The organism is Methylobacterium sp. E-012 (assembly GCF_057836545.1).
Genome location: NZ_JBYQEY010000001.1, coordinates 3,605,001 through 3,660,435, shown reverse-complemented (window position 1 = coordinate 3,660,435; position 55,435 = coordinate 3,605,001). Strand labels below are relative to the sequence as shown.

Here is a 55,435-nt window from a genome sequence, read left to right as displayed (position 1 = left end):
GCGATGGGCCGCCGGCCCGAGCCCCTGGCGCCGCTCACCGCGGAGGCCGCGTATCGGGCCGCCCGGGGCTTCCTCGACCCGATCGGCCGGCAATCGGACATCGTCGTCACCGCCCGGCTGCTGATGGCCGAGATCACCCCCCGGCTGGAGCGGGATGGGCTCGGCGCCTGCGCCCTGCGCCTCGTGCTGCACCGGGTCGACGGGGTGATGCGCGTCCTCGATCTCGGCCTGTCCCGGCCCGAGCGCTGCCCCGAGCGCGTCGCCGCCCTGGTGTCCCTGCGCCTCGACCGCCTCGGCGCCGGCCTCGATGCCGGCTTCGGCTTCGAGACCGTGGCGCTCGCCGTGACAATGACCGGCGCCCTGTCGGCCCGCCAGACGGAACTCGGGGCGGCGCCCCAAGGCGACGGTATCGACGCCCTCGCGGACGCCCTGGCGCAGCGCCTCGGCCGGCCGCTCCTGCGCCTCGGGGCGCGGGCGAGCCACATCCCGGAGCGGGCCGCCCAGCCCCTCCCCTGGACCCGCGCCCCGACATCCTGGCCGGATCACCTCCCGCCCCGGCCCCTGGTGCTGTTCCCCCGGAGCGAGGCCGCCCTCGACGTGCTGTCCACGGTGCCCGAGGGACCGCCCCGGCGCTTCCGCTGGCGCGCCCGGATCCACGCGATCGTCCATGCCGAGGGGCCGGAGCGGATCGCGGCCGAGTGGTGGCACGCGCCCGGCGCGGCCCGGGACTATTACCGGGTGGAGTGCGAGGCCGGCCGGCGGCTCTGGCTCTACCGCGACGGGCCGCACGCCCCCGGCCGCCCGGCCGCGTGGTTCGTCCACGGGGTGTTCGCGTGAGCCATCCCGCCTACGCCGAGCTCGCCCTCACCACGAATTTCTCGTTTTTGCGCGGCGCCTCGCATCCGCAGGAATACGTCGTGCAGGGGGCGGCCTACGGGCTCGCTGCGATCGGGATCGCCGACCGCAACACGGTCGCCGGGGTGGTGCGGGCGCATGCGGCGGCGCAGGCCCTCAAGGCGGAGGGTTTGACGATCCGCATCCTGCCGGGGGTGCGCCTCGTCACCAAGGACGGGTTCGAGGCCGTGACCTATCCCGCGGACCGGCAGGCCTGGGGCCGCCTGTGCCGGCTGCTCACCCGAGGGAACCGGCGCAGCCGCAAGGGGGCGTGCCAGTTCTCCTTCGCCGAGATGCTGGAGGCCGCCGAAGGACAGATGTTCATCGCTATCCCGCCGGGCCAGCGTCTGCGCCCCCCGGACGGTTTCTTGGGCCGGCTCGAAGCCCTGGCCGCGGCCGCCCCGGGCCGGACCTGGCTCGGGGCGAGCCACGCGCGGCGCGGCGACGAGCGGCGCCGCCTCGGCCTCCTCGCCGAGTTGGGCGAACGCTCCGGGGCGCCCATGGTGGCGGTCTCGGACGCGCTCTACCACCATCCCGACAGGCGCCCGCTCCAGGACGTGGTGGCCTGCATCCGTGAGCGCTGCCGGATCGGGGAGGCCGGCTACCGGCTGGAGGCCAATGCCGAGCGCCACCTGAAGTCGCCCGCCGAGATGGCCCGGCTGTTCGCCGACCATCCGGAGGCGCTCGCCCGCACGATGGAGATCGCCGAGAGCTGCGACTTCCACCTGTCGCAGCTGCACTACGAGTATCCCGACGAGCCGGTGCCCCCCGGGCGCACGCCCCAGGCATACCTGGAGGAGAAGACCTGGGAGCGGGCGGGCTGGCGCTATGCCGGCACCATCCCGGCCGCCGTCGAGGCGACGCTCCGCGAGGAACTGCAGCTCATCGCCCAGTTGGACTATGCCCGCTACTTCCTGACTCTGTTCGACCTGGTCGAGTTCGCCCGCGGCAAGGGCATCCTCTGTCAGGGCCGCGGCTCGGCGGCCAATTCCGCCGTGTGCTTCTGTCTCGGCATCACCGCCGTGGACCCGTCCAAGCACCGGCTGCTGTTCGCCCGGTTCATCTCGGAGAACCGGGGCGAGCCCCCCGACATCGACGTCGATTTCGAGCACGAACGCCGGGAGGAGGTGATCCAGCACCTCTACGACCGCTACGGGCGGGAGCGGGCCGCCCTCTGCGCCACGGTGATCCACTATCGCCCGCGCATGGCGATCCGCGAGGTCGGCAAGGTTCTGGGCCTCACTGAGGACGTGACCGCTTCGATCGCCGACACGGTCTGGGGCTCCTGGGGCAAGGACGTGCCGGACAAGCACGTGCGCGAGGCCGGCCTCGACCCCGACAACCCCGCGCTCCGGCAGGCGCTCGATCTCGCCCACCAGCTGATCGGCTTCCCCCGCCACCTGTCGCAGCATGTCGGCGGCTTCATCCTGACCCGCGGCCGCCTCGACGAGACCGTGCCGGTGGGCAACGGCGCCATGGCGGACCGGACCTTCATCGAGTGGGACAAGGACGACATCGACGCGATCGGCCTGATGAAGGTCGACGTGCTGGCGCTGGGCATGCTGACCTGCCTCAAGCGCGGCCTCGATTTTTTGGAGAAGGACCACGGCGCCTTCTACGAGACCCTGGCCGACCTGCCCCCGGAGGATCCCGAGACCTACGCGATGCTGGCGAAGGCCGATTCCGTCGGCGTGTTCCAGGTCGAGAGCCGGGCGCAGATGTCGATGCTGCCGCGCCTCAAGCCGAAGGAATTCTACGACCTCGTGGTCCAGGTCGCGATCGTGCGCCCCGGCCCGATCCAGGGCGACATGGTCCATCCCTACCTGCGGCGGCGCTCGGGGATCGACCCGGTGGTCTATCCGGCCCCGCATCCGGACCACGGGCCGGCGGACGAGCTGCACACGGTGCTGCACAAGACCTATGGGGTGCCGCTGTTCCAGGAACACGCGATGCAGATCGCCATCACGGCCGCCGGCTTCACCCCGGCCGAGGCCGACGGGTTGCGCCGGGCGATGGCGACCTTCCGGCATGTCGGCTCGATCGGCGGCTTCGAGCAAAAATTCGTGGGCGGGATGACGCGCCGCGGCTACCCGGCGGAGTTCGCCGAGCGCTGCTTCGCGCAGATCAAGGGCTTCTCCACCTACGGCTTCCCGGAGAGCCACGCGGCGAGCTTCGCGCTCCTGGTCTATGCCTCGGCCTGGATGAAGTGCCGGCACCCGGACGTGTTCCTGGCGGCGATCCTCAACGCCCAGCCGATGGGCTTCTACCAGCCGGCCCAGCTGGTGCGCGACGCCCGCGCCCACGGGGTCGAGGTGCGGGGTGTCTGCGTCAATGCCAGCGCCTGGGACTGCACCCTGGAGCCGGCCGGGGATCCGAAGCGGCACGCGGTGCGCCTCGGCCTGCGGCAGGTGAGCGGTCTGCCCGAGGCCGCCATGCACCGGCTCGTGCGGCTGCGGGCCAACGGCTATGCCAGCATCGAGGGCCTGCAGGCGGCCCTCGCCCTGCCCCGCAACGCCCTGGAGCGGCTCGCCGAGGCCGACGCGTTCCGGTCGCTCGGCCTCGACCGGCGCGCCGCCCTGTGGATGGTGCGCACCCTGGAGGGGACCTCGGCCCGCAGGGCGGCCAAGGCCGACGGCGCCGAGCGCCGCGGCCACCTGCTGGAGGCGCCCCTGCCGCTGTTCGCCTGGCACGCCGATGACGGCCTGTTCCGGCACGAGCCGGCGGTGGACCTGCCGTCGCTGCCGCTCTCCGAGGCGGTGGCCGAGGATTACGCCGCCACCGGCCTGTCGCTGCAGGGGCACCCGGTCGCCTTCTTCCGCGGCCGGCTCGCCCGGATCGGCGCGATCCCGGCCCGGGCCCATCTCGACCCGGCCCTGCCCCAGGGCGCCCGGGTCACGGTGGCGGGCCTCGTGCTGATCCGCCAGCGGCCGGGCACCGCCAAGGGCGTGGTCTTCCTGACCCTGGAGGACGAGACCGGCATCGCCAACGTGATCGTCTGGAAGACGGTGTTCGAGGCCAACCGCCGGGCCGCCATGCAGGCCCGGTTCCTCGCCGTGCGCGGCCGGGTGCAGCGGGCCGAGGGGGTGGTCCATCTGGTGGCCGAGGGATTCCGCGATCTCACCGAATCCCTGCGCGACCTGCGCGCGGCCGGGATGAAGCTGCCGCCCGAGACCACGGATTTCGGCGCGCCCCCGGACCGGCGGGTGTATCCGAGCCGGGATTTCCACTGAGGCCGGCCCGGATCGCCGCCGCGGACGCGCCGGCCCGCGCGGCCCCGGTGCGGCGTTCTGTCTATCCCAATCCGGCGCCAAAGCGCCCCGGCCCTGAACCCATCGCGTGGATCGTCCGTTAAGGCAGCGCCTGTGACTGCGCAGGCAGAAGCCGATTGCCGGAGGTGACGAACGCCGGGCACGAAAGAGCAGGGACGATGGAACAACCCGACGCCTGGCATCAGACGGACCAGCTCGACGCCGCGCCGGGCAAGGGCGATCCGTTCGCCGCGGCGGTGCGCGCCACGCGGATGGCGATGATCATCACCAACCCGCGCCTGCCCGACAACCCGATCGTGTACGTCAACGACGCCTTCCTGCGGATGAGCGGCTACGCGCGGTCCGAGGTGCTCGGCCACAATTGCCGGTTTCTTCAGGGCGCACAGACCGACCACGGCGCCGTCGCCCTGATCCGCGAGGCGGTCGAGGCCCGCACCGATATCGCGATCGACATCCTGAACTATCGCAAGGACGGGACGCCGTTCTGGAACGCGCTCTATCTCAGCCCGGTCGCCGACGAGTCCGGCGAGGTTCTGTTCTTCTTCGCCTCGCAGCTCGACGTCACCGACCGCGTCGACGCGCATATGCAGATCCAGCAGGAGAAGGACCGCTTCGAGGCCGAGGTCGCCAAGCGCACCCGGGACCTGACCGATGCCCTGGCCACGCAGACCATGCTGGTCCACGAGGTCGATCACCGGGTGAAGAACAACCTCCAGATGATCGCGGCGCTGCTGGCCATGCAGACCCGGGCGATCACCGATCCCGCGGCGCGCGCCGCCATGGAGGCGATGCTGACCCGGGTCGAGGCCCTCGGCACGGTCCATCGCCGGCTCTACCAATCCAACAACGTCGAGCGTTTCGACGTGGCCGAGTTCGCCCGCGACCTCGCCAACGACCTGGTCCGCGGCTCCGGCCGCGACCGGATCCGCCTGCACCTGGACCTGGAGACCGTGGAGATCCCGGTCGCCAAGGCGCCGCCGGTGGCGTTGATGATGAACGAGTTGATCACCAACGCCCTCAAGCACGCCTTCCCGGACGACCGCCCGGGGCGGCTCTCGGTGACGGTGGCGCCGGACGGCACGCATGTCACCATCAAGATCGCCGATGACGGTGTCGGCATGCCGGTTCAGGCGATGGAGCAGCGCTCGTTCGGAAAGCGCCTGATCGGCACGCTCTGCCGCCAGCTCAATGCCAGCATCGCCTGGATGACCAATGATCCGGGCACGATCGTCAGCATACGCCTGCCGCGCGAGATGGCCGGCGGTCTGGAGGCCCCGTGACCGAGCCGCTGCGGATCCTCGTCGTCGAGGACGAAGCCCTCATCCTGATGCAGATCGAGATGATGCTGGAGGAGGCCGGCCACAGCGTCGTGGGGACGGCGATGACCGCGGGCGAGGCCATCGCCCTCGTCCACGAGACTCGGCCCGAGCTGGTCCTCATCGACCTGCGCCTCGGGGACGGCTCCTCGGGTCTCGACGTGGCGCATGCCGTGCGCGATCTCGGCGGCATCACGGCCGCGTTCATGACCGCCAACGCCCGGGCGCTCAGCGACGACATGGCGGGGGCGACGGCGGTGATCGCCAAGCCGTTCACCGGCACGGTGCTTGAGGAATCCCTGGCCTATCTGGAGGATTGCGTGCGCCGGCCGCCGCCGGACGCGCTGGTGCCGGCGGGGATGCGGGTCGCGCCGGCCTGGCTCGCGAGCTTCGCCCAGATGCGGGCCTGACCTCGACAGGCGCCGCGCCGCGGGTAGAGTGCCGCCATGCCGAGCCTGACCGTTCCACGCCTCCTCGCCGCCCTGGCCTGCCTGCCGCTCCTGGGATCGGCCGCCCGGGCCGATCCCTGCGACGACCTCGCCCGCCAGATCGCGGGGGCCATCGGAGGCAGGGTCGGCAAGCGGGCCGGCCCGAGCATCGACATCCGCCTCGCCGGCCCGATCAAGTTCGACGTGACCTGCCGGGCCGAGCCGATCGTGCAGGCGACCTCCGCCGAGCCCGCCCCCTCGGCGACCTTCTTCCACGACCTGTCGGCGGCCTCCGAGATCCTGATCGGCGAACCGGCCGCGACCGTCGAGCCGATCATCGCCAACGCCTACCGGACGTCCCTGTCGGAGCGGCGCAAATCGTTCATCCAGCAGAGCGGCTGGTCGGCCTCCTGCTACACCGACCCGGGCAGCACCACGATGCGCACCCTGTGCTCGGTGGGGCGCATCCCGCCGGGATGACGCGCCCTTGACCGGGGGGAGCGCCGGCGGGATCCTCGATCTGCGTCGACTCGGCCCGGGCTGTCCACGATGATCCCATGACGATTCTCGAGACTCCGCCCGTCCACAGGACCGATCCCCACCAAGGATTCTGGGACTTCATCGAGACGCGGCCTGATGAGGAGAAATGGGAACTCATCGGGGGCCAGATCGTGATGCAGGCCCAACCCAACCTCGTTCATCAGTTCATTGCCAGCGCCTTGCAGCGATTTCTCGACGGCGGCCTCAGGCGGATAGGCTCACCACGCGTTACCCTGCAGAATCCCGCCGTCGACCTATGGCCGGTTCGCGAGGGCCATATCTACGTGCCCGACGTTGCGGTTCTCGATCTGGCCGACATCGAGGCCGGATTGAATGCTGTCGAGCGCTGCTACTTGGCCGCCGAGATCCTGTCTCCGAGCGACCACCGCAGGCTTCCCGGCACGCGCCAGAAGAAGATCGACGTCAAGTGCGCCGGCTACGAAGCCCTGCCGCTGTGCGAGGCCGTGCTCCTGATCGAGCTGAAGAGCCCCGCCCTGACCCTATCGGCGCGAACCCGAGAGACCTGGACCCGCACCCGCCTGACCGGGGACGACCGTCTGGTCCTCCCCGGCTTCGGCCTCGACTGCGCGGTGGCCGATCTCTATGCCCGCACGCCCCTCGTGCGGGCGCAGGGCTGATCAGTACTCGATCACGCCGTCCAGCGCGTAATGCTTCACGGTCTTCCGGTTGGCGATCAGCTCGTCCACCGTCGGCTCGCCCTTGAGGGCGCGGGCGATGGCGAGCTTCGTCGCCTCGTAGTTGGTCCTGTAGAGGTCCTTCTGGTCGAGGTTGTCGTCCTCGGCGCAGCGCTGATCGAGCCAGATCATGATGATCATGCACAGCTCGTCGAGGCCGTCCTTGGGCAGGATGCCCTCGATGATGCAGTCCACGATCGCGTCGCCGGTGGCCGCTTGGACCACGCCGCCGAGGAGCTCGGCATACTCGGCCGTGTGGATCGTGACCTTGGTGGTCATCATCGTGGCCGGGCGCACCAGCTGGTTGAGGTCGCGGACCACGAACATCCGGGTGTGGCCCTGGACCTGCCCCATCATCGACGCGAAGGCCTGGCCCACCGGCCCGCGCACGGAACCGATCAGCACCTCCGGCATGGCGTCGGTGTACTGGCCCTCGGCCGCCAGCACCGTGGCCTCGCCCGTACGGAACCAGATCTCTTGCATGTCTCGACTCCACCTGATCGGAGCCCGCGGGAGACATCATCGCGCCGCCCGCGTCAATCGGGTCAGAGCAGGCCGATCCCGTCGAGCACCCCGACCATCGCGAAGGCGATCGTGAGGCCCGAGACGGCGTAGACCACCCACTTGTAGGCGCCGTCCACGCGCTTCCCCTCCGGCAGGGCCCGGGTGGCGAGCAGGATCAGGAGGCCGAGCGCGAGCGGAAGGAGCAGGGCGTTCATCACCTCGACCGCGATGTTGAGCGCCACGAGATTCGGCACGAGCTGCACGGACACCGCGCCGGCCGCCACCACCAGCGCGAAGGCGCCGTAGAAGGCCGGCGCCTCCCGGGGCGATTGCTCCAGGGAATGCGGCTTGCCCGTCACATCGCCAAAACCCCAGGCGAGGGCCAGGGCCACGACGTTCAGCGCCACGAAGGCCGCCGCGATGATCCCGACCCCGAACACCACCTGCCCGAGCCAGGGCCCGAGGGCCGGCGTGAAGGCCCCCGCGAGGTCGCCCACGGTCTGCAGACCGTCCTTCGTGCCCTGCCCGGCCCTGCCGATCGTGGCGGCCGCCGCGATCAGGATCGCGCCCATCACGCATTGCGAGATCACCGCGCCCAGGAGCGTGTCGAGCCGCGAGCGCCGTGCGTGGTCCCAGCCGAGGCCTTTGTCGACGATCGCCGATTGCTGGTAGAAGATCATCCACGGCATGATCACCGCGCCGATATTGGCGGCGATCAGGACCCGGTACTGGCCGTCGCCGAGCGGCATGTGGGCGAAGGATGCCACGATCGCCCCCGGATCCGGCCGCGCCGCCACGGCGAGCCCGATGAAGACCAGCTCGAACAGGCCGACCGCGATCGCCACCCTCTCGACCCGCCGGTAGCTCCCGGTGAACACGAGGCCGAGTAGCAGGGCGGCCGGCAGGCCGAGGCTCACGAGCCGCGGCACCCCGAACAGGTCGCCGATGCCGGCGATGCCGGAGAATTCCGTGACGATGGCGCCGATCCCGGCGACCACGAGGCCGCCAAAGGAAATCCAGGCCCAGACCGGCCCGTAATGCGCCCGGATCAGCTCGCCGTGGCCGCGGCCGGTGGCGGTCCCGAGCCGCACCGTCAGCTCCTGGACGACGTAGAGGATCGGCACCAGCAGGATCTGCAGGAGCAGCAGCGAGTAGCCCCAGCGGGCGCCGCTCTGGGCCGCCGTGATGAGGCTTCCGACATCGGTGTCGGCGAGCATCACCACGAGTCCGGGGCCCGCAGTCTTGAGGAACGCCGCGAGGCGGGGCAGGGAAGCGCTTGGCACGGCTCGGGAACAGTCCCGGGCCGGGGCAGTTCCGGCGGGAGCCTGCGGCGTTTTCCCGGGGCGCACCGGGAGGGTTGAGCGATGGCGGAGAGCGCGGAACGGGGGCCGGGCTGGAGCCTGCAGGCGAGCGCCGTGCCCGAGGGGGTGCGGCTGGAACTCGCCCTGTCGGATCTCGGGGGCGGGCCGGTCACCGCCGCGATCGTGCTGGACCGGGCCGAGGCCCGGGCCTTCGCGCGCGCCCTGCTGGCGGCGGCCGGCGACGCCACCGAGCGCACCTTCCCGAAGCCGGATGCCTGACGCATCCCCCCGGCACCGGTGTCCCGGCCGGCGGGTCAGGGACGCCGGACCCCTCCGGCCCGGCGGATCAGCGCTGGGCGGGCCCCGGATTGCGGCCGGGCAGGCGCGGCACCACCGTGCCCCGCCTCTCGACCGGCGCGTCGCAGGCATAGGCGAACTCGGTCTTCAGCGGATCGAACACGGTCTCGCCGGTGACCCGGCACTCCTCCCGCACGGTCTCGTCGAGATAGGCGCGGGCGGCGGTGCGGAAGCGCTTGACTCGGGTCGCCTCCGGCTCGGGATCGATCCGGACCTCGCTCAGGTTGCAACCGGCATATTCGCGCAGGGCGTTCGAGACGATCAGCATCCGGCGCAGCTGCCGGTTGTCGTAGACCTCGTAGGGCTCCTTGCAGCCGATCGTCACCACCTGGGGGGTGAGCGCCACGTAGTTCCGCGAGATGTACGAGAAGCCGGTGGTGCAGCCGGCGAGCGCCGAGCCCAGGAGGGCGACGCCCAGGGCGAAACGGATGGACCCTGGCGCCGCGAGCTGTCGCATCCTCATCATTCCCAGCCCGATACCGACCCGCCGCCGGAGCCGCCGGTCTTGTCCGGCGGGGCGCCCGGGTGCATTGAAACGGCTCCGCTTGTGCCGTCAATGCGTTTGTGCTCCGCCTCTGCCGCCGGGACACGAGCGTGGCCGTATTACGCTTGCGGAACACTTGCGGAACGTTTAACGTGTTCGCGATTTGTTTCAGCGGCCGCCCTGGGGCGGTCCGCCAAGCCGCGAGGCCCCCTTCGATGCTCACGCGCAAGCAGCTGGACCTTCTGCGGTTCATCCAGAGCCGCATGCAGGAATGCGGCGTTCCCCCGTCCTTCGACGAGATGAAAGACGCCCTCGACCTGAAGTCGAAATCGGGCATCCACCGGCTGATCACGGCCCTGGAGGAGCGCGGTTTCCTGCGCCGCCTCCCGAACCGGGCGCGCGCCATCGAGGTGATCCGCATCCCCGAGAGCCTGCACCGGTCGCCGACCCCGGCCCCCGCCCCCGAGCCGCGCCGCTTCACCCCGAGCGTGGTCGAGGGTGGCAAGTCCAGGCAGCCGTCCCAGCCGTCCCAGCCGGCGGCGACCCGGATGATCGACGACGGCGGCCGGTCCATCTCGATCCCCGTGATGGGCCGGATCGCGGCGGGTACGCCGGTCTCGGCGATCCAGAACCAGAGCCACGCCATCACCCTCTCCCCGGACTTCCTGGCCGGGGGCGAGCACTACGCCCTGGAGGTGCGCGGCGATTCGATGGTCGAGGCCGGAATCCTCGACGGCGACCTCGTGGTGATCCGCAAGCAGGACACCGCCAATACCGGCGACATCATCGTGGCGCTGATCGACGACGAGGAGGCGACGCTCAAGCGCCTGCGGCGCCGCGGCTCCTCGATCGCCCTCGAGGCCGCCAACCCGGCCTACGAGACCCGTGTGCTCGGTCCCGACCGGGTCCAGATCCAGGGCCGGCTCGTCAGCCTCGTGCGCCGCTACTGAAGCGGTTCCGCCGGGGCGTCGGCCGGGGCTTGCGGCACTTCGGATGAGGCCATGCCGCCGGTTCCCTCGGCGGGGAGATCCGCCCCCGGCTCGGAGCCGGCCGGCGGTGCCGCCCGCGGACGCCAGGGCAGCGACCGTCCGTCGCCGCGGGCCGCGCGCATCGTGAACCCGCCCCCGTCGACGCGCAGGGCGACGGCGCCGTGCGCCGCCAGGACCCGGCGGTCGATCACCAGCGGCCCCGTGCAGGTCGGCGGCGCCGTGAGACTCGTGATCACCACGGCGGCCCGGGCGCAATCCTCGGGGAAGGCGCGCCGGTCCCGGATCAGGGCCACCGCCCGTCCGTCCGGCAGAAGCGCCGTACAGCCGAGCCGGTCGCAGCGGCCGCCGGGCCCCGCTCCGGCCGCCCGGTCGGGCCGGCGCCCGTCGCCATCCGCCTTCAGCCATTGTTCCAGCACGAAGCCGGAGGGGCTGCCGAGGGCGGCCAGGCGGCCGTCCGGCCCCCGCACCGCCGCGCCCCAGCCCTGCCGGTCGACGTAGAGGTCCTGCCGGTCCGGAAGGGCCGCGAGGCCGAGCCCGAGCAGGAGGGGCGGCACGGCGAGCCAGCGCAGCCGCGAGGCCGGGAGCGTCGCCAGCAGCAGGCCCGCCGTCATCGCGGCCAGGGCGCCGGTGCCGAAGGCCGGCAGCACCACGGTCGCCCGCTCGAACCCGGCGATCCACGCGGAGATCGCCAGCATGCCGCCGACCGCCTGCCCCATCAGCCACCAGACCGGCCGGTCGAGGGCGAAGGGATAGGCCAGGATCCCGATGACCGCGGACGGCATCACCACCAGCGAGACCAGCGGCAGGGTCAGTGCGTTGCCGACGAGGCCGAACGGCTGGACCGTCTGGAAATGGTAGGTGGCGAAGGGCGCGGTGGCGACCTGCGCCACCAGGGTCGTCGCCAGGGTGCCGGTGACCGCCGACAGCCCGGTGCCGACGAGCCGGCCGATCCGCCCCGCCCCGGGCCGGACGAAGAGGCGCCCGTCGATCAGCCGCGCGCAGGCGATCAGCCCGGCCACCGCCCCGAACGACATCTGGAAGCTGGGGCCGAGCAGGCCCTCCGGCTCCCGCGCCAGGGCGATCAGGGCGGCCAGCGCGAGGTTGCGCATCGACAGGGCCGGCCGGTCGGCGAGGATCGCGCCCAGCATGATCAGGGTCATGATCAGCGAGCGCTCGGCGGCGATGTCCCAGCCCGAGAAGGCGCAGTAGGCGCTCACCCCCACCATGGCGAAGCCGGCCGCGATCTTCTTGATCGGCCAGAACAGCGCGCAATGGGGGACCAGGGCGAGGGCGGCCCGGACCAGCCAGAAGACGACGCCGGCGGCCAGCACCATGTGGAGACCCGAGATCGAGACCACGTGGTAGATGCCGGCGGCGCGCAGCGCATCGTTGGTGGCCGGGCCGATCAGCCCGCGCTTGCCCGTCACCAGGGCGGCCGCCACCGCCCCCGCCTGGCCGCCCTCGGCCCCCGCGATCCGGCGGGTCAGCGCGTTGCGGGCCTCGTCCAGCAGGGCGGCGAGGCGCAGGCGCAGGGGCGGCGGCTCCGCGGGTGCCCGGACCGTGACCGCGCCGACCAGGGAGCCCACCGCGCCGATGCCCTGGAAATAGGCGTCCCGGGCGAAGTCGTAGCCCCCCGGCCGGGCCGCCTCCGGGGGTGGCAGCAACCGGGCGGTCGCCGCGATGGACTCCCCGGGCCGCGGGATCGGCGTCTTGCGGAACGAGACCCGCACCCGGGCCGGCCGCAGCTCCGGCGCGAGCCCGGCAAAACTCTCCACCCGGATCACCAGCCGGGCGCCGACCTCGCGCTCGTCCAGCGCCTCGACCATGCCGGTGAGCGGCCCGATGGTGGTCCGGGCTAGGATCGGCGCGTCGACCTGCGCGACCCGCCAGGTCGCCGCCGCGAAGCCCAGGAACGCGGCCGCCGCCGCCAGGGCCAGGGCCAGGGCCGCCGGCCGCGCGCCCAGGACCGGCACCGGCGCCAGGGCGAGGGCGGCCCCGATCAGCGGGGCGGCCAGGACCGGCTCGCCGTCCGCCGCCGCGAAATAGACCAGGATCCCGGCGCCGAAGGCCACCGCCAGCCAGGGGAACAGGCGGCGCTGCTCGGCCTCCCGGGCGAGGCCCGCGGCGGCCCAGTCGCGCAGCGCCGGGAGCGCCGCCGCGCGCGGGGTGGCCCGCGTCAGCACGCCCCCCGCCAGCCTCGCGCCGATCCGCCGCATTGCCGCCGCCCCGATCCGCGCGATCTGTCGACGCCGGCCCAGCGATTCCCGGCCCGATTCTTAACCCATCCGGCGGCCCGTGCTACAGCCGGCGCTTCGTGCTAGGGCGCCGTGTCGAGCCCCGCGCCGCGCCTTGCGCCCCCTCCCGACCCGCCCCCGAACACACCGGACCGATGTCCTCAGCCGTCGTCACGCGCTTCGCCCCCTCGCCCACCGGCTACCTGCATATTGGCGGGGCCCGCACGGCTTTGTTCAACTGGCTCTATGCCCGCCACACGGGCGGCCGGATGCTGCTGCGCATCGAGGATACCGACCGGGAGCGCTCCACCAAGGGCGCGATCGACGCGATCCTCGACGGCCTCACCTGGCTCGGCCTCGATTGGGACGGGGACGTGATCTTCCAGTTCGCCCGGGCCGAGCGCCACCGGGCGGTGGCCGAGGAGCTGCTGGCCGCGGGCCGCGCCTATCATTGCTACGCCACCGCCGAGGAACTCACGCAGATGCGCGAGACCGCCCGGGCCGAGGGTCGTGCGCCCCGCTACGACGGGCGCTGGCGCGACCGCGACCCGGCCGAGGCCCCCGCCGGGGTCAAGCCGGTGATCCGCCTGCGGGCGCCCCTGGAGGGCGAGACCGTGGTGGAGGACGCCGTCCAGGGCCGGGTGACCTGGGCCAACAAGGATCTGGACGACCTCGTGCTTCTGCGCTCGGACGGCACGCCCACCTACATGCTCGCCGTGGTGGTCGACGACCACGACATGAGCGTCACCCAGATCATCCGCGGCGACGACCACCTCACCAACGCGGCGCGCCAGAGCCAGATCTTCTCGGCCCTGGGCTGGGCGATCCCGAAGATGGCCCATATCCCGCTGATCCACGGGGCCGACGGGGCGAAGCTGTCGAAGCGCCACGGGGCGCTCGGCGTCGAGGCCTATCGCGACCTCGGCTACCTGCCGGCGGCCCTGCGCAACTACCTCGTGCGGCTCGGCTGGAGCCACGGCGACCAGGAGGTGTTCTCCACCGACGAGATGGTCTCGGCCTTCGATCTGGGGTCGGTGGGGCGCTCGGCGGCGCGGTTCGACTTCGCCAAGCTCGCCAACCTCAACGGGCTCTACATCCGCTCCAGCGCCGATGCCGACCTCGTGGCGGCGATCGAGACGATCCTGCCGAATGTCGGGCCCGAGCGCGGCCTCGCGGCGCCCCTGCGGCCAGAGCTGAAGGACAAGCTCACCCAGGCCATGCCGGGCCTGAAGGAGCGGGCCAAAACCCTGATCGAACTCCTCGACAGCGCCTATTATCTCACCGCGCAGCGCCCCCTGACGCTGGACGACAAGGCCCGCGCCCTCCTCTCCGACCAGGGCCGCGCCCGCCTCGCCGGGGTGCGCCCGATGCTCGAAGCGGTGCCCGACTGGAGCGCGGCCTCGACCGAGGGCGCCGTGCGCCACTACGCCGAGACGGCCGGCTGCAAGCTCGGGCAGGTGGCCCAGCCCCTGCGGGCGGCGCTCACGGGGCGGACCACCTCCCCGCCCCTGTTCGACGTCATGGCGGTGCTCGGCCGGGACGAGACCCTGGCCCGCCTCGGCGATCAAGCGCCGCAGGGCTGAGGGTCTCCGCGGCGTGCGGGATGGGACCTGCGGCCTTCGGCCCGGATTTCGCTTGGTCAAATTCGCTTGGCGTCGGGGTCCGGTTGTCACCGACCCCGTTGCTGCTGCAGTGCCGTTTGGGTAACCCATGACAGTGAGCACCCGCAGCATACGGCGCGGTGCTCAGGCCCCCGGGACCGGCTCGGGCAGCCCGAGGCCGGCATCCGCCACGTCGCCACAGAAGGGTCCACGATCCATGAGCGCACCCAGCACCATCACCGTGGACGGCAAGTCGATCGAGCTGCCGGTGAAATCCGGGACGATCGGGCCGGACGTCATCGATATCGGCAAGCTCTACGCCCAGACCGGCGCCTTCACCTTCGACCCGGGCTTCACCTCGACGGCGAGTTGCGAATCGAAGATCACCTACATCGACGGCGACGAGGGCGTGCTGCTCTACCGCGGCTACCCGATCGAGCAGCTCGCCGAGAAGGGCGACTTCCTCGAGACCTGCTACCTGATGCTGTTCGGCAGCCTGCCGACCGCCGCCCAGAAGGCCGATTTCGACTACCGGGTCACGCGCCACACCATGGTGCACGACCAGATGAACCGGTTCTTCACCGGCTTCCGGCGCGACGCGCACCCGATGGCCGTGATGGTCGCCTCGGTGGGGGCGCTCTCGGCCTTCTACCACGACTCGACCGACATCACCGACGAGAGCCAGCGGATGATCGCGTCGATCCGCATGATCGCCAAGATGCCGACACTGGCGGCGATGGCTTATAAATACTCGATCGGCCAGCCCTTCGTCTATCCGAAGAACGATCTCGACTACACCTCGAACTTCCTGCGGATGTGTTACGCGGTGCCGTGCGAGGAATACGAGGTCAACCCGGTCTTCGCCCGGGCGCTGGACAAGATCTTCATCCTGCATGCCGACCACGAGCAGAACGCCTCGACCTCGACGGTGCGGCTCGCCGGCTCCTCGGGCGCCAACCCCTTCGCCTGCATCGCGGCCGGCATCGCCTGCCTGTGGGGCCCGGCCCATGGCGGCGCCAACGAGGCGGCGCTCAAGATGCTGATGGAGATCGGCACCCCCGAGAACGTCGGCAAGTACGTCGCGAAGGCCAAGGACAAGAACGATCCGTTCCGCCTGATGGGCTTCGGCCACCGAGTCTACAAGAACTACGACCCACGCGCCCGGATCATGCAGAGCACCACGCACCAGGTGCTCAAGGAGCTCGGCAAGACCGACGATCCGCTGCTCCACGTCGCCATGGAGCTGGAGCAGATCGCCCTCAAGGACGAGTACTTCATCGAGAAGAAGCTCTACCCGAACATCGATTTCTACTCGGGCATCACCCTCAAGGCGATGGGCTTCCCCACCGACATGTTCACGGTGCTGTTCGCGGTGGCGCGCACGGTCGGCTGGATCGCCCAGTGGGCCGAGATGATCGAGGACCCGATGCAGAAGATCGGCCGGCCGCGCCAGCTCTATGTCGGCCCGGCCCAGCGCGACTACGTGCCGGTCGACGCCCGCGGCTGAGGCGGGACCTGTCCCGGACGACGAGCAGCGGGGCGGCCGAGAGGCCGCCCTTCGCGTTTGCGGAGGCGATCGAGCTTCGCCTGCCCTATCGGCCGCCCTACGATTGGGCGGCGATCCGCGCCTTCCTGGCCAAGCGCGCGATCCCGGGCGTCGAGACGATCGACCCTGCGGCAGCCTACGCCCGCACGATCCGCGTCGCGGGGCGGCACGGCCTCGTGACCGTCGAGTCCGGCGACGGCTGCCTGCAGGCAACGCTCCGCGGCGTCGGGACCAGCGACGCGCCGGCGGTCTCCGCGCGCCTGTGCCGCCTGTTCGATTGCGACGCCGACCCGGCCGCCATTGCCGTCTGCCTGGCCCGGGATCCGGTTCTGGCCCCGCTCGTGGCGGCGCGGCCGGGCTTGCGCTTGCCCGGCGCCTGGGACCCGTTCGAGACCGGCTGCCGGGCGATCCTCGGCCAGCAGGTCTCGGTCGCCGCCGCGATCGGGCTCGCCGGGAAGATGGTGGCGGCCTTCGGGACGCCCCTCGCGGAGCCGTTCGGCGGCCTGACCCACGTCTTTCCCGCACCGGCCGATCTGGTCGAGGCGGATGTCGCCCTGGCGCTCAACATGCCGCGGGCCCGCGGCGCGGCGATCCGGGCGCTGGCCGCGGCGGCGCTGGCCGACCGGGACCTGTTCGCCCCGGCCGAGTCCCTGGAAGCCGCGGTGCTGCGCTTCACGGCGATCCGCGGGATCGGACCCTGGACGGCGCAATACATCGCCATGCGGGCGCTCAAGCTGCCGGACGCCCTGCCGGTGGGCGATGTCGGCCTGCTGCGGGCGCTCGCGACCGCCACCGGACGGCCGAGCGCGGCCGAGCTTCTGGCCCTGGCCGAGGCGTGGCGGCCGTTCCGCGCTTACGCGGCGCAGCACCTCTGGGCGGCGGACGAGGCGGCCGTGACGGGGCGGTGATCGGGGTGCCAATCCCCCCTCCGGCGCCGCCGTCTTTGCGAGCGGAGCGAAGCGATCCAGTCGGCCCCGCGCTGATGGATGCTGCGCTAACCCTGGGTCACTTCGCTGCGCTCATGATGACGGAGGACCGGTTCGCATCGGCGTTCAATCACCATGGTTGTTTGCGGGGTCATGGATGGCGCCATACATTGGGTGCGCGGCACCCGCCGCGGATCCTTTGCCCATGACGACAGCCCAGTTCCTTCTCCTGCTCGCGGTGCCATTTGGTGGCGGCGTGCTGGCCTTCGGCGCGCTCTGGCTCGGCCAGCGTTCGCACTGAGACGGGGTCTGTCCCACCCGCGCCCTCATCGCCTGACGGATCTACACTTCGCCTTTGGGATCCTCGTCCGGCTGCCGAGTATGGCATTCCGGAACTGCCACGCGCGCGCGCTCCCCCCTCTGCGGGGGAGGGTGGCCCCTGCGTCAGCAGGGGTCGGGCCGGGACGAAGTCCCGCACGAGGGGAACCCGGTGTCCGGAAGGGGCGCGACCTTCACATAGCACAGAGCTATGTTCTGCACCGTCGCTCCCCTCTCCCGACCCCCTTCGGGGGCCACCCTCCCCCGCAAAGGGGGGAGGGAGACGCGCGAATCCGGCCTCGTCGAATGAAGATGTGTGAACATTGAGCCCTCATCCTGAGGTGCCGCAGCGGAGCGGAGGCCTCGAAGGAGGCCTCCAGCCAGCCCGTCAGCGATGAGGGGGCCGGTCGGAAGCCCGTCACAATCTCACTTCGCTCAGCGCCCGAACCGTTCGAACTTCGGAAAACTGCGCGCCATCATCAGCCCGACCTCGGCCCGGTGGCCGAGCCACTTCTCCAGCACCGCCGCGTTGGCCAGCCGCCCTTCGGCCGAGCCGTCCTGCCAGGGCAGGCCGTCCGCCAGCTTGAACACGTGCGCGTCGAGCAGCCCGCCGCTGCGGCAGCGCTGGAGGCGGACGCCCTTGCCCCGGGCGAGCTCGGCAACTTCGGCGACCGGGAAGACCAGCAGCAGCTTCTCGGTGTTGACCACCGCCACGTGGTCGCCGTCCGCCGGCACCAGCACGGCCGCCGTGGCGTCGCCGTCCAGGCCGAGCACGCTCTTGCCCTTGCGGGTGTTGGCCACCAGCGCGTCGGCCGGCGCCACGAAGCCGCGCCCGTCCGAGCCCGCGATCAGCAGCTTGGTCTCCGGCCGGTAGGGCAGAGCCGCCACGATCTCGGTGCCGTCGTCGAGGTCGGCCATCAGCCGCACCGGGTCGCCGAAGCCGCGCCCGCCCGGCAGCTTCGAGGCCTCCAGGGTGAACACCTTGCCGTTCGTGGCGAGCAGCAGGATTTTCTGGGTGGTCTCGGTGGGGAAGGCGATCTTCAGGCTGTCGTCGCCCTTGAACGCCACCCCCGAGAGGTCGGCGACGTGGCCCTTGAGCGCCCGGATCCAGCCCTTGGTGGAGACGATCACGGTGATCGGCTCGCGCTCCACCAGGGCCGCCGTGAAGTCGATGCCGCCGACATCCGGCGGGCTCGCCAGCGTCGTGCGGCGCTTGCCCAGCTTGGTCTCCGGCCCGAACGTCTTCTTCACGGCGCGGATCTGCGCCTGGATCGTCTTCCACTGCGCCGGCTCGGAGGCGAGCAGATCATCGATCTCGGCCTTCTCGGCGGTGAGCGCCTCGAACTCGCGCTTCAGCTCCATCTCCTCCAGCTTGCGCAGGGAGCGCAGGCGGGTGTCGAGGATCGCGTTGGCCTGGAGTTCGGTCAGCTCGAACCGAGCCATGAGGGCGGCCTTGGGCTCGTCCTCCTCGCGGATGATCCGGATCACCTCGTCGAGGTCGAGGTAGACGATCAGCAGGCCGCCCAGGATCTCCAGGCGGCGGTCGATCTGGCCGAGGCGATAGCGCGAGCGGCGCTGCAGCACCACGCGGCGGTGGTCGACCCATTCCCGCAGGCACTCGACGAGCCCGATCACCTTCGGCACGAGGCCGCCGACCAGGACGTTGAGGTTGAGCGGGATCCGGGCCTCCAGCTCGGTGAGCCGGAACAGCGATTCCATCAGGATCACCGGATCGACCGTGCGCGAGCGCGGCTCCAGCACCACGCGCACGTCCTCGGCCGATTCGTCGCGCACGTCGGCCAAGAGCGGCAGCTTCTTCTCCTGGAGGAGTTCGGCCATCTTCTCGATCAGCCGTCCCTTCGGGATGCCGTAGGGGATCTCGGTGACGACGATGTTCCAGGTGCCGCGGCCGAGATCCTCCTTGGTCCAGCGGGCGCGGACCCGGAAGGCGCCGCGGCCGGTCCGGTAGGCCTCGGCGATCGACTCGGCCGAATCGACCAGGATGCCCCCCGTGGGGAAGTCCGGCCCCTGCACGAATTTGGCGAGATGCGCCGAGGTCGCCTCGGGATGGTTGATCAGGTAGAGCGCCGCGTCGCAGAGTTCGGCGGCGTTGTGCGGCGGGATCGAGGTCGCCATGCCGACCGCGATGCCCTGGCTGCCGTTGGCGAGCAGGTTCGGGAAGGCCGCCGGCAGAACGACCGGCTCCTCCTTCTCGCCGTTGTAGGAGGGCCGGAAATCGACCGTGTCCTCGTCGATCCCGTCGAGGAGCAGGCGGGCGACCTCGGTGAGCCGGGCCTCGGTGTAGCGGTAGGCGGCGGGGCCGTCGCCGTCGATGTTGCCGAAATTGCCCTGCCCGTCGACCAGCGGGTAGCGCTGGGCGAAGTCCTGGGAGAGCCGCACCAGGGCGTCGTAGATCGCCTGGTCGCCGTGCGGGTGGAAGTCGCCCATCACGTCGCCGACGATCTTGGCGCATTTCTTGTGCGCCGTATTCGGATCGAGGCGCAGCAGCCGCATCCCGTAGAGGATCCGCCGGTGCACGGGCTTCAGCCCGTCGCGGGCATCCGGCAGGGCCCGGTGCATGATCGTGGACAGGGCGTAGGCGAGGTAGCGCTCTTCGAGCGCGGATTTCAGCTCGACGCTCTCGATCCCGTCGCCGGATGGCGGCTCGAAGGGCTGGCCCATGACGGCTCCTCAATGCAACGTTTCGAACGCCCGGCGTTTCGCCCCCGGGGCCGTGCGGAAAGGCCCGGATGACGGATCCGCCGCGGTCACCCGCCGGCGTGGCGGATCTGGAGGCGGGGCTTGGCCGGAATGCCCCGGCCGAACGGGTTCGAACAGAACAGGAACATTACCCGGCCTCGCGACCGAGCGCAACGAATCGCGCCCGCTCCTCGGGGGGGGCGAGGCCGCGCGGGCCCCAGACGTGCCGGTCGAGGAAGTACCCCGTCAAGGTAAACCCTTGGGCAACGCCGTCCGGCCCCGGCGATCCGCCCGCGTGCAGGAAGGTGGGGAGGGCGAGCAGCCGATCGCGAAAAGGCTCGCCGGCCGAGGCGCTGACCGCCCGGCCGCTCCGGGGCGACACGTAGGCCAGGGCGTCATTGCCGCCGGTGGCGGCGCAGGCGGTCAGGTCGAGGCCGAAGCCGAGCTCCGACAGGATCTCCAGCTCGAAGCGCACCATCAGGGGCGGCGCGATGGCCGGATCGTCGAGGTGCTCGACCAGGATCCCGGCCGCCGCATAGAGCGCCGGGTGCGGGTCGCGCTCGGGGAGGAGCCGCAGCAGGGCCGCCAGGTGGCCGATCCCGTAGAGGGCGAGCCCCGACCCGATCAGGCGCGAGACCTGCGAGTCGAGGGGCTCCACCGCGTAGGCGCCGAGACCCTCGTCGAGGCGCGCCCGCCAGGTCAGACGGACCCGGTTGCCGGGCTGGAGCACCGGCTGCATCCGGCGCGAGCGCCCGCCATGCACGAGCCCGAGATGGCGCCCGTGCGCCTCGGTCATCGCCTCCAGGATGACGCCGCTCTCCCCGTGCCGGCGTGAGCCCAGCACCAGCGCGTCGTCGGTCCATTGCATCGGGGTCACATCACCGGCGGGCAGGGTCGGGATCGCGGCCTCCGTGAGCCGCGTCGAGGCCGTCATATAAGATGCCGTTGCCCGGATCCCGAGCCGTGGTCGGGATCCGTGAGGTCCGGCGGCCGTGCCGCCTTTGCGCGGCCGGCGGGGGGCGGTAGCTTGGCCGCGGAGAATCGCCCGCATGCCGTCTCGCGCCGTCCTGGCTCTCGCCGCCCTGATAATCGCCTCGGCCGCCGCGCTGGCCGCCCCCAAGGCGACGAAGCCGCCCGCCGCCGAGGACGCGCCCTCCCCGGCCCTCAAGGCGCGGATCGCCGCCCTGGCCCTGAGGCAGGTCGAATTCGGTTCGGTCTCGCTGCTGCCGGTGCGGTTCGAGGGCAGCCGGCTCGCCGGCCCGGTCGCGGATGGCGGCCGGACGATCTACTGCGTGTCGAGCCGGATGAGCGGCCGGACCTTCGGCAAGCCCGAGCGGCCCAAGGCGGTGATGCACTACCAGGCCGACCGGCTGGAGGTGATCGACGACGACGAGGTCTGCACCGGCCATCGCAGCCAACCCTTCCCGGAACTGGACGCGCTCGGCAACGCCCGGTGAGCCGGCCGCGTTGACCGCCATGTCCCCGATGCCGGCACGCACCCTCGACCTCAGCCTCGACCTGATCGCCCGCGCCCATTCCGTCCCGGTGCCCGATGATCCGAGCGCCCTCGACCTCCTGAGCGACGCGGAACTGCGCCCGGGGCTGGAGGCGATCGTCGCGGGGCGCGCGGGCCGCGACATCTGGGTCTTCGCCTACGGCTCCCTGATGTGGCGCCCGGAATTCCCCGTGGCCGAGCGCCGGCTCGGGACCGTGCGCGGCTTCCACCGGCGCTTCTGCCTGCTCCAGCGCCGATTCCGCGGAACGCCGGAGCGGCCGGGCTTCGTCCTGGCGCTCGACCGCGGTGGCCTGTGCCGGGGCGTCGCGTTCCGCCTGCCCGGGACGGAGATCCGCACGGCGCTGATGCCGGTCTGGCGGCGGGAGATGCGCGGCCGGGGCTACGTCGCCCGCTGGCTGCCGGTGCAGACCGAGGCCGGGACCGTCCCGGCGCTGACCTTCCTGGCCAACCGCGCCAGCGAGCGCTACGCCGGCCGCCTCTCCGACGCCGAGATCGCGGAAAAAATCGCCGTCGCCTGCGGGCATGCCGGCCCGAGCGCCGAGTACCTGTTCCGCACCGTCGAGGCCTGCGAGCGGCTCGGCATCCGCGACCGGCACCTGTGGAGCCTCCAGGCCCTGGTGGCCGCCCGGCTCAGGGCCTGCGCGGCGCCGGCCTGACCCTCACGACCAGGCCCGCTTCATGGCGATCACCACGCGGCCACCCGCCTGCTCGGTATCCGGGTTGCGCGGCTCGCGGATGCCCGGCGCACGCCCGGTCGTGACGTAGACGACGAGGGTCAGGGCCAGGAGGATCTTGATGCGCATCGCGACGCTCAGGGTTGAGCGGGCGTGCATAGGATCGATCGGTTTGTACGGAGTTTCCGCCGGGCTCACAGGTTGCGGTTGTGGGCCGTTCCCGCGAGCATGGTGAACGAAGGGTTGCGGCCGGGCCGCGATCGTCCGGAGCATCATCCCGAAAGGTGGTTTCCGGCTTTCGGAAACAGATGATGCCGAACCAGAGATCTCGCGCATCATCCCGAAAGGTGGTTTCCGGCTTTCGGAAACAGATGATGCCGAACCAGAGACCGCGCGCATCATCCCGAAAGGTGGTTTCCGGCTTTCGGAAAAATGATGCGGAATCAAGGACCTGCGGCATCGTACCGGGTCCGATTGTCGGGACGGTGCTGGAGCGCATCGTCCTGGTTCCGATGTCCAGGACGATGCGCTATGCCGCCGGCCCGGGTTTCCCACGGGTGGAGGACAGGATGCGGCTCAGGATCGGCGTGGCTCTGGCGATTCTGGTGGTTGCGGTCGCTGTGCTCGTGGCGGGTCCCTGGCCGCACGGCGTCCGGCTCTCGGACGTCCTGACCGGAGGCACCCCCGTCCTGCCCGATGGGTCGCGGCCGGTGGCGGGATTCATGGAACTCTCCGGCCATGCCACCTTCGGCGCCGGCCAGCATCCGGCCACCCTGCGGCTCGCCTGCGATCCGGCCGGATCCGGCCTGTCGGCGGTGCTGACGGTCCCGCACGTCGCGGCAGCGGCGGAGGGCTTCGATGTCGCCGGCCTGGAGGGGGACGGACATGCGGCGCCGCTCACCGGCATCCTGGTCGCGAATGCCGGCGGCGTCCGGTCCGTGCGGATGCCGGCGCAGGGCGCGGAAACGCGCGATCCCGACACGGGCTTCAGCCTGACGGTGGCTGGCTCCCGCCGGGGCGAGGATCCCCTGCGCGGCGTCACCCTCGCCCTGACCCAGGCCGGCACGCGGTTGACCTGGACACAGGCGAGCCCGCGCGCCGGGGATCAGACCCTGACGGCGGGTTTTTCGGTCGCGGACAGTGACGCGGCGGCGCTGAGGACGGCGCTCGGCGGCTGCCTCGCGGTGCCGCCGCTTTAGGGGGCGTAGCCGGGTCCGGCGTCGCCGGACCCGCGGTGATCAGCGCCCCTTCTTGTAGAGCTTGCTGGCGATCTCGAAGATCTCCTCCGGCGCGTAATCCGGCGCGAAGGCGCCGTAATTGCCGTCGAGTTCCGGGATCTTGCCGCCCTCGGGATAGCCGTCGACCACTTCGAGGTTGCCCGGCGGGTCCCCCGGCAGCGCCACCTCGTCGTTCGACCAGACGCCGGCGGCTTCCTGGTAATCCGCCTCGCTGAAGGTGTAGAGGCGCCGGTGCTTGCCCTCGTCGAGGTACTTCTGACACTCGGGCACCCGCGACAGGTCGATGTTCGGGGTCGGCAGCATCTTCTCGATCTCGACGCCGGTCAGCTTCTTCAACGCCAGCGCGTAGGCGTGGGCGTGCAGGGATCCGCGCACCAGCAGGTAGGCGCAGACTTCCCGGCCGGTCGGCTCGATCATGGTCTCGTAGACCCGCAGCTTGTGGATGCGCGCGCCGCATTCCAGGTGGAAGTTGTGCAGCAGGTCGATGATCAGGTTCCCGGTCGTCGTCACCATGTCCATGTTCCAGGACGCGGCGTTGGCGTTCATCGGCATCGCGCCGCCGCCATTCGCCAGGAAGCTGCCGGCGAGGCGGACATCCTGCATCTCGGCGAAGGGCGCCTTGGAGATATCGACGTCCTTGGCCGGGTTGCCCGGGCCGTTGTTCAGCATGGCGATGCCGGTCGAGACCAGCTCGACATGGCCGATTTCCTCGGCAAAAATGCTCGACACGAGGCTGTAGAATGGCCGCAGCTTGGTCTTGTTGCGGAAATTGAAGCTCTGGAACATGTAGTTCCCGAGGGTCGACATCTCGCCATACTTGCCACCGAGCAGTTCCTGCAGGGCGGCGGCTGCGTTGGGCTCCGGCTTCTTCGGCTCCGGCAGATCCGTCAGCAGGCGGTCGATCTTCATGAACATGCGGAAAGCTCCGTTTGCGCGAGACGCGCATAGGGCTTACCGGCGAGGCCGCCACATGTTCCGGTTGTAACCGTCGATCTTCGCCCCCGGGGCCGGTCCATGACGCCGCGGCGGTCCGGGCGCGACGCGGCGCAGCCGTGCGGATTCCCATGATGGCGCGGACCGCCGGAAGCCCGCCAACCTCAACGACGATCGCCCGCAGGCCATCGCCTTCCGGGCCTCGGCCCCGAAACCCCGGGCGGTCGGCGGCGCGGGCGTCGGCCAAAAACAAACCACGCGGCGCGCGTTCGGTGCGCCGCGTGGTTCGGGTGGTCACTCTGCAGCGTTCCGAACCGACCCTGCCGAACAAGCGGCAAGGTCGGGCCGTCAGTCACTGCCCTCGCTGTCGGATCTCAGTACGAGCCGAACTTGTAGTTCAGGCCGGCGCGGATGACGGCGAACTCGTCGGAGCGGCGGCCGAGGGTGTTGTACGCCACCGGGAAGTTGGTGGCGGCGTTGATGACGAACGCGCCCTGGTTGCGGGTGTTGCGGTCGAGGTTGACGTACAGGCCTTCGACCTTGAGCGTCACGGCCGAGGAGCGGAAGAAGTTCAGGAACGAGTCGGTCGGGAGGGCGTACTCCATGCCGCCGCCGACCGCGTAGCCGGTGCGGAAGCTGTCGTTGCCGGCGTAGCCGCCGAAGGAGCGGTCGGCGCTGCCCGAGCCGTAGGCGAAGCCGCCGGTGCCGTACACCAGCACGCGGTCGAAGGCGTAGCCGAGGCGGCCGCGGACGGTACCGAAGTAGTCGAGGCTCGACAGGCCGCGCGGGTCGGTGACGTAGTAGCCGGGGGCCAGGCCGCCGACCAGCAGGGCGTTGTTCCGGCTGCGGCCGAAGTCGAGGTACTGGGCGTCGGCCTCGATGCCGACCACCACGCCCGAGCCCGGGGTGAACTGGACGTTGTAGCCGACCTGGGCGCCGCCCGAGAAACCTTCCTGGTTGCGCTGGCCGAAATAGGCCGTCGTGCCGTTGCCGTACGGGGCCGGGACGGCGAAGCTCGAGGTGTTGTTGCTGCTGGCGTCGAACGCGTAGCCGGCGTTGATACCGAAATAGGCGCCCGTCCAGGTGAACACCGGCACGGGGGTGAACACCGGCGGCGGCGCGGCGCGGCGCGGCAGGTCGGCGGCCGAGGCGGCGCCGGTCAGGAGGGCCGTGGCGGCGCTCGCGAGAAGAAGCTTCTTGATCATCTGGTCCTCTGTCTCCCGTTGGGCGGGATGTGTACCCGATCACAGAACGACAGGTTGCGGCCGCGCGATAGTGCAGCGCTGCAACAGCGCGAAGTGATGTTTTCGGGCGGCCGATAATCCCGTGCGCTGCGGCACATTCCCGATGAAAGTGCCGCGATGCCGGTATTCCAGATGATTCCGTGAACAAGAAGCCCCGCCGCGCGAAGGCGTGCGGGGCTTGAGTTCGCTCGTGAACGTTCCCAGGACCAACCAGGAAGCTTCCCGGTGCGTTAGACCGCACCGGGTGACGGCCCGCAAGCCCACGCGGCGCGGCAGAAAGCGGTTACCCTTAACCGACGCCCGGTTGCGATCGTGCCCGCCGTCGAACGCCCGGAGTCCCGGCGGGTCGCCGCCGCGTTCCACCGGGACCTCACGTCAATCTTCCGCGGGTCGGACCGGCCGGCGCCTGAACATGACCAGTGATCGCCGGGGCTCATCCGCCGCCGACAATTGTGGCTCATCTCGGCGACCCGCGGTTTATGCCCTTGGCCGATGGGGTTTCAGCAGTGCAGGGTCGCGCCGAACCGACGAATCGCGGGGTAAATCACGCGTCCTCGCACGATCTGGCGCCGGCACAGCCCGCGCCCGGGCGGAGCGACCGGCCTGTGGAGAAGCGGCAGATATCGAGCGTGAGCGAGCGGACCGCCCGGCATCAGCGGATCGTGGCGCCCCTCCCCGGCCCGTATCCGGCGCTGCGGTCACGATCCCGGGACACGCGCATCAACCCGGTCGCGCGGCCGTTGATGGCGGCTTGCGCGCGGGGGCCATCCTGTGGTGACCCTGTCGGCATGGTGCCGCCGCGATTCCCCGTCCGAGCCGGTCCCGGGCGTGGCCCGGGCGTGCCGTGCCTGCGGGCCTAGCGCGCCGATGTTCGGCTTCTCCCTCAATGCCACCGAACCCGACAGCATCGCGCACATCATCCAGGTGGCGCTCGCCCCCGCCTTCCTGCTCTCGGCGCTGGCGACGCTGCTCAACGTGTTCTCGACTCGCCTGGGCCGGATCTCCGACAAGGTCGACGCCCTCTCGGCCGAGGCCGCCCGGGCGACGACCGCCGAGGCCGCCCGCCTGTCCCGCCGGCTGACCTTCCTGCGGCGGCGCTCCTTCGTGCTCGACGTGGCCGTCGCCCTGGCCTCGCTCGGGAGCTGCCTGATCGGCCTGGCCGTGCTGACGCTGTTCGTCGGGGCGCTGCGCGACGGCGCCGCCGCGTCGATCCTGTTCGCGTGCTTCGGGGCGGCCCTGGTCTGCACCGTCGCGGCGATCACCGCCTTCATGACCGAGATCCTGATGGCCGGTCGCGGCGTGCGCGACGAGGTCGACCGCCATCAGGAACAGGCGCACGCGCGGCGGTGACGCCGCCGGCCCCGCACCCGGCGCCGTGTGCGCTCCGATCCCGTCCGCGCCGCCGCTGGCCGTGTTTCGATTGCATCTTGGCGGGAACCGGGCCTTAATCGGCTCGGTGCTTCATGTCGCCGCACGCGACGTCCGAGGGTTCCGTCATGACGATCGCGATCCTGGTGGCCCTCCTGGCCGGAGCTCTCTCCCTTGGCGTCCTGTCGTCGGTCGCGCCGTTCCGGCGTCGCGAAGAGATCGAGCTGGATGACGGTGGCCCGCTCGACGATGCGCTCTTCGATCCGGCCGGTCCGGTGATCGATCTGGAGCCGCGTCGCTAGAGCCTCGTCCCGACAGGCGGCTGCCGGCTTTCGGACCAAGACGAGGCCAATCAGAAACTCAGCACCTCGTGCCGCTGTCGATATCCGGCATGATGCGGCGGACGCGGCCGGGCCGGCGCTCTCCGCGGCGGCGTTACGATTCGGTCTCGGGCGCCCCCGCCCCGGAGGGCGTGTTCTTCTGCCCGGACCAGACGATCCGGCCGGCCGCGTCCCTCAGGGCCGCCGAGCCCGAACGGCCGGAGAGGAGCTGCGCGAATCGGGCCTTCGCGTCGGCCACGGCCGCGGCCTCGGAGGGCGCGCGGATCTGCTCGTCGTGGATGATGATGCCGCTGGCGCTCTCCCGGTGCACGACGCAGTGCAGCCGATAGGGCGCCGGCGGTGGGGGCGCGGCCATGGCGATCTCGGGACCGGCTGACGGCACCTACGCGGCGACCGGGCCGCCGGGCGCCGAGGATCCCCCGTCCCGGCTCGCGAAGACACAGCCCGACACGTACACCTCCCCAGTCGACCCTTGGGACAGATGGCATATCAGAAATATCCGGCCCGAAAACGCGCGCCCGAGATCGGTCTTTCCCCCGGCCGATCCGGTTCCAGCCCCGCAGACCCGGTCGCGAGTGCGTTCCGCCGCAGGGGATGCCGGTTCGGCGCAGGAACGCACGTTTTGACCCGGAGCCGGAGCCGTTCCCCGTCGCAACGCGACCGGGAACGGCCCTCGCGCATCGTCCGGGATATCGGAACCCGGACGATGCGCGTGGTCTTCGGTTTCGCGTCATCGCTCCGGAAGCCGGAAACCACCGTTCGGCCTGATGCTTTACCGGCGCCGATGCGTGTGCCGCTCGACCACCCGCTGCCGATGCGTCGGCAGGCCGAGCCCGCGGGCGGGCGCCGTCCGGAGGCCGGCGGGGCGGGGCGCGGGCAGCAATTCCGGCGGGGCCCTGGGTGTCTCCACCACGACGGCCTCCAGAACCATCGGCCGTACCGGTCGCGCGGGGCGCGTCGGCCGCGCCGCGAGGGTCCCGAGGGCCCAGAGGCCGAGGCAGAGCAGGCCGACCAGGATCCCGTCCCCGGACGGCTCCGCGCGGCACATCAGGATCCCGGTGCCGGTGAGGGCGGCGGCGGCCGCGAAGAGCCGCGGTGTCGGATCGCCGGAAATCATGCCGCAGCCTCCGCGCTTCGTGCTGAATTCCCCTCGACGAGGCCGCTGCACGTGTTGTCAGCGGCCCGGCGCGCCGGACCTGTCCCCAGGCCGGCGCAGAACGCTCCCGCCTCAGCCGGCCAGGCTGGATGGCGGCTGCCACGCGACCCCGGGATGCTCGCGAATGTCGCCCGCCCTGGTCCCGGTATCGGCATCGCTCGTCCAGTCGCCGGGCTCCGCGATGGCGGCGATCTCGGCCTCCGGATAGGCCGCCGTCAGGAACAGGCGCGCCTCGCCCTCGGCCTCCGCCCTGACCGTGACGAGGGGCTTCTGTCCCCGGGCGTCGCGCACCTGCGCGATGAACAGCTTGGTCATGATCCCTCTCAGGCCTCCACTTCCTCGACGTGAAGGCCGCCGGCCCGCAGGTGGGGCGGGATGCCGGCACGGTCGCGGTAACCGGCCGCGTGGGCCATCGCGTCCAGGGCCGTCAGGGAATCGAGCGCTGCGCCGATCCAGAGGATGACACCCGTCGCCGCCTGCATGATCCGGAAGACCTTCACGCCACACTCGCGTCCGCACAGCCCCATTGGTCGGACAAGCTCGGCGCCCGCCCGGCTGTTCCCGGTCGAAACGGTCGCGACGAACGATTGTGCCAACGCCGCCGAAGCGGCTCGCCCCGGAACGGGCCCGGCCGGCCGGCGTTGTTCGGCCCGAGCCGGCGGCTGCCGGTGGTTTCAAGGTCATCGCCGGCTGCAGCCGGCACGGTGAGACCCGATCGGGACGGAGCATCATGACCAGCCGCACCGTCCCGTCCGCCCTGCTCGCCCGCGTCGCCGGCTCCGCCGGACTGGCCGTCGCGCCGCGCACGCCCAACGGCAGCACCGGCAATGGCGCCATGGGCAGCGACGCAGCGCCCGGCGGCCGGTAACGCGCCGTTAACCATGACCACCGAAACCCCGGGGCCTCACGACCGTGCAACTTTCCCGTCCCGCAGCCGTCCGGCTCGCGGGACGTCTCGTATCCGGCCCGTCGTCCCGGATGGCCGCAGGCGCGGCACCCCTCGGCGCGCAACGCGCTCACGGGTCGAGGGCGTCGTCATCGCCGTGATCGCCGGCTTTCGGAACCAGGCGAAGCCCCCGCGCTGTCCGGGTCCGCATTCGATCACCGGCGGGGCATCGTCTCTTCCTCTTTTCTTTAAAGCCGCATCTCCTGTAAGAGGCGCGGCCGGACGAGTACTCGAACACGGGGGTGTACGACACGGGTGATGCGATCGAACTCAGTTCTCCGGCTCGAGGATGAGCGGCCAGGTCTTCATCAGGCGGCGGCCTGGCGCGAGGCCGTCGCGCCGTTCTGGACCTTCGCGATCCGGAAGGAAGATCTCGCGGATTTCCGCGGCCGGTCGCATGTCCAGCACCTCGGCAATGCGATCTTCTGCCGTGCCGGCGCCTCGGGCCTGCGCTTCACCCGCGAACGCGTCCTCGTGGCCCGCATGGGGGTCGATCACATCCTGGCCCATGTCCGCCTCTCCGGACGGTCCCGGATCGAGGCCGGCGGCGGCGAGCGGGATTGCGGCCCGGGCGACATCTGCCTGCTCGACCTATCGCGGCCGCTCTCCGCCTGCTCCACGGACTACGAGGCCCTGACGGTGGTGCTGCCGCGCGGGCTCTTCGGCGCGCATCAGGGCGGGCTCGATTCCCTCCACGGTCGGGTGATCCCGGGCGCGAGCCCGTTCGGCCGGATGCTGAACGATCATCTGCGCGCCCTCGCCGCGCACGCCCCCGGCTTCTCGGAGCCGGAGGCCGCGGCGGCCGCGCAGGCGACCGCTTTGCTGCTCGGCACGGCGGCCTCCGGCCTGCCCGGCGCGGGGCCGGCCGGCCGAGACCCGGACAGCGCCCCGCTCCGCCTCGCCCTCCGCCGGTTCATCGAGGCCGAGCTGGCCGCCCCCGACCTGAACGCCGAGACGCTCGGGCGGCGGTTCGGCCTCTCGCGCAGCGCCCTGTACCGCCTGTTCGTCCCGCTCGGGGGCGTGTCCGGCTACATCCGTCAGCGTCGGCTCGCCCGCGCCTACCGCGACCTCGCCGCGGGCGGCGGGCGCGGCGCCCGCATCTCGGAGGTGGCGTATCGCTGGGGGTTCGAGAGCCCCGCACATTTCGCCCAGGCCTTCCGGGCCGCGTATGGCCACGCCCCCCGGGACCTCCGGACCCGGCCCGAGGCCCCCGCGGACGCGGCCCCGACCGAGGCCTGGACGGATTTCTACGGCTGGGTCCTCAGGCTGGCGGCCTGAAGCGCAGGCCCGTGCGGAGCCCGCGTCGGGACAGGCCCCTTGTGCGCCCCGCCCCGCATCGACCATAACCCCCGCAATGATCTTCGGGGTTCGGCATGGGCGCGCCGTCCGGGCGCGGGGCTGGTGGGCGCTCGCCGTCCGCATGCTCGCGCTCGTCCTGACGCTGTCGGTCGCCGGACCGGGCTTCGGCCTCGCGGCGGATCTCGCCTTCCACGCGGGCAGCCATCACGGCCGGGGCGCGGGACCGGCCCTCGACGCGCCGGCAGCCGCCGCTACCGTCGATCCCGGCCTCGACACCCACCTCCATTGCGGCTGCCATCAGGCCGCCCGCCTGGAGATCGCGGCGGTGGCGCCGGCCGCCGTCCCGGGCCGGCCGCTGCGGGCCGGCCGCGCTGAGGTGCGCGCCTCCGTCAGTCCCGACCGGCTGCCGCGGCCCCCGCGGGCGTGAGCTGACGCCGCCGACCGGCGCGCGTCCCGCCCGGAGACCGGAAACGGCCCGGGCCCGCCCTCACGCGACCCCTGAACCGGACCTCCGGGCCGCCGCGCGCGGCGCCCCGCCGTCCCGGCCGAGCCGATCCCATGCGCATCCTCCCGTCCGCGGCCCTCGCCGGGGCCCTTCTGGCCGCCGGCATCGCCCTCGGTGCCGCCGTTCCGACCCTGCCCGCCCGCCTGCGGCAGGCCCTCGCCGTCGCCGGGCTCGCGCAGGCCCCGGCCGCCGGCGACGGTCACACCGCACCGGACGACCACCCGCACGACGGCCCGGCCCACGAGGCGGGCCAGGCGGAGGGGGCGATCCGGATGCGGCCCGATCAGGTCGCGGGGCAGGACATCGTCACGGCGCCGGTCGGCGGCGGCACCCTGGCGCGCCACCTCCTCGTGCCCGGCACCATCACCCCCGACACCGACCGGATCGCCCGGGTCCCGGCCCGGGTGGTCGGGACCGTGGCCGAGATGCGCAAGCGCCTCGGCGACGCCGTGCGGACGGACGAGATCGTGGCGATCCTCGACAGCCGGGAGGTCGCCGACGTCAAGAGCGAGTACCTCACCGCCCAGGTCCAGGCCGAGCTCCAGCGGATCAACTACGAGCGCCAGCAGAAGCTGCTCGCCTCCCGGAGCGCCTCGGAGGCGGCCTTCGAGACCGCCCGGGCCGCCTTCCTGGAGAACCAGCTCCGGGTCGACCTCGCCCGCCAGAAGCTGTCGGCGCTCGGCCTCGACGCCGGCGAGGTCGCGGCCGCCCAGAAGCGCGACGAGGCGACCCCGAACCAGTCCACGCTCCGGCGCTACCCGCTGCGCGCGCCGCTCTCCGGCCGCATCGTCGAGCGCCGGGTCGATGTCGGCACGGCGGTCGGCAAGGAGGGCGACCCGGCCGACCTCTACACCGTGGCCGATCTCTCCACGGTCTGGATCGAGCTGTCGGTGCCGACGCTCGATCTCGCCCAGGTGCGGGAGGGCGCCCGCGTCACGGTCACCCCGGGCCGGGCGGGCGAGGCGGAGCGCCGCGCGGAGGGACGGGTGATCTTCGTGAGCCCGTTCCTCAACGCCGACACGCGCTCGGCCCGGGTGGTGGTCGCCCTGCCGAACGCCGACCTCGCCTGGCGGCCCGGGACCTTCGTCACCGCCGAGGTCGCGATCGCCGAGGACGTGGTCCCGGTCCGGATCCCCAAGGCGGCCGTCCAGACCCTCGCGGGCCGGAGCGTGGTCTTCGTGCGCACGGCCGAGGGTTTCGCCGCGCGCCCGGTCACCCTCGGCCGCTCCGACGACGAAGCCCACGAGGTCACCGCCGGGCTCGAGCCCGGCGCCGAGATCGCGATCGGCAACACCTTCCTGCTGAAGGCCGAGCTCGGCAAGGCCGAAGCCGGCCACGACGATTGAGGCGGCGGACCATGATCAGTCGCATCCTCGCCGTCTCGGTCCGCCAGCGCTGGCTGGTGCTGCTCCTCGTGCTGCTGGCGGCGGGTTTTGGCGCCGCCGCGCTGACGCGGCTGCCCATCGACGCCGTGCCCGACATCACCAACAACCAGGTGCAGATCAACACCCTGGCGCCGTCGCTCTCGCCGGTCGATGTCGAGCGCCAGGTCACCTACCCGGTCGAGACGGCGCTCGCCGGCATCAAGGGGCTCGACTACACCCGCTCGCTCTCGCGCAACGGCTTCTCGCAGATCACCGCGGTCTTCGCCGAGTCCCTCGACATCTACTTCGCCCGCCAGCAGGTCGCCGAGCGCCTGTCGCAGGCCAAGGAGGACCTGCCGCCCGGGATCGAGCCGCGGATGGGCCCGATCTCCACGGGGCTCGGCGAGATCACCATGTGGTCGGTCCAGTACGCCCCGCCGGCCGAGCGGACCGTGGTGCCGGCGGGCCGGCCGGGTTGGCAGCCGGACGGGCGCTACCGGACCCCGGAGGGCCAGATCCTCGCGACGGAGCTGGAGCAGGTCGCCTACCTGCGCACGGTCCAGGACTGGATCATCCGGCCGCAGATCAAGTCCGTTCCCGGCGTCGCCGGGGTCGACGGGATCGGCGGCTTCGAGAAGCAGTACCACGTCCAGCCCGACCCGACGACGCTGACCGCCCTCGACCTGTCCTTCGCGGACGTCGCCCGGGCGCTCCAGGCCAACAATGCCAACCAGGGCGCCCGCTACCTGGAGGAGAACGGCGAGAGCTACGTGGTGCGCGCGGCCGGGCGCCTGGAGAGCCCGGAGGCGATCGCCGACGTGGTGGTGGCCAGCCGCGGCGGCGTGCCGGTGCGGATCCGCGACGTCGCCGCGGTGCGGATCGGGCGCGACCTGCGCACCGGCTCGGCCAGCGAGAACGGGCGGGAGACCGTCATCGGCACCGCCCTGATGCGGATCGGCGAGAACAGCCGCACGGTGGCGGCCGCGGTCGACGCCCGCCTGGATCAGATCCGGCGCGCCCTGCCCCCGGGCATCGTGGTCCAGACGGTCCTCGACCGGACGCAGCTCGTCGACGCCACGATCCGGACCGTCGCGAAGAATCTCGCCGAGGGCGCGGCCCTCGTCATCGTGGTCCTGGTCCTGCTGCTCGGCAACATCCGGGCCGCGCTGATCGCCGCCCTGGTCATCCCCGTCGCCATGCTGATGACCGTCACCGGCATGGTCGCGGGCAGGATCTCCGCCAACCTGATGAGCCTCGGGGCGCTCGATTTCGGCCTCATCGTCGACGGGGCGGTGATCATCACCGAGAACGCGCTCCGCCACCTCGCCGAGCGGCAGCAGGTCCTGGGGCGTACCCTCGCGCTGGAGGAGCGCCTGGAGACGGTGCGGGTCTCGGCCGAGGAGATGATCGCGCCGTCCCTCTACGGGCAGGCGATCATCATCCTGGTCTACGTGCCGCTCCTGACCTTCACCGGCGTCGAGGGCAAGATGTTCCAGCCGATGGCGCTGACCGTCATCCTGGCCCTGGCCGCAGCCTTCGTCCTGTCGCTGACCCTCGTGCCGGCCCTGATCGCCATCGCGCTCACCGGCCGGGTCACGGAGGCGGAGAACCCCCTGCTGCGCGGGCTGAAGGCGGCCTACCGGCCCGTCCTCGGCGCGGCGATCCGGGCGCCCGCGCCCTTCGTCGGGGCGGCGCTGCTGCTCCTGGCGGGGGCGGGCCTGCTCGCCGCCCGGCTCGGGACCGAGTTCATCCCGCTCCTCGACGAGAAGAGCATCGCGCTCAACGCCACCCGGATCCCGTCGACCTCCCTGACCCAGTCGCAGGCGATGCAGCTCAAGGTCGAGCAGGTGATCGCCCGGTTCCCGCAGGTCGCCTACGTGTTCTCGAAGACCGGCACCGCCGAGGTCGCCACCGACCCGATGCCGCCGAATTCCTCCGACACCTTCGTGATGCTCAAGCCGCAGGCGGACTGGCCCGACCCGGCCCTGCCGAAGGCCGAACTGCAGGCGCGGATCGAGGCGGCGCTGAGCGAGCTCGCCGGCAACGTGTACGAATTCTCCCAGCCGATCCAGCTGCGCTTCAACGAGCTGCTCGCCGGCACGCGGGGCGACCTCGCCGTCAAGGTGTTCGGCGAGGCCTTCGCGCCGATGCTGGAGACCGCCAACCGGATCGCCGCGATCCTGCGCGGGATCCCGGGGGCCGACGACGTGAAGGTCGAGCAGATCGCCGGCCTGCCGGTCCTCGAGATCCGGATCGACCGGACCGAGGCCGCCCGGCTCGGCCTCAGCACCGGGGCGATCCAGGAGGTGATCGGCGCCGCCATGGGCGGCAAGGCGGCCGGGCTCGTGTTCGAGGGCGACCGGCGCGTCCCGATCGTGGTGCGCCTGACCGATCAGGTTCGCGAGGACCGGGAGGCCCTGGAGAACCTGCCCGTCCCGCTGCCCCCGGGGCCGAACGGCAAGGCCGCCTCCGTGCTGCTGCGGCAGGTGGCGCAGTTCTCGGTGACCGAGGGGCCGAACCAGATCAGCCGCGAGGACGGACGGCGGCGGGTCGTCGTCACCGCCAATGTCCGCGGACGCGACATCGGCTCGCTGGTGGCGGAGGCGCAGGCGCAGGTCGCCGCTCAGGTGAGGCTGCCGGCAGGCGCCTCCGTGACCTGGGGCGGCCAGTTCGAGAACCTCGCCTCGGCCCGGGCGCGCCTCTCCGTGGTGGTGCCGGTCTGCTTCGTGCTGATCGTCCTGCTGCTCACCGCGGCGCTCGGCGGCGCCCGGGACGCGCTCCTGGTGTTCAGCGCCGTGCCGCTGGCGCTCACCGGCGGCATCGCGGCCCTGTGGCTGCGGGGCATGCCGCTGTCGGTGCCGGCCGCGGTCGGGTTCATCGCGCTCTCGGGCGTGGCGGTGCTGAACGGCCTCGTGATGCTCAGCGACATCAAGCAGCGCGTGGTCGCCGGACGGCCCCTGCGGGCGGCGATCCGGGACGGCGCCCTCACCCGGCTGCGGCCCGTGGCGATGACCGCGCTGGTGGCGTCGCTGGGCTTCGTGCCGATGGCGCTCGCCACCGGCACGGGCGCGGAGGTGCAGCGGCCGCTGGCCACGGTGGTGATCGGCGGCCTGATCAGCGCCACCCTGCTGACCCTGGTGGTCCTGCCGGCGCTCTACGCGCGATTCGGCCGGGCCGGCGGTTCCGCATCGCCCGGAGGGTGACGGGATCCGGGCCCTGCATGGGTGCTGCGCGTCGGCGGCGGGCCCTGCCGAGACGCACAGGCATGTGCGGCATCCGGAATATTGAGGAGCCGACTTTGGATAAGTGCCGCCATCATTCGTTCTGTCGTAACTATTGTTTGTGATACTCGACATGTAAATTTCCGTATAAACCAAACAATATTACGACATGATTCCAAACTTGACAGAGTGCCGTTTAACTTACAAGAAATAGTGTTTTATGAACACACTCATATCCGACGAAGAGGCCTGGAAATTTATGAAAATCGGCATTCGTTTGCGACTATACGCGGGATTTGGGCTGCTTGTTCTGATCGCCGCCGGTATCAGCGGATATTCGCTCTACCAGCAAGCTGTCATCAACGAGCAATATGCGCTCCGCGGCCGCCTGGAGCTGATTGCGCAGACGATCTTCACGGTCAACAGCCTCGCTGCGCGCCTCGCCGGTGAGGCCGAGCAGTACCGGCTCGCCCCCACGCCCGAGCGGATCGTCGCCCTGGAGCAGACGCGCCGCGACATCGAGGAGACGGGCAAGACGCTGATCGGATTGGCGATCACGGAATCGCGCCGCAAGGTGTATGGCGAGATCGAAGACAACGCCCGCGCCCTGAAGCCGGAGCTGGACCGCCTCGCTTCGGCGGGCGTCAGCCTGTCTCAGGCCAAGGAGCGCCTGTTCACGGGTGGCGACGAGTTGACCAGCGCGACCAATACCCTGGTCGCCGAGGCGCACGCCCGCGCCAGCGCGGCGCTGCTCGGCGACGCCCAGACCGTCGAGAGCGCCGTGCTGCTGGTTCGCGTCGCCAACTGGCGCTTCCTGGCGACGCTCGACCCGAAGGGCCCGGCGACCTTCACGAAGAACGTCGAGAAGGCCGAAGCCACCCTGAAGGCCCTCCAGGGCGCCGAAGGGAGCATCGCCTTCGCCCCCCAGATCAAGGCGGTGATCGAGAAGCTGGAGGCCTATGGCAGCAACTTCCAGACGACCGCGAGCGCCCTGGACGGCCTGAGAACCGTGTTCGAGACCGGCATCAAGCCGCACACGGGCGTGATCGTGGCGCGCAGCAACGCGGTGCGCGACGGCATCAACGTCGCGGTCGAGGAGAACGCCCGGGCCGTGGAGACCGCGGTGGCGAGCGCGCGCAGCGTCCAGTTCGTGCTCGTCGGGCTGGCGCTGGTGCTGGGCGTGGCCCTGGCCCTGGTCATCGGCCGCAGCATCATCCGCCCGGTGGCCGGCATGACCGATGCGATGCGCCGCCTCGCCGCGGGGGACACCACCGTCGCGGTGCCGTCGCGGGACGCCATGGACGAGATCGGCGCCATGGCCAAGGCCGTGGACGTGTTCCGGCAGAACGCCATCGCCCGGACCGATCTGGAGGCCGCCCAGGCCGCCGAGCAGGAGGCCCGCCAGAACCGGGCCGACCGGATCGACCAGCTCGTCCGTGCCTTCCAGGAGAAGATCGCCCATTCGCTCGGTATCGTCACCGCGGCCACCACCGAGCTCGACGCCACGGCCCGCGCGATGACCCGGGTCGCCGCCGACACCAGCAGCCAGGCGGTCGCCTCCAGCAGTGCCGCCGAGCAGACCGCGTCCAACGTCCAGACGGTGGCGGCGGCGGCCGAGGAGATGGTGTCCTCGCTCCAGGAGATCGAGCGGCAGGTGGTGCGCTCCAACGCGGTGGCCGGTCAGGCCGCCCACGAGGCCGAGACGACCAACGCCGCCATGGCGAGCCTGCGCGCGGCCGCCGAGCAGATCGGCGCGGCGGTGACGACGATCTCGGGGATCGCCGGGCAGACCAACCTGCTGGCGCTCAACGCCACGATCGAGGCGGCGCGCGCCGGCGAGGCGGGGCGGGGCTTTGCCGTGGTGGCGGCCGAGGTGAAGGAGCTGGCCGGCCAGACCGCCCGGGCCACCGACGAGATCGGCGGGAAGATCGCCGCGATCCAGGCGGCCACGGGTCAGGCCGCGGAGGCGATGCAGCAGATCGCCCGCACGATCGCCAGCGTGAGCGAGATCAGCGGCGCGATCGCCTCGACGGTGGTGGAGCAGACGGCGGCCACGGGCGAGATCTCGCGCAATGCCGGCCAGGCGGCGAAGGGGACGCAGGACGTGTCGGCCAACGTCGCCCGGGTCCTGACGGCGTCGGGCGAGACCGGCAGCGCCGCCACGCAGGTCCTGAACGCGGCGGCCGAGCTGGCCAAGCAGTCGCTGGCCGTCAAGCAGGAGGTCGATGGCTTCCTCCGCGACATCCAGGCCGCGTGACCGGCGGCCGGGGCCCGGATCCGGCGCCGCCGGTCCCCCGGAACCGGCGCCGTCAGGCCGGGAGGAGGTGCAGCAGGGTGCCGACCACGCCGAACGCCCCGAGGCCGATCAGCCCGACGAGGATGTACATACGCATCCGGCTCGCGCCGGTCTCCGACGTCAGCTGGGCGTCTTCGGGCAGGTCAAACCAATCCATCGGACCATCGCATCGGCTCGGATGAGCGGAGGGGCGACCCTATGCCGGCCCGATGACGCTTGGACGACCATTCGCCGGAGGGCAGACAGCCCGCGGCTCCGCCGCCGAGCTGTGTCCGCCGGATGCGGCCGCGCCCGGGAATCGCATCTCGGCCAATCGATACGGGCTGTTCCGAGGTTTCGGTCGGACGGATTTTCGTCTGAAATGCGGACCGGGCGTTGTTATATTGCTTCGGCGTTTGAATTCGCCCGTGCCGGCGGTTGCACGGTGGTGATTCCTGTGCTCCAATATTCTGAGCGTCAGTATCTCATCAGATCGTCGGGGACCGATTGCGGTGCATCGCGCGCCGTAAGGAGGCCGAGCATGTACGCTCCAACCAAGTTCAACGAGAAGACGGATTGGGAGCTGGTCACTATCTTCGGTGTCTGGATCGTATGCGAGGCATGTATATTGATGGCGTGCTTGTTTGTGCTGTAATACATTGCCTCGCCGTGGATGATCACGAAGGGCGCGCCCGCGCGGCGGCGCATGCGCGATCGCCGGATCGCGAACGCCGAGGAGGCGGGTCGCCGGGCATGTCCGGGTTCGATGGTGGGCCCGGCAGGACTCGAACCTGCAACCAGACCGTTATGAGCGGCCGGCTCTAACCATTGAGCTACGGGCCCGGCAGAGGCGAAGCCTCCCGGGAAGCGATACCCGAAGGACACGGTCGCGTCACCCCGGCGGACCCGCGGGTCCCCGCTTTCCCGTTCCGGACCGGATCGGGTCCGCGCGCGTCCCGGTCAAGTCAGCATATCGGCGCAAGCTGCACGAATCGTGAGGTTGCGCACATCGCCGTCACCCGTGGCCTCGCCGGGGGCGAAGGTCCGGCTATCTGTAACGGTTCCAGCCTTTGCAAGCCGGGACCCCCATGACCATTCCCCTCAGGCTCACCCTGAACGGGCAGCCGCGCGAGATCGCCCTCGACGATCCCCGCGTCACCCTCCTCGATCTCCTGCGCGAGCGCCTCGGCCTGACCGGCGCCAAGAAGGGCTGCGACCGCGGCCAGTGCGGCGCCTGCACGGTGCTGGTGGACGGGCGGCGGATCAACAGCTGCCTGACCCTCGCCGCGAGCCTCGACGGGGCCGAGATCCTGACCATCGAGGGGCTGGCCGAGGGCGACCGGCTCCATCCGGTCCAAGCGGCCTTCATCGCCCATGACGGCTTCCAGTGCGGCTTCTGCACCCCCGGCCAGATCATGAGCGCGGTCGGGCTGATCCGCGAGGGCCAGGCTGGGACCGATCCCGAGCGGATCCGCGAGGGCATGAGCGGCAATCTCTGCCGCTGCGGCGCCTATGCGGGCATCCTGGACGCCGTGCAGGAGGCTTCGCAGGCGGCCTCGGCCCGGACCGAGCAGCGGGAGGACGCGGCGTGAGGCAGTTCGACTACATCCGCCCCGCGAGCCTGCCGGAGGCCGTGGCGGCCGGGCAGCAGCCCGACACCGCCTATCTCGCCGCCGGCACCAACCTGGTCGATCTGATGAAGGGCGGCGTCACCGCCCCGGCCCGGATCGTCGACATCACCCGGCTGCCCGGCCTCTCCTCGATCGAGCGGCTGCCGGACGGCGGCACCCGGATCGGCGCCCTGGTGCGCAACAGCGACCTCGCGCACGACGCGATGTTCGAAAAGACCTACCCGATGGTGGCCGAAGCCCTGCTGGCCGGCGCCTCGGCGCAGCTGCGCAACGCCGCCACCGTCGGCGGCAACCTGATGCAGCGCACCCGCTGCCCGTACTTCACCGACGCCGTCTCCCCCTGCAACAAGCGCGCGCCCGGCTCCGGCTGCGCGGCCCTGGGGCACGCCACCCGCATCCACGCGGTCCAGGGCTGGAGCGAGCACTGCATCGCCACCCACCCCTCCGACTTCTGCGTGCCCCTCGCCGCCCTCGACGCGGTGGTGGAGATCGCCGGGCCGGACGGCGCCCGGGCGGTGCCGCTGACCGCGTTCCACCGCCTGCCCGGCGACCATCCGGAGCGGGAGACGGACCTGCGGCCCGGCGAGCTGATCACCGCCCTGCGCCTGCCCCCGGAGGCGGAATCCTTCCGGGGCCATGCCCGCTATCTGAAGGTCCGCGACCGTACCTCCTACGCCTTCGCGGTGGTCTCGGCCGCCGCCGCCCTCACCTTCGACGGCGGACGGATCGGCCGGGCCCGGCTCGCCCTCGGCGGGCTGGCCCTGAAGCCCTGGCGGGTGGCGGAGGCGGAAGCCGCGCTCGCCGGACAGGCGCCCGCCCCCGAGGTTTTCGCGAGGGCCGCCGACGCGGCGCTCGCCGGTGCCAAGCCCACCGGCGAGGCCAACGCCTTCAAGATCGAGCTCGCCCGCCGGGTGGCGGTCCGCGCGCTGACCCAGGCCGCCGCGGGCACGCCCGCCCGGATCCCGGCGCTCCCCGCCTCCCCGTTCGGCATCGTCTGAGGAGACCCGCATGACCGCGACCTCCACGCCTGTCTCGAATCTCCCCGCCGGCGCGATCCGGCACGGCTCCAGCATCGGCCAGCCGCTGACCCGGCGCGACGGCTTCCTCAAGGTGACGGGCCAGGCCCGCTTCTCCGCCGACAACCTGCCCCCCGGCACGCTCCACGCGGCGCTCTGCGTCGCCCGGATCGCCAAGGGCCGGGTCACCGGCCTCGACGTGGCCGCCGCCGAGGCCCATCCCGGCGTCGTCGCGGTGATGCGGCCGGGCCACGCCCCGGCGCTCGCCAAGGACCCGGACGCCAAGGACGGGCCGTTCACGTTCCGCCTCGACCTCCTGCAGAACGACACGGTCCGCTACGCCAACCAGCCGATCGCCGTGGTGATCGCCGAGACCCTGGAGGCGGCCACCGAGGGCGCGAGGCTGCTCGCCCCGACCTACGCGGCCGAGACGCCGCGGATCGGCCTCGACGCGGGCGACGTGTTCACGCCGCCCTCCGTGGGCGTCGGCGCGCCGGCGACCGAGAGTGACGGCGACGTCGAGGCGGGGCTCGCATCCGCGGACAAAACCATCGCGGCCACCTACGAGACGCCGGCCCAGTACCACAACGCCATGGAGCCGCACGCGGCCGTGGCCAGCTGGGACGGGGACCGGCTGACGCTGCACATGCCGACCCAGGCGCTCGCCATGTCGCAGGCCCGGCTCGCCGGGCTGTTCGGCATCGACGCCGACGACATCCACATCGAGAGCCCCTATCTCGGCGGCGGCTTCGGCTCGAAGGGTGTCCCGGCCGGGCCGCAGGTGCTCGCCTGCATGGCGGCCAAACTCGTCGGCCGCCCGGTCAAGCTGGTGCCGACCCGGACCCAGATGTACGGGCCGATGGGCCATCGCGGCCCGACCCGACAGACGCTGCGGCTCGGCACCGACGCCGCCGGCAAGCTCACCGCGCTCGACCACCACATCCTCACCGCCTCGTCGAGCTTCGACGATTTCTTCGAGCCGGCGGGACGGGCGACCAGCACCCTCTATGCCAGCCCCGCCATCGCCATCCGGCACGAGGCGGTGCGGCTCGATACCGGGACGCCCCTGTTCATGCGCGCCCCGGGGGAGGCCACCGGCAGCGTCGCCCTGGAAAGCGCGCTCGACGAGATGGCGCACGAACTCGGCATGGACCCGCTGGAGTTCCGGCTCGCCAACTACGCCGAGGTCGAGCCGCTGACCGGCAAGCCGTTCTCCTCCAAGGGCCTGCGCGAATGCTACCGGCGCGGCGCCGCGGCGTTCGGCTGGGCCGGGCGCCCGCTCCAGCCCCGCCAGACCCGGGACAGGGACGGGTTCCTGGTCGGCACCGGCATGGGCACCGCCACCTTCCCGGCGCTGATCTTCGAGGGCATGGCCCGGGCCGAGATCCGCGCCGACGGCACCGGCACGGTGGAGCTCGGGGCGATCGACATGGGCCAGGGTTCCTGGACGGCGCTCGCCCAGATCGCCGCCGACGGGCTCGGGATCGGGATGGATTCCCTCACCTTCCGGATGGGCTCCTCGGATCTGCCGAATGCCGGCATCGCGGGGGGCTCGGGCCACACCGCCACGGCGGGCGGGGCGATCCACGCCGCCGCCGGCGACGTGATCCGGCAGCTCTCGGATCTCGCCACCAACGACCCCGCCTCCCCGCTCTACGGGGCGGGCAATGCCGGCGTGACCGCGGCGGACGGGCGGCTGACCCGGCGCGACGACCCGGGCCGGAGCGAAGCCTTCACCGACATCCTGGCGCGGGCCGGCCGGTCCAGCATCGAGGGCCAGGGCAAGGCCGGGGCCGATCCGGCCGCGCAGGCGGCCTACGCCATGCACGCCCACGGGGCGGTCTTCGCCGAGGTGAAGGTCGATCCCGACCTCGGCCAGATCCGGGTGAGCCGCCTCACCGGCGCCTTCGCGGCCGGCCGGGTGATCAACCCGCGCCTCGTCCAGAGCCAGTATTACGGCGGGATGATCTGGGGTCTGTCCTTCGCCCTGCACGAGCGGGCCGAGATGGACCCGCGCACCGGCCGCTTCCTCAACGACAACCTCGCCGAATACCACGTGCCGGTGAACGCCGACATTCCCGCGATGGAGGCGATCCTGGTCCACGAGGACGACGCGGTGGTGAACGCGCTGGGCGTCAAGGGCGTCGGCGAGATCGGCATCACCGGCACGGTGGGGGCCATCGCCAACGCGATCTGGCACGCCACCGGCGTGCGGGTGCGCGAGATGCCGATCACGCTCGACAAGCTGCTCGGCTGAATCCGTTCCGGGCGCGTCGCGGCGCCCGGGATTTTTTAGTATGGGGCATGCCATCGGCGGCCGGCGGCCGCCGCAGCAGCGCGGAGACCGGCATGCCCCTCCTCACCAGCGATATCGGCGGCGTCGTGCCGATCGCCCCGACGCCGTTCCACCCGGACGGACGGATCGACGAGGCCTCCCTCGACCGGATGACCGATTTCTTCGGCGCCGCCGGGGTCGACGGCCTGACGATCCTCGGCCAGCTCGGCGAGGCCGGCAAGCTCGACCACGTCGAGGGCATCGCGGTGGCCAAGCGCGTCCTCGGGCGGACACGGCTGCCGGTGATCGTCGGCGTCACGGCGCCGGGCTTCGCGGCCATGCGGGCGCTGGCCCGGGAGGTGATGGAACTGGGCGCCGCCGGCGTGATGATCGCGCCGCCCAACACCCTGCGCACCGACGACCAGGTGGTCGGCTATTACCGCAACGCCGCCGAGGCGATCGGGCCGGACGTGCCCTTCGTGCTGCAGGACTATCCCCTCACCTTCTCGGTCCAGATGACGCCCGGCGTGATCCGCCGGATCGTGTCCGACAATCCCTCCTGCGTGATGCTCAAGCACGAGGACTGGCCGGGGCTGGAGAAGATCTCGATCCTGCGCGGCTTCGAGGCCGAGGGCGCGATGCGCCACATCAGCATCCTGGTCGGCAATGGCGGCCTGTTCCTGGATTTCGAGACCGAGCGCGGCGCCGACGGGGCCAATACCGGCTACGCCTTCCCGGAGATGCTGGTCGACGTGGTCCGCCTCGGCCGGGCCGGGGACCGCGATGCCGCCCACGACCTGTTCGACGCCCACCTTCCCTATCTGCGCTACGAGCAGCAGCAGGGCCCGCTCGGGCTCGCCGTGCGCAAATACGTGTTCCAGCGCCGGGGGATCTTTTCCTCCGACGCGCAGCGCAAGCCCGCGCAGGCGCTCACCCCCCAGGCGAAGGCCGAGGTCGAGTACCTGCTGGCCCGCCTCGCCCGCACCGATCCGCGGGCCAAGCTCCAGGCTTCATAGGGCGTCGTTTTCTGGGGCATCGTCTTTTGGGGCATCGTCTTGTGCCGCAGGCCGAGCGGGTCAGGCCCCCGCCTTGCCCTCCGGCCGCAGGGCCACCCGGTCCCCGTCGCGCAGGGAGGCCGGGGGCCCGACGATGACCCGCTCGCCGCCGGACAGGCCGGTGCGCAGTTCCAGCAGGCTCTGGGTCTGGCGGAAGATCGTCACCGGCCGCATCCGCGCCACCGTGGTCCCGTCCGCTCCCGTTTCGACCACCGCCACGCGGGTCCCGTCCTGGTCGAAGATCAGGGCGTCGTTCGGCACCGTCACGGCGGGGGAGACCCGCGGGATCTCCAGCGTGACGGTGATGTAGAGGCCCGCCTGGAGCGCGCCGTCCGGGTTGGGGATGTCGACCTGCGTCACCAGCGTGCGCGCGGAGGAGAGCAGCGTCGTCGACGAGCGCGCCACCTTGCCGGGGAAGATCTTTCCGGGGATCTGCGCCACCTCGACCCGGGCGTTCAGCCCGTCGCGGATCCCGTCGGCGGCGTAGAGCGGCACGTTCACCGCCATGCGCAGCACGTCGTCCCGGGCCAGCGTCAGGAGAGGCATCCCCGTATTCGTGTCCGCCGTGACCGCGTCGCCGACATCGTTGTTGCGGGTCGTCACCACCCCGTCGAAGGGGGCGCGGATCTCCTCGAAGCCGGTCAGGACCTTGAGCCGGGCGACCTGCGCCTCCTGGGCGGCGATGTTGGCCTCGGCGACCTTCACGGCGGCCTTCACCGCGTCGACATTGGCCGCCTGGGCGAGCACGCCGGCCTGGGACGTGTCGGCGTTCTGCCGGGTCTCGGCCCCGGTGCCGGCCAGCGTCGAGGTCCGCCGGTTGGTCACGTCCGCGAGGTGGCGGTTGGCCTCGGCCTGGTCGACCATGGCCCGCGCCTGGATCAGCGCCGCCTGCAACTGCAGCACCTGCGCCTGCGCCTGAACCAGCTGCTGGTCGAGGTCGGGGGCGCTGATCCGGAACAGCAGGTCGCCCTTTCGCACATGCGAGCCGATATCGACCTGCCGCGCGACGATGTAGCCGGTCGCCCGCGGGTAGAGGCTCGCGGTGTCGAAGGCCTGGGTGGTGCCGGTCTGCGTGAGGGTCAGGGGGCCGGAGGCCCGCGCGGCCGCGGCCGCCCGCACGGTCGGCGGCTTCGCCGCGGCCGATTGCGGCGGGCTCGCCGCCCGGGACTGGTCCGGCCAGTAGCGGTATCCGAGGAACCCGGCGCCCGCCAGCGCCAGGAGGGCGAACCAGACGCGGCCGCGATGCGCGCGCGGGCCGGCCTCGCCCGCCGCTGAACTGTTCCGGTCCGCCATCCTCGCCCTCGGGTCGCGCTGCGCATCGACCGCCGTCACGGCGCTCGCCGACCGGCCGGGATGCGTCCAGTGCTCTGTTCAATACATAGGCCGCCCGCGGGGTCCGGGCGAGATGCCGCACTGCACGATCGGAGCCGGATCCTGCGGGCGCGCTCCCGGTTACCCTGCCGAACATCAGGGACCGATCGACCATGACCGAGATTTCCAGGCGCGCCATCATCGCCGCGGCGGGCGGCGCCATGATGGCGTCCCCCGCAGCGGCGCAGTCCTCCGGCCCCGCCGCCCCGCTGCCCGAGCGCGGCACCAAGGGGGCCGACATCCTGGGGCCGCGCAACCAGCCCCGGGCCGCCGAGGAGCCGTTCACCCTGGCCCCGCCCACCACCGACCACGGCACGATGCCGAACCTGAAATGGTCCTTCGCGGACAGCCACATGCGGCTGGAGGAGGGCGGCTGGGCGCGCCAGACCACGATCCGCGAATTGCCGGTCTCGAAGGCCATGGCCGGGGTCAACATGCGCCTCAAGGCCGGGGTGGTCCGCGAGATGCACTGGCACAAGGAGGCCGAGTGGTCCTACATGATCAAGGGCAAGGCCCGGATCACCGCGGTCGATCAGGACGGGCGCACCTTCGCGGACGATGTCGGCGAGGGCGACCTCTGGTACTTCCCCGGCGGCATCCCGCATTCGATCCAGGGGCTGTCGGCCGACGGGGTCGATGGCTGCGAGTTCCTGCTCGTGTTCGATGACGGCGCGTTCTCGGAGGATTCGACCTTCCTGCTGACCGACTGGCTGGCGCACACGCCCAAAGACATCCTGGCCAAGAATTTCGGCCTGCCCGAGAGCGCCTTCGCCAAGATCCCCGAGAAGGAACTCTACATCTTCCCCGGGCCGACGCCCGGCCCGCTCTCGGCCGACCTCATGGGCGGCGCCGGCCAGATCCCCAAAACATTCAGCCACCGGATGCTGGCGCAGGAGCCGATCCGGACCAGGGGCGGGCGCGTGCGCGTCACCGATTCCACGGTGTTCCCGGCCTCCGTGACGATCGCCGCGGCGCTGGTCGAGGTCGAGCCCGGCGGCATGCGCGAGCTGCACTGGCACCCCAACGGCGACGAGTGGCAGTACTACCTCTCGGGCACGGGTCGGATGACCGTGTTCGGCTCGGAATCGAAGGCCCGCACCTTCGACTACCAGGCGGGCGACGTGGGCTACGTGCCCTTCGCCATGGGCCACTACATCGAGAACACCGGCGACACGACGCTCACCTTCCTGGAGATGTTCAAGAGCCCGCGCTACGCCGATGTCTCGCTGACGCAATGGCTGGCGCTGACCCCGCACCCCCTGGTCCAGGCCCATCTCGGGATGGATCCCAAGCAGATCGATGCCCTGCCGCAGACGAAATCACCCGTCGTGTCCGGTTGACGCGCCCCGGAACCCGGCCCGATCCTGGGGCGTCGACCCCGATAGACATCCCGCTACGGAGCACGGAGACAGCCATGCGCGCCGCGTCCCGCGCGCTCCTCGCCCTGGCGCTCGCCTTCCCGGCGGGCGCCGCCTGGGCGCAGGTGCAGCAGAACGACCCGAACGCCGCCAACGCCTCGTTCGGCCTGCAGAGCCAGATCCGCACGCTCAACCAGCAGCGGGTCACGGACTTCAACACGCTGAACCAGTCGATCCAGCGCAACGTCCAGTTCGAGCCCTACGCCCCCTATCTGCCCGGCCGGGGCCTCTACGGGGGCCGACATGCCGGCGCGCATATCGGCCGCCATCTCAGCCGGGACGGGATCGTGCGGCGGGGCGGCGGCATCAACACGAGCGTGTGCACCGGCTGCTGAGCGGCCGGAAAGGCTGGGCAGAGCGGGGAAAGCCCGAAAAAATCCTTTCCCCGCCGACAGGCTTCGCCCAGAAGCTCAGCCCATGGTGGCGTGCGCATGAACATCCTGCTGATCGGCTCCGGCGGCCGTGAGCACGCCCTGGCCTGGCGCCTCGCCCAGAGCCCCCTGTGCACCCGCCTGTTCACGGCGCCGGGCAATCCCGGCACGGGCCGCCACGGCACCAACCGGCCGGAGCTCACGGTCACGGACCACGACGCGGTCGCGGCCTTCTGCGCCGCGGAGGCGATCGGCCTCGTGGTGGTCGGGCCCGAGGCCCCCCTCGTCGCCGGGCTGGTCGACGACCTGACGGCCGCCGGGGTCCGCGCCTTCGGGCCCACCCGCGACGCCGCCCGGCTCGAGGGCTCGAAGGGCTTCACCAAGGACCTCTGCGCCGCCTGCGGCATCCCCACCGCCGCCTTCGCGCGCTTCACGGCGCTGGAGCCGGCCCTGGCCTATACCCGCCGGCAGGGCGCCCCGATCGTCGTGAAGGCCGACGGGCTCGCCGCCGGCAAGGGCGTCACCGTCGCCGAGACCCTGGATCAGGCCGAGGACGCGCTCACCGCCCTGTTCGCCGAGCCCGGCGCCGAGGTGGTGGTCGAGGAATGCCTGTTCGGCGAGGAGGCGAGCTTCTTCGCCCTGTGCGACGGCACGCGGGCGATCCCCCTCGGCACCGCCCAGGACCACAAGCGCGTGTTCGACGGCGACCGCGGCCCCAACACCGGCGGCATGGGCGCCTATTCCCCGGCCCGGGTCGTCACCCCGGAGATCGAGGCCCGGGTCATGGCCGAGATCATCGCCCCGACGCTCGCCGGCATGCGGGCGCGCGGCTGCCCGTTCACCGGCATCCTCTACGCCGGCCTGATGCTCACCGCCGACGGCCCGAAGCTGATCGAGTACAACACCCGCTTCGGCGATCCCGAGGCGCAGGTGCTGATGCCGCGCCTCGCCTCCGACCTCGTGCCGGCCCTGCTCTCGGCCTGCGACGGCGACCTGTCCGGGGTGACCCTGGAATTCGACGCCCACCGGGCCGCGCTTACCGTGGTGATGGCGGCCGCCGGCTATCCGGGCGCCGTGGTCCGGGGCTCGGTGATCCGGGGGATCGAGGCGGCCGAGGGCGAGGGCGTCCACGTGTTCCAGGCCGGTACCCGGGCCGAGGGCGGACAGCTGCTGGCCGATGGCGGCCGGGTTCTGGCGGTCACGGCGCTCGGCGACAGCGTCACCGACGCCCAGGCCCGCGCCTATGCGGCGGTGGCCCGGATCGACTGGCCCGAAGGGTTCTGCCGGCGCGACATCGGGTTCCGGGCCGTGGCGCGGGAGGCCGGCCAGGGCTGAACAGTCCCGGTCCCGGGCGAAGCCCGAATGTCGGGGCCCTGCCCCGACGCCCCGCCAAAGGGCTCGCCCTTTGGAAACCCCTACTCGCCGATCGCCGCCCCGGCCGGCCTCCGGTTGTCGTTGGCGCCGTAGAGCAGGTCCGGCCGCATCCGCTCCGTGCGCGAGGCGTCGTTGCCCGAGGAGGCCGCCTCCGGCGCGGCTGGCCCTGCGCCGCGCACCGCGATCAGCTCCTGCGCGCCCCAGGGCTTCTGCTCGTGGATGATGTGTCCCATGCCCTTCAGGATCGCCTGCGTATCCGCCGAGAGCGCGAAGGGTTCGGCATAGACCGTGTCGGGCAGCCACTGGTGGTGGATGCGCGGGGCGTCGACCGCCTCCTGCGGCTCCATGCCGAAATCCAGCATGTTGAGGATGGTCTGGGCGGTGATCGTGATGATCCGCGAGCCCCCCGGGGAGCCCGCCACCATCACGACCCGGCCGTCCCGCAGCACCAGGGTCGGAGCCATGGACGAGAGCGGGCGCTTGCCCGGCTGGATCGCGTTCTTGGTCCCCTGCACGAGGCCGAACAGGTTCGGCACCCCGGTCTTGACCGTGAAGTCGTCCATCTCGTCGTTGAGGAAGAAGCCCGTGCCGGGGGCGATCACCCCGGCGCCGAAATAGCCGTTGATCGTGTAGGTCAGCGAGACCGCGTTGCCGGCCTTGTCCATCACCGAGATGTGGGTGGTCTCGGCCCGCTCCCGCGTCTCCAGGCCGGGATCCGGGCGGATCTCGGCCGAGGGGGTCGCCCGGTCCGGCCGGATCGAGGCCCGGAGCGTCTCGGCATAGGCCGGCGACAGGAGCCGGGCGACCGGATTGTCGACGAAGGCCGGATCGCCGAGCAGCAGGTTGCGGTCGGCATAGGCGCGCCGCATCGCCTCGACCATCAGATGGACGCTCCGGGCGGAGTTGAAGCCCGCCGCCCGCAGGTCGTAGCCGTCGAGGATGCCGAGGATCTCGCAGAGCGTCGTGCCGCCTGACGAGGGCGGCGGCGCCGACAGGATGGTCGCGCCCCGGTAGCGGCAGGTCAGCGGCTCCGACTCGGTCACCGTGTAGGCGGCGAAATCGGCCGCCGTCAGCAGGCCGCCCCCCGCCCGGGAGGCCGCCGCGACGGCCTCGGGGACGGCGCCCTTGTAGAAGGCGTCCGACCCGCCCTCGGCGATGGCCTGGAGGGTGCGGGCGAGGTCGGCCTGGACCAGCCTGTCCCCGGGCCGCCAGGGGCTCCCGTCCGGGCGCAGGAACACGCGGGCGACGTTCGCTTGAGCGGCGAACAGCGTGGTGCCGGATTCGAGGATGTCGGTGTCGCCCCGGGTCAGCACGAACCCGTCCCGGGCCAGCGCGATCGCTGGGGCCATCACCCGGGCCAGCGGCAGGGTCCCGTATGCGGCGAGGGCGGTGGTGAGGCCGAGCACGGTCCCGGGCACCCCGGCGGCCTTCCAGCCGCGCAGGCTCGCCCCCTTCACGACTTTGCCGGCGGCGTCGAGATACATGTCCCCGGTCGCGGCGGCCGGCGCGGTCTCGCGGAAGTTGATGAACCGGCTCGGGCCGTCGGCGCGGTGGAGGACCAGGAAGCCGCCGCCGCCGAGATTGCCGCAGCACGGGTTCACCACCGCCTCGGCGTAGGCCACCGCCACCGCGGCATCGACGGCGTTGCCGCCGGCCTTGAGGATCTCGGCCCCGACCTGCGAGGCGAGGCGCTGGGACGAGACCACCATCCCGTTCTCGGCCTCAACCGCCGGTCCCGAGGCGGCCCGGGCCGCGGGACTTGCGAGGGTGAGCAGGGCGGCCAGGAACAGCGCGCGTGCCGGTGCGATCATCCCTGCCCTCTCCGGTTCGGGTCCCGCGCCGCCATATAGGGGACCACACGCCAGAGTCGCCGCTCCCACCCTCCACTTCATCCTGGGATCAGGAGGTGGGGAGGGATGGGAGCCGTGTTTGCCCGGCTTCAACCGTTGCGGAAGGTGTAGCTGTAGCCGTTGAGCGCCGGCGCGCCGCCGAGATGGGCGTAGAGCACCCTCGCGCCCTTCGGGAAGAAGCCCTTCTTCACGAGGTCGATCATGCCCTGCATCGACTTCCCCTCGTAGACCGGGTCGGTGATCATCCCCTCGAGCCGGGCCGAGAGCCGGATCGCCTCCACGGTCTCCTTCGAGGGCACGCCGTAGACCGGGTAGGCGTAATCCGCGTTGAGCACGACGTCGTCGGCCACGATGTCGCCCGCGCCGACCAGGGCGGCGGTGTTCTGGGCGATGTCGAGCACCTGGGCCTTGGTCTGGTCCGGGGTGCAGGAGGCGTCGATGCCGATGACGTTGCGGGCGCGCCCGTCGGCGGAGAAGCCGACCAGCATGCCGGCATGGGTCGAGCCGGTGACCGTGCAGACCACCACGTAGTCGAAGCGCAGGCCCATCTCGGCCTCCTGCTTGCGCACCTCCTCGGCGAAGCCGACATAGCCGAGCCCGCCGTACTTGTGCACCGAGGCGCCCGCCGGGATCGCGTAGGGCTTGCCGCCCTCGGCCTCGACCTCGGCCAGCGCGCGCTTCCAGCTGTCGCGGATGCCAATATCGAACCCGTCATCGACGAGCTGCGTCTGCGCCCCCATGATCCGCGACAGGAGGATGTTGCCGACCCGGTCGTAGACCGCATCCTCGTGGGGCACCCAGGCCTCCTGGATCAGCCGGCACTTCATGCCGATCTTGGCGGCCACCGCCGCGACCATGCGGGTGTGGTTCGACTGCACGCCGCCGATCGACACCAGCGTGTCGGCCCCGCTCTTGATCGCGTCCGGCACGATGTATTCGAGCTTGCGCAGCTTGTTGCCGCCATAGGCGAGGCCGGAATTGCAATCCTCGCGCTTGGCGTAGAGTTCGACTTCGCCGCCGAGATGGGCGGTGAGACGCTTGAGCGGCTCGATCGGCGTCGGGCCGAAGGTCAGGGGATAGCGCTCGAATTGGTCCAGCATCGGGTCTCTCCGGGTCTCGGGACGCATCCAGGCCGAAGCGGTCTCGGCCCGGCCCGGATGCGTCGAGGCGACGCCCACAGGACGGCCGGATCGGGGGGAAACCGGTTCGTCTGCGAGGCGCCGAGGAAAACTACCAGACGTCTGCCGAAAGGTGCTCTCGATCTTTCCGCGTCGAAGGCCTGACGCTTGCATTGCCAGGCCGAGATGCCGCAGAGGATTTCGAATTCGGGATCCAAGGTGAAAGAATCCACCATGGCCGCAGGGCTCGACCGGATCGACCAGAAGATCCTACGCCTGCTGCAGGCGGACGGCCGCATGGCCAATGCCGAGATCGCCGAGCGCTCCGGCACCAGCGCGGCCACCTGCCACCGGCGGATCCAGCGCCTGTTCGCGGACGGGTTCGTGCGGGCGGTCCGGGCGCTGATCGACCCGGCCCGGGTCGGGCGGGGCACGCTGGTCTTCGTCGGCGTCGTTCTGGACCGCTCGACGCCCGAGAGCTTCTCGGAGTTCGAGGCCGCCGTGCGGACGATCCCGGTGTTGCTCGACTGCCATCTCGTGGCCGGCGACTTCGACTACATCCTGAAGATCCGCGTCTCCGACATGGCCGATTTCAACCGGCTCCACAGCGCCACGCTGATCGGCCTGCCGGGGGTGCGCCAGACCCGGACCTTCTTCGTGATGAAGGAGGTGATCGACAACGCGCCGCTGGCCCTGTGACGCGCGGGGCCGCCGCATCCGGGCTCCGGCCGGATCACCCGCCAGGGGGCTGCGTGCCCTTGGGAACCCCGTGACGGGGGCGGCCTACCCCTCCCCGCGCCGCGCCCTGCGCAGCGTTTCCCACCGCTCCAGCCGCTCGGCCAGGCGGCTCTCGTAGCCGCGGTCTGTGGGCGCGTAGAGGTGCTGGCGCCCCAGCGCGTCGGGCCAGTAATCCTGGCCCGAGAAGGCGTCGGGCTCGTCGTGGTCGTAGCGGTAGCCCTCGCCGTAGCCGATCCGCTTCATCAGCTTGGTCGGCGCGTTCAGGATGGTGCGCGGCGGCGGCAGGGAGCCCGCTTCCTTGGCGAGCCGGGTCGCGGCCTTGTAGGCCTCGTAGACGGCGTTCGATTTCGGCGCGCAGGCGAGGTAGAGCGCGGCCTGCGCCAGCGCCAGCTCGCCCTCCGGACTGCCGAGGAAGTCGAACGCGTCCTTGGCGGCGTTGGCCACCACCAGAGCCTGCGGGTCGGCGAGCCCGATATCCTCCACCGCCATGCGCACCAGCCGGCGGGCGATGAACAGCCGGTCCTCGCCGGCATCGAGCATCCGGCAGAGATAGTAGAGCGCCGCGTCCGGATCCGAGCCGCGCACGGTCTTGTGCAGCGCCGAGATCAGGTTGTAGTGGCCCTCCTGCGCCTTGTCGTAGATCGGCGCCCGCCGCTGCACGATTCTTTGTAACTCTTCGGCGTCGAGGGTCTCGCCCGGTTGCGCCGAGCGCCAGACCTCTTCGGCAAGCGTCAGCGCCGCCCGGCCGTCGCCGTCGGCCATCCGCACCAGCACGCCGCGGGCCTCCTCGGTGAGCGGCAGGGCCTGTTCGGTCAGCGCCTCGGCCCGGACCAGCAGCCGGGCGATCGCCCCCGGATCGAGGGCGCGGAACAGCAGCACCCGGGCGCGGGACAGGAGGGCTGCGTTCAGCTCGAAGGAGGGGTTCTCGGTGGTGGCGCCGACCAGGGTGACGGTACCGTCCTCCATCACCGGCAGGAAGGCGTCGAGCTGCGCCCGGTTGAACCGGTGGATCTCGTCGACGAACAGCAGGGTCGCCTGTCCGGCCGCCCGGCGCCTGCGGGCGGCCTCGAACACCTTGCGCAGCTCGGGCACACCGGAAAAGATCGCCGAGATCTGCTCGAAATGCAGGTCGGTGCCCTGGGCGAGCAGCCGCGCCACGGTGGTCTTGCCGGTGCCGGGCGGTCCCCAGAAGATCAGCGAGCCGAGGCTCTTTCCGCGCAGGAGGCGGGTGAGGCTGCCGCCCTCGCCGGTCAGGTGCTCCTGACCGACGACCTCGGTGAGGCTCTGCGGCCGCAGCCGGTCCGCGAGGGGGCGGGCTGCCTCGGGGCCGGGCGCGCGCCCGGGATCCGGCGTGGCTGGGGGCTCCGCGGAGGCGAACAGGTCGGACATCCGCGCATCAACACCGGGCGCGGCCGGGGGCGCAAGCCGGTCGCCGGCGATCGCGCGGGATCAGCCCCCGAACACCGAGGTCAGGACCTCGCCGTTGCGGTTGATCGCGACCTCCCAGGAATTGAGGCTGTTGCGGGTGACCCGGTCGAGATCCTTGGTGGTCGCCATCGGCACGCCGTTGACCGCCACGATCAGGTCGCCCCGCTGCAGCCCGACCCGGGCCGCGACGGAGTTCTCGTCCACCGCCTGCACGGCCACGCCGTCGGCGGGGAAGTCGACCTGCATCTCCTCGGCCACCGCCGGCGAGGTGTTGACCAGCGTCGCGCCGAGGAAGGGCGAGCGGGTCTTCACCTTGAGCACGTCGCGCGGGCGCGTCTCGGGGGCCGGGGCGAGCTTGACCGCGACGGTCTGGCGGGCCGTGCCGCGCAGGATCCCGAACCGGGCCTGGCCCTGGACGCCCTTGAGCGCGAAGCGGTACCCGAACGCCTCCGGGTCGGCGACCTCCTGGCCGTCGACCGTGAGGATCAGGTCGCCGCGCTTCAGGCCCGCCTCGTCGGCCGGGCTCTTGGCCTGCAGGCTCGCCACCAGCACGCCGGTCGGATGGTCGAGGCCCATGCTGTCGGCGATGTCGGGGGTGACGCTCTGGATGCGTGCGCCGAGCCAGGGCCGGCGCACGACGCTCGCCCCGTCGCGGGCGGCGTCGACCACCGCCTTGACCATGCCCACCGGGATCGCGAAGCCGATGCCGTGGCTGCCGCCCGACTGCGAGTAGATCGCCGTGTTGATGCCGACCAGCTGGCCGCGCAGGTCGACCAGCGCGCCGCCCGAATTGCCCGGGTTGATCGCCGCGTCGGTCTGGATGAAGTACTGGTAGTCCGCCGAGCCGACCTGCGTACGCGCCAGCGCCGAGACGATGCCCTGCGTCACGGTCTGGCCGACGCCGAACGGGTTGCCGATCGCCATCACGAAATCGCCGACCTCGAGGGCGTCGGCGTCGCCGAAGGGCATCGGCACGAGGTTCTTCGGCGGCTCCTTGATCTTGAGCACGGCGAGGTCGGTGCGGGTGTCGCGCATCACGATGGCGGCCTCGAACTCCCGCCGGTCCGCCAGCGCGATCCGCACCTCGTTCATGTTGTCGATGACGTGGTTGTTGGTGATGACGAGCCCGTCGGCATCGACCAGCACCCCCGAGCCCAGGGATTTCTGGGCCCGGTCGCCCCGCGGTCCCCGGCCCCCCTCCGGCTCGCCGAAGAAGCGGCGCATGAACTCCTCCATGGCGCTGGAGCGCGCGCTGGAGCTCTTCTCCACGTGGGAGGCGTAGACATTCACCACCGAGGGTGCGGCCCGCTTCACCACCGGGGCGAAGGAGAGCTGCACGTCGGCCTTGCTGAGCGGCACGGCCTTAGCCGTCCCGTCCCTGACGGCGTCCCGCGCCTCGGTGCGCGCCATCTGGGCCGCGGCCGGGCCGGCGGCCATCAGGACCGCGACGAGGGCGGGCAGGGCGAGGCGGTTCAGCATGCAGGGCTCCGGCGTCAGGGCGGGCACGCCGTCCAGGCCGGGACGAGGGGCGCGCGCCGCGCACCCCTACGCTATCGTGACCGATTGCGGCAGGTCCACGACACCGTCGCCGCAAGGGGCCGGGATCCG

49 protein-coding genes and 1 tRNA gene (1 of these 50 running past the window's edge) are annotated in these 55,435 nt (G+C 71.7%); 30 read left to right on the top strand and 20 right to left on the bottom strand.

Annotation, left to right across the window (positions count from 1 at the left end; translation table 11 throughout):
• The 6 genes from AC3IF1_RS17750 to AC3IF1_RS17725 all read left to right on the top strand — a co-directional run.
• On the top strand, nt 1-837 hold the 3' portion of the coding sequence (locus AC3IF1_RS17750; RefSeq protein WP_489218680.1) for a Y-family DNA polymerase. The gene continues 681 nt to the left of window position 1, outside the view; the window shows 837 of its 1,518 coding nt (coding positions 682-1,518); its start codon lies off the left edge, out of view; its stop codon occupies nt 835-837.
• Nucleotides 834-4,124 (top strand): error-prone DNA polymerase, encoded by a 3,291-nt coding sequence (locus AC3IF1_RS17745; RefSeq protein WP_489218679.1) that lies wholly within the window; start codon nt 834-836, stop codon nt 4,122-4,124. Before AC3IF1_RS17750 ends, AC3IF1_RS17745 begins: the two co-directional genes overlap by 4 nt.
• Nucleotides 4,125-4,321: 197 nt before the next feature.
• Nucleotides 4,322-5,443 carry a histidine kinase dimerization/phosphoacceptor domain -containing protein gene (locus AC3IF1_RS17740; RefSeq protein ID WP_489218678.1) on the top strand — a complete coding sequence of 374 codons (1,122 nt, stop codon included), beginning with the start codon at nt 4,322-4,324 and terminating at the stop codon, nt 5,441-5,443.
• A complete protein-coding gene (locus AC3IF1_RS17735) occupies nt 5,440-5,889 on the top strand; it encodes a response regulator (protein WP_243968709.1) in 450 nt (149 codons plus the stop codon). The genes AC3IF1_RS17740 and AC3IF1_RS17735 overlap by 4 nt, the downstream gene beginning before the upstream one ends.
• Nucleotides 5,890-5,925: 36 nt before the next feature.
• Nucleotides 5,926-6,387 (top strand): hypothetical protein, encoded by a 462-nt coding sequence (locus AC3IF1_RS17730; RefSeq protein ID WP_489218677.1) that lies wholly within the window; start codon nt 5,926-5,928, stop codon nt 6,385-6,387.
• A 77-nt stretch (nt 6,388-6,464) separates the two neighbouring features.
• Nucleotides 6,465-7,085: a Uma2 family endonuclease gene (locus tag AC3IF1_RS17725; protein ID WP_489218676.1), complete on the top strand. Its 621-nt coding sequence runs from the start codon at nt 6,465-6,467 to the stop codon at nt 7,083-7,085.
• On the opposite strand, the gene fae is transcribed toward AC3IF1_RS17725, so the two are convergent.
• Nucleotides 7,086-7,625 (bottom strand): formaldehyde-activating enzyme, encoded by a 540-nt coding sequence (gene fae / locus AC3IF1_RS17720; RefSeq protein WP_020092273.1) that lies wholly within the window; start codon nt 7,623-7,625, stop codon nt 7,086-7,088.
• A gap of 62 nt (nt 7,626-7,687) precedes the next feature.
• Nucleotides 7,688-8,929: an NRAMP family divalent metal transporter gene (locus AC3IF1_RS17715; RefSeq protein WP_489218674.1), complete on the bottom strand. Its 1,242-nt coding sequence runs from the start codon at nt 8,927-8,929 to the stop codon at nt 7,688-7,690.
• Between the two features lie 81 nt (nt 8,930-9,010).
• On the opposite strand from AC3IF1_RS17715, the gene AC3IF1_RS17710 reads away from it, so the two are divergent.
• Nucleotides 9,011-9,226 (top strand): hypothetical protein, encoded by a 216-nt coding sequence (locus AC3IF1_RS17710; RefSeq protein ID WP_489218673.1) that lies wholly within the window; start codon nt 9,011-9,013, stop codon nt 9,224-9,226.
• Nucleotides 9,227-9,293: 67 nt separating this feature from the next.
• Here AC3IF1_RS17710 and AC3IF1_RS17705 read toward each other — a convergent pair whose 3' ends face one another.
• On the bottom strand, nt 9,294-9,761 hold the full coding sequence (locus tag AC3IF1_RS17705; RefSeq protein WP_489218672.1) for a hypothetical protein: 468 nt from the start codon (nt 9,759-9,761) through the stop codon (nt 9,294-9,296).
• Nucleotides 9,762-10,003: 242 nt separating this feature from the next.
• Between AC3IF1_RS17705 and lexA the strand changes: the two genes are divergently transcribed.
• Nucleotides 10,004-10,738 carry a transcriptional repressor LexA gene (gene lexA, locus AC3IF1_RS17700; RefSeq protein ID WP_489218671.1) on the top strand — a complete coding sequence of 245 codons (735 nt, stop codon included), beginning with the start codon at nt 10,004-10,006 and terminating at the stop codon, nt 10,736-10,738.
• Here lexA and AC3IF1_RS17695 read toward each other — a convergent pair.
• Nucleotides 10,732-12,993: a ComEC/Rec2 family competence protein gene (locus tag AC3IF1_RS17695; protein ID WP_489218670.1), complete on the bottom strand. Its 2,262-nt coding sequence runs from the start codon at nt 12,991-12,993 to the stop codon at nt 10,732-10,734. The two genes, lexA and AC3IF1_RS17695, sit on opposite strands and share 7 nt — an antisense overlap.
• 173 nt (nt 12,994-13,166) lie before the next feature.
• On the opposite strand from AC3IF1_RS17695, the gene gltX reads away from it, so the two are divergent.
• From gltX to AC3IF1_RS17680, 3 genes are all read left to right on the top strand, one after another.
• Nucleotides 13,167-14,594 carry a glutamate--tRNA ligase gene (gene gltX / locus AC3IF1_RS17690; protein WP_489218669.1) on the top strand — a complete coding sequence of 476 codons (1,428 nt, stop codon included), beginning with the start codon at nt 13,167-13,169 and terminating at the stop codon, nt 14,592-14,594.
• Between the two features lie 235 nt (nt 14,595-14,829).
• Nucleotides 14,830-16,119 carry a citrate synthase gene (gene gltA, locus AC3IF1_RS17685; RefSeq protein ID WP_489218668.1) on the top strand — a complete coding sequence of 430 codons (1,290 nt, stop codon included), beginning with the start codon at nt 14,830-14,832 and terminating at the stop codon, nt 16,117-16,119.
• A 68-nt stretch (nt 16,120-16,187) separates the two neighbouring features.
• The gene (locus AC3IF1_RS17680) at nt 16,188-17,066 is read left to right on the top strand and encodes a DNA-3-methyladenine glycosylase family protein (protein WP_489220411.1); all 879 of its coding nucleotides are present in this window, start codon (nt 16,188-16,190) and stop codon (nt 17,064-17,066) included.
• A gap of 771 nt (nt 17,067-17,837) precedes the next feature.
• Here the strand turns inward: AC3IF1_RS17680 and parC are convergent.
• Nucleotides 17,838-20,084 carry a DNA topoisomerase IV subunit A gene (gene parC / locus AC3IF1_RS17675; RefSeq protein WP_489218667.1) on the bottom strand — a complete coding sequence of 749 codons (2,247 nt, stop codon included), beginning with the start codon at nt 20,082-20,084 and terminating at the stop codon, nt 17,838-17,840.
• 166 nt (nt 20,085-20,250) lie between these two features.
• Nucleotides 20,251-20,970 carry a DNA repair protein RecO gene (gene recO, locus AC3IF1_RS17670; RefSeq protein ID WP_489220410.1) on the bottom strand — a complete coding sequence of 240 codons (720 nt, stop codon included), beginning with the start codon at nt 20,968-20,970 and terminating at the stop codon, nt 20,251-20,253.
• Between the two features lie 181 nt (nt 20,971-21,151).
• On the opposite strand from recO, the gene AC3IF1_RS17665 reads away from it, so the two are divergent.
• On the top strand, nt 21,152-21,559 hold the full coding sequence (locus AC3IF1_RS17665) for a hypothetical protein (RefSeq protein ID WP_489218666.1): 408 nt from the start codon (nt 21,152-21,154) through the stop codon (nt 21,557-21,559).
• Nucleotides 21,560-21,587: 28 nt separating this feature from the next.
• The gene (locus AC3IF1_RS17660; protein WP_489220409.1) at nt 21,588-22,274 is read left to right on the top strand and encodes a gamma-glutamylcyclotransferase; all 687 of its coding nucleotides are present in this window, start codon (nt 21,588-21,590) and stop codon (nt 22,272-22,274) included.
• A gap of 3 nt (nt 22,275-22,277) precedes the next feature.
• Here AC3IF1_RS17660 and AC3IF1_RS17655 read toward each other — a convergent pair whose 3' ends face one another.
• On the bottom strand, nt 22,278-22,451 hold the full coding sequence (locus AC3IF1_RS17655; protein WP_489218665.1) for a hypothetical protein: 174 nt from the start codon (nt 22,449-22,451) through the stop codon (nt 22,278-22,280).
• Nucleotides 22,452-22,861: 410 nt separating this feature from the next.
• Here AC3IF1_RS17655 and AC3IF1_RS17650 point away from each other — a divergent pair, with 410 nt between their 5' ends.
• Nucleotides 22,862-23,491 (top strand): hypothetical protein, encoded by a 630-nt coding sequence (locus AC3IF1_RS17650; RefSeq protein WP_489218664.1) that lies wholly within the window; start codon nt 22,862-22,864, stop codon nt 23,489-23,491.
• Nucleotides 23,492-23,530: 39 nt separating this feature from the next.
• Here the strand turns inward: AC3IF1_RS17650 and AC3IF1_RS17645 are convergent, their stop codons facing one another.
• Together AC3IF1_RS17645 and AC3IF1_RS17640 are read right to left on the bottom strand one after the other, a co-directional pair.
• Nucleotides 23,531-24,445: a manganese catalase family protein gene (locus AC3IF1_RS17645; RefSeq protein ID WP_243968331.1), complete on the bottom strand. Its 915-nt coding sequence runs from the start codon at nt 24,443-24,445 to the stop codon at nt 23,531-23,533.
• Nucleotides 24,446-24,837: 392 nt separating this feature from the next.
• Complete coding sequence (locus AC3IF1_RS17640; RefSeq protein ID WP_489218663.1) at nt 24,838-25,668, bottom strand: outer membrane protein; 831 nt, start codon at nt 25,666-25,668, stop codon at nt 24,838-24,840.
• Between the two features lie 906 nt (nt 25,669-26,574).
• Between AC3IF1_RS17640 and AC3IF1_RS17635 the strand changes: the two genes are divergently transcribed.
• On the top strand, nt 26,575-27,057 hold the full coding sequence (locus tag AC3IF1_RS17635) for a DUF2721 domain-containing protein (RefSeq protein WP_243972818.1): 483 nt from the start codon (nt 26,575-26,577) through the stop codon (nt 27,055-27,057).
• A gap of 146 nt (nt 27,058-27,203) precedes the next feature.
• Nucleotides 27,204-27,377, top strand: a complete 174-nt coding sequence (locus AC3IF1_RS17630; protein WP_243972820.1) for a hypothetical protein — start codon at nt 27,204-27,206, stop codon at nt 27,375-27,377.
• 133 nt (nt 27,378-27,510) lie between these two features.
• On the opposite strand, the gene AC3IF1_RS17625 is transcribed toward AC3IF1_RS17630, so the two are convergent.
• From AC3IF1_RS17625 to AC3IF1_RS17610, 4 genes are all read right to left on the bottom strand, one after another.
• On the bottom strand, nt 27,511-27,771 hold the full coding sequence (locus AC3IF1_RS17625; protein ID WP_489218662.1) for a hypothetical protein: 261 nt from the start codon (nt 27,769-27,771) through the stop codon (nt 27,511-27,513).
• A gap of 417 nt (nt 27,772-28,188) precedes the next feature.
• The gene (locus tag AC3IF1_RS17620; RefSeq protein WP_489218661.1) at nt 28,189-28,533 is read right to left on the bottom strand and encodes an energy transducer TonB; all 345 of its coding nucleotides are present in this window, start codon (nt 28,531-28,533) and stop codon (nt 28,189-28,191) included.
• Between the two features lie 111 nt (nt 28,534-28,644).
• Nucleotides 28,645-28,887 (bottom strand): hypothetical protein, encoded by a 243-nt coding sequence (locus AC3IF1_RS17615; RefSeq protein WP_243972824.1) that lies wholly within the window; start codon nt 28,885-28,887, stop codon nt 28,645-28,647.
• Between the two features lie 8 nt (nt 28,888-28,895).
• The gene (locus tag AC3IF1_RS17610) at nt 28,896-29,072 is read right to left on the bottom strand and encodes a hypothetical protein (RefSeq protein ID WP_243972825.1); all 177 of its coding nucleotides are present in this window, start codon (nt 29,070-29,072) and stop codon (nt 28,896-28,898) included.
• A 230-nt stretch (nt 29,073-29,302) separates the two neighbouring features.
• On the opposite strand from AC3IF1_RS17610, the gene AC3IF1_RS17605 reads away from it, so the two are divergent.
• From AC3IF1_RS17605 to AC3IF1_RS17580, 6 genes are all read left to right on the top strand, one after another.
• Nucleotides 29,303-29,440 (top strand): hypothetical protein, encoded by a 138-nt coding sequence (locus AC3IF1_RS17605; protein WP_243972826.1) that lies wholly within the window; start codon nt 29,303-29,305, stop codon nt 29,438-29,440.
• 336 nt (nt 29,441-29,776) lie between these two features.
• Nucleotides 29,777-30,796 (top strand): helix-turn-helix domain-containing protein, encoded by a 1,020-nt coding sequence (locus tag AC3IF1_RS17600; RefSeq protein ID WP_489218660.1) that lies wholly within the window; start codon nt 29,777-29,779, stop codon nt 30,794-30,796.
• Between the two features lie 76 nt (nt 30,797-30,872).
• Nucleotides 30,873-31,244, top strand: coding sequence for a hypothetical protein (locus tag AC3IF1_RS17595; RefSeq protein WP_489218659.1), 372 nt, complete (start codon nt 30,873-30,875; stop codon nt 31,242-31,244).
• Between the two features lie 131 nt (nt 31,245-31,375).
• Nucleotides 31,376-32,668, top strand: a complete 1,293-nt coding sequence (locus tag AC3IF1_RS17590) for an efflux RND transporter periplasmic adaptor subunit (protein ID WP_489218658.1) — start codon at nt 31,376-31,378, stop codon at nt 32,666-32,668.
• Between the two features lie 11 nt (nt 32,669-32,679).
• Entirely contained in the window at nt 32,680-35,889 is a 3,210-nt protein-coding gene (locus AC3IF1_RS17585) for an efflux RND transporter permease subunit (protein ID WP_489218657.1), read from the top strand.
• A gap of 277 nt (nt 35,890-36,166) precedes the next feature.
• Nucleotides 36,167-38,164 (top strand): methyl-accepting chemotaxis protein, encoded by a 1,998-nt coding sequence (locus AC3IF1_RS17580; protein WP_489218656.1) that lies wholly within the window; start codon nt 36,167-36,169, stop codon nt 38,162-38,164.
• A gap of 52 nt (nt 38,165-38,216) precedes the next feature.
• Here the strand turns inward: AC3IF1_RS17580 and AC3IF1_RS17575 are convergent, their stop codons facing one another.
• Both AC3IF1_RS17575 and AC3IF1_RS17570 read right to left on the bottom strand, forming a co-directional pair.
• Nucleotides 38,217-38,360, bottom strand: coding sequence for a hypothetical protein (locus AC3IF1_RS17575; RefSeq protein ID WP_243973610.1), 144 nt, complete (start codon nt 38,358-38,360; stop codon nt 38,217-38,219).
• Between the two features lie 589 nt (nt 38,361-38,949).
• Nucleotides 38,950-39,025, bottom strand: a tRNA-Ile gene (locus tag AC3IF1_RS17570).
• 245 nt (nt 39,026-39,270) lie between these two features.
• Here AC3IF1_RS17570 and AC3IF1_RS17565 point away from each other — a divergent pair.
• From AC3IF1_RS17565 to AC3IF1_RS17550, 4 genes are all read left to right on the top strand, one after another.
• Nucleotides 39,271-39,774, top strand: coding sequence for a (2Fe-2S)-binding protein (locus AC3IF1_RS17565; protein ID WP_243972617.1), 504 nt, complete (start codon nt 39,271-39,273; stop codon nt 39,772-39,774).
• Nucleotides 39,771-40,811 carry an FAD binding domain-containing protein gene (locus AC3IF1_RS17560; RefSeq protein WP_489218655.1) on the top strand — a complete coding sequence of 347 codons (1,041 nt, stop codon included), beginning with the start codon at nt 39,771-39,773 and terminating at the stop codon, nt 40,809-40,811. Before AC3IF1_RS17565 ends, AC3IF1_RS17560 begins: the two co-directional genes overlap by 4 nt.
• Nucleotides 40,812-40,821: 10 nt before the next feature.
• Complete coding sequence (locus AC3IF1_RS17555) at nt 40,822-43,086, top strand: xanthine dehydrogenase family protein molybdopterin-binding subunit (protein ID WP_489218654.1); 2,265 nt, start codon at nt 40,822-40,824, stop codon at nt 43,084-43,086.
• 92 nt (nt 43,087-43,178) lie between these two features.
• The gene (locus AC3IF1_RS17550; RefSeq protein ID WP_489218653.1) at nt 43,179-44,120 is read left to right on the top strand and encodes a dihydrodipicolinate synthase family protein; all 942 of its coding nucleotides are present in this window, start codon (nt 43,179-43,181) and stop codon (nt 44,118-44,120) included.
• 60 nt (nt 44,121-44,180) lie between these two features.
• Here the strand turns inward: AC3IF1_RS17550 and AC3IF1_RS17545 are convergent, their stop codons facing one another.
• Complete coding sequence (locus AC3IF1_RS17545; RefSeq protein ID WP_489218652.1) at nt 44,181-45,452, bottom strand: efflux RND transporter periplasmic adaptor subunit; 1,272 nt, start codon at nt 45,450-45,452, stop codon at nt 44,181-44,183.
• A gap of 191 nt (nt 45,453-45,643) precedes the next feature.
• Here AC3IF1_RS17545 and AC3IF1_RS17540 point away from each other — a divergent pair, with 191 nt between their 5' ends.
• The 3 genes from AC3IF1_RS17540 to purD all read left to right on the top strand — a co-directional run bounded on the left by AC3IF1_RS17540 (nt 45,644) and on the right by purD (nt 48,654).
• A complete protein-coding gene (locus AC3IF1_RS17540) occupies nt 45,644-46,870 on the top strand; it encodes an oxalate decarboxylase family bicupin (protein WP_489218651.1) in 1,227 nt (408 codons plus the stop codon).
• 74 nt (nt 46,871-46,944) lie between these two features.
• Nucleotides 46,945-47,283: a hypothetical protein gene (locus AC3IF1_RS17535; protein ID WP_243972607.1), complete on the top strand. Its 339-nt coding sequence runs from the start codon at nt 46,945-46,947 to the stop codon at nt 47,281-47,283.
• 96 nt (nt 47,284-47,379) lie between these two features.
• Nucleotides 47,380-48,654: a phosphoribosylamine--glycine ligase gene (purD, locus tag AC3IF1_RS17530; protein WP_489218650.1), complete on the top strand. Its 1,275-nt coding sequence runs from the start codon at nt 47,380-47,382 to the stop codon at nt 48,652-48,654.
• An 80-nt stretch (nt 48,655-48,734) separates the two neighbouring features.
• Here purD and ggt read toward each other — a convergent pair whose 3' ends face one another.
• Both ggt and AC3IF1_RS17520 read right to left on the bottom strand, forming a co-directional pair.
• A complete protein-coding gene (gene ggt, locus AC3IF1_RS17525) occupies nt 48,735-50,504 on the bottom strand; it encodes a gamma-glutamyltransferase (protein WP_489218649.1) in 1,770 nt (589 codons plus the stop codon).
• A 128-nt stretch (nt 50,505-50,632) separates the two neighbouring features.
• Nucleotides 50,633-51,643, bottom strand: coding sequence for a 1-aminocyclopropane-1-carboxylate deaminase (locus tag AC3IF1_RS17520; RefSeq protein ID WP_489218648.1), 1,011 nt, complete (start codon nt 51,641-51,643; stop codon nt 50,633-50,635).
• Between the two features lie 252 nt (nt 51,644-51,895).
• Between AC3IF1_RS17520 and AC3IF1_RS17515 the strand changes: the two genes are divergently transcribed.
• Nucleotides 51,896-52,360 carry an Lrp/AsnC ligand binding domain-containing protein gene (locus tag AC3IF1_RS17515; RefSeq protein WP_489220408.1) on the top strand — a complete coding sequence of 155 codons (465 nt, stop codon included), beginning with the start codon at nt 51,896-51,898 and terminating at the stop codon, nt 52,358-52,360.
• A gap of 84 nt (nt 52,361-52,444) precedes the next feature.
• Here AC3IF1_RS17515 and AC3IF1_RS17510 read toward each other — a convergent pair whose 3' ends face one another.
• On the bottom strand, nt 52,445-53,788 hold the full coding sequence (locus AC3IF1_RS17510) for a replication-associated recombination protein A (RefSeq protein WP_489218646.1): 1,344 nt from the start codon (nt 53,786-53,788) through the stop codon (nt 52,445-52,447).
• Between the two features lie 60 nt (nt 53,789-53,848).
• Nucleotides 53,849-55,306 carry a Do family serine endopeptidase gene (locus tag AC3IF1_RS17505; RefSeq protein WP_489218645.1) on the bottom strand — a complete coding sequence of 486 codons (1,458 nt, stop codon included), beginning with the start codon at nt 55,304-55,306 and terminating at the stop codon, nt 53,849-53,851.
• Nucleotides 55,307-55,435: the final 129 nt, after the last annotated feature.

What these genes read in the sequence shown, in the direction of transcription:
- AC3IF1_RS17740 (WP_489218678.1), top strand. Translation starts at nt 4,322, where the DNA reads ATGGAACAACCCGACGCCTGGCATCAGACGGACCAGCTCGACGCCGCG.
- AC3IF1_RS17730 (WP_489218677.1), top strand. Translation starts at nt 5,926, where the DNA reads ATGCCGAGCCTGACCGTTCCACGCCTCCTCGCCGCCCTGGCCTGCCTG.
- AC3IF1_RS17725 (WP_489218676.1), top strand. Translation starts at nt 6,465, where the DNA reads ATGACGATTCTCGAGACTCCGCCCGTCCACAGGACCGATCCCCACCAA.
- fae (WP_020092273.1), bottom strand. Translation starts at nt 7,625, where the DNA reads ATGCAAGAGATCTGGTTCCGTACGGGCGAGGCCACGGTGCTGGCGGCC.
- AC3IF1_RS17710 (WP_489218673.1), top strand. Translation starts at nt 9,011, where the DNA reads ATGGCGGAGAGCGCGGAACGGGGGCCGGGCTGGAGCCTGCAGGCGAGC.
- AC3IF1_RS17705 (WP_489218672.1), bottom strand. Translation starts at nt 9,761, where the DNA reads ATGCGACAGCTCGCGGCGCCAGGGTCCATCCGTTTCGCCCTGGGCGTC.
- lexA (WP_489218671.1), top strand. Translation starts at nt 10,004, where the DNA reads ATGCTCACGCGCAAGCAGCTGGACCTTCTGCGGTTCATCCAGAGCCGC.
- AC3IF1_RS17695 (WP_489218670.1), bottom strand. Translation starts at nt 12,993, where the DNA reads ATGCGGCGGATCGGCGCGAGGCTGGCGGGGGGCGTGCTGACGCGGGCC.
- gltX (WP_489218669.1), top strand. Translation starts at nt 13,167, where the DNA reads ATGTCCTCAGCCGTCGTCACGCGCTTCGCCCCCTCGCCCACCGGCTAC.
- gltA (WP_489218668.1), top strand. Translation starts at nt 14,830, where the DNA reads ATGAGCGCACCCAGCACCATCACCGTGGACGGCAAGTCGATCGAGCTG.
- parC (WP_489218667.1), bottom strand. Translation starts at nt 20,084, where the DNA reads ATGGGCCAGCCCTTCGAGCCGCCATCCGGCGACGGGATCGAGAGCGTC.
- recO (WP_489220410.1), bottom strand. Translation starts at nt 20,970, where the DNA reads ATGCAATGGACCGACGACGCGCTGGTGCTGGGCTCACGCCGGCACGGG.
- AC3IF1_RS17665 (WP_489218666.1), top strand. Translation starts at nt 21,152, where the DNA reads ATGCCGTCTCGCGCCGTCCTGGCTCTCGCCGCCCTGATAATCGCCTCG.
- AC3IF1_RS17660 (WP_489220409.1), top strand. Translation starts at nt 21,588, where the DNA reads ATGCCGGCACGCACCCTCGACCTCAGCCTCGACCTGATCGCCCGCGCC.
- AC3IF1_RS17655 (WP_489218665.1), bottom strand. Translation starts at nt 22,451, where the DNA reads ATGCACGCCCGCTCAACCCTGAGCGTCGCGATGCGCATCAAGATCCTC.
- AC3IF1_RS17650 (WP_489218664.1), top strand. Translation starts at nt 22,862, where the DNA reads ATGCGGCTCAGGATCGGCGTGGCTCTGGCGATTCTGGTGGTTGCGGTC.
- AC3IF1_RS17645 (WP_243968331.1), bottom strand. Translation starts at nt 24,445, where the DNA reads ATGTTCATGAAGATCGACCGCCTGCTGACGGATCTGCCGGAGCCGAAG.
- AC3IF1_RS17640 (WP_489218663.1), bottom strand. Translation starts at nt 25,668, where the DNA reads ATGATCAAGAAGCTTCTTCTCGCGAGCGCCGCCACGGCCCTCCTGACC.
- AC3IF1_RS17635 (WP_243972818.1), top strand. Translation starts at nt 26,575, where the DNA reads ATGTTCGGCTTCTCCCTCAATGCCACCGAACCCGACAGCATCGCGCAC.
- AC3IF1_RS17630 (WP_243972820.1), top strand. Translation starts at nt 27,204, where the DNA reads ATGACGATCGCGATCCTGGTGGCCCTCCTGGCCGGAGCTCTCTCCCTT.
- AC3IF1_RS17625 (WP_489218662.1), bottom strand. Translation starts at nt 27,771, where the DNA reads ATGGCCGCGCCCCCACCGCCGGCGCCCTATCGGCTGCACTGCGTCGTG.
- AC3IF1_RS17620 (WP_489218661.1), bottom strand. Translation starts at nt 28,533, where the DNA reads ATGATTTCCGGCGATCCGACACCGCGGCTCTTCGCGGCCGCCGCCGCC.
- AC3IF1_RS17615 (WP_243972824.1), bottom strand. Translation starts at nt 28,887, where the DNA reads ATGACCAAGCTGTTCATCGCGCAGGTGCGCGACGCCCGGGGACAGAAG.
- AC3IF1_RS17605 (WP_243972826.1), top strand. Translation starts at nt 29,303, where the DNA reads ATGACCAGCCGCACCGTCCCGTCCGCCCTGCTCGCCCGCGTCGCCGGC.
- AC3IF1_RS17600 (WP_489218660.1), top strand. Translation starts at nt 29,777, where the DNA reads ATGCGATCGAACTCAGTTCTCCGGCTCGAGGATGAGCGGCCAGGTCTT.
- AC3IF1_RS17595 (WP_489218659.1), top strand. Translation starts at nt 30,873, where the DNA reads ATGATCTTCGGGGTTCGGCATGGGCGCGCCGTCCGGGCGCGGGGCTGG.
- AC3IF1_RS17590 (WP_489218658.1), top strand. Translation starts at nt 31,376, where the DNA reads ATGCGCATCCTCCCGTCCGCGGCCCTCGCCGGGGCCCTTCTGGCCGCC.
- AC3IF1_RS17585 (WP_489218657.1), top strand. Translation starts at nt 32,680, where the DNA reads ATGATCAGTCGCATCCTCGCCGTCTCGGTCCGCCAGCGCTGGCTGGTG.
- AC3IF1_RS17580 (WP_489218656.1), top strand. Translation starts at nt 36,167, where the DNA reads ATGAAAATCGGCATTCGTTTGCGACTATACGCGGGATTTGGGCTGCTT.
- AC3IF1_RS17575 (WP_243973610.1), bottom strand. Translation starts at nt 38,360, where the DNA reads ATGGATTGGTTTGACCTGCCCGAAGACGCCCAGCTGACGTCGGAGACC.
- AC3IF1_RS17565 (WP_243972617.1), top strand. Translation starts at nt 39,271, where the DNA reads ATGACCATTCCCCTCAGGCTCACCCTGAACGGGCAGCCGCGCGAGATC.
- AC3IF1_RS17555 (WP_489218654.1), top strand. Translation starts at nt 40,822, where the DNA reads ATGACCGCGACCTCCACGCCTGTCTCGAATCTCCCCGCCGGCGCGATC.
- AC3IF1_RS17550 (WP_489218653.1), top strand. Translation starts at nt 43,179, where the DNA reads ATGCCCCTCCTCACCAGCGATATCGGCGGCGTCGTGCCGATCGCCCCG.
- AC3IF1_RS17545 (WP_489218652.1), bottom strand. Translation starts at nt 45,452, where the DNA reads ATGGCGGACCGGAACAGTTCAGCGGCGGGCGAGGCCGGCCCGCGCGCG.
- AC3IF1_RS17540 (WP_489218651.1), top strand. Translation starts at nt 45,644, where the DNA reads ATGACCGAGATTTCCAGGCGCGCCATCATCGCCGCGGCGGGCGGCGCC.
- AC3IF1_RS17535 (WP_243972607.1), top strand. Translation starts at nt 46,945, where the DNA reads ATGCGCGCCGCGTCCCGCGCGCTCCTCGCCCTGGCGCTCGCCTTCCCG.
- purD (WP_489218650.1), top strand. Translation starts at nt 47,380, where the DNA reads ATGAACATCCTGCTGATCGGCTCCGGCGGCCGTGAGCACGCCCTGGCC.
- ggt (WP_489218649.1), bottom strand. Translation starts at nt 50,504, where the DNA reads ATGATCGCACCGGCACGCGCGCTGTTCCTGGCCGCCCTGCTCACCCTC.
- AC3IF1_RS17520 (WP_489218648.1), bottom strand. Translation starts at nt 51,643, where the DNA reads ATGCTGGACCAATTCGAGCGCTATCCCCTGACCTTCGGCCCGACGCCG.
- AC3IF1_RS17515 (WP_489220408.1), top strand. Translation starts at nt 51,896, where the DNA reads ATGGCCGCAGGGCTCGACCGGATCGACCAGAAGATCCTACGCCTGCTG.
- AC3IF1_RS17510 (WP_489218646.1), bottom strand. Translation starts at nt 53,788, where the DNA reads ATGTCCGACCTGTTCGCCTCCGCGGAGCCCCCAGCCACGCCGGATCCC.
- AC3IF1_RS17505 (WP_489218645.1), bottom strand. Translation starts at nt 55,306, where the DNA reads ATGCTGAACCGCCTCGCCCTGCCCGCCCTCGTCGCGGTCCTGATGGCC.